This is a genomic window from Candidatus Pantoea multigeneris (assembly GCF_011752615.1).
Classification (GTDB): domain Bacteria; phylum Pseudomonadota; class Gammaproteobacteria; order Enterobacterales; family Enterobacteriaceae; genus Pantoea; species Pantoea multigeneris.
The window spans coordinates 1-57,671 of record NZ_VWXF01000009.1; the positions used below are offsets into that span (position 1 = coordinate 1).

Genomic DNA, 57,671 nt, shown 5'->3' on the forward strand with positions numbered 1-57,671 from the left:
ATAACCGTCAGTCTCAATCCCGCTTTATTTGTATTGCGTGCGGTTATAAAGAGAACGCGGATATAAACGGCGCGCGTAATATTTTAGCGGCAGGACATGCCGTTTTAGCCTGTGAAGTGAACGGTGCGTTAATGCCGTCAGCAGCAGGAACCCGGCGACTGAGCAATCAGGTAGCCACCCTGTAATGGGGATCCCCCACCTGAGTCGCGTAGCGTGAAGGTGGGGGAGGATGTCAAAAAACCTCTCTTTGATGGTAATAAACTACACACATCAAAATCAGGCGATGAAACAAAAGCATGGACAGGCTCGGCAGTCCCGGCTTTTACTCACTATACGACGTTGCTTTCGCTGCTGACCTTGTTTAACACACCACCCACGGCCCAATGGGTGCGTTCCACTTCGCTCACAATGACCTGAATATCTGCCGCTGGGCATTTGGCTATTCTGGCGGTCTCTGTGGTCAGCGCTTCTACTAACTCAATACGCTGTGCTTCTGTTCTGCCTGTCAGCATTTCAACCCGAATCATTGGCATATCACTCTTCCTGTCGTTGGTTAATGTGGGATTACTGCAATTGCAAGGCCACATTAAAACCAATAGTCGACATTTTGTCGACCATTAGTGATAAATAACAGTGATAACCTTCCAATGCATTGATTTTGTTAGGTATTATTAATTTCCTGTAAAATCAGGGAAATTCTAATATATGAAAAACCTATCACACTTTTGAACTAATCCCGTTGACAGAATGTTGTCATTGTCGACAAATTATATGCAACGAAAGGCGGATTTCGCAGCGTGTGAAAGCGCCGGGCGTGAGGGACTTGCAGGCATCGTGTTTCTTTAGCAACACCAGCGTTTTATAAAATTAAAATCGAGGATGCAGAACATGTTTACTATTTTCAGGACCGTTAGCAAGACGATAAGTTGTAGCCTTTTTCTGAGCAGTTTGCTGGTCGCTATGCCTTCTCATGCGGATGATGCCAGCCGGTGGCAACAGGTAAAAGCCAGCGGCGTGCTGCGTTGTGGTGTCGCCGCTTCTCCGCCCTATGTGATGCGCGACCCAAGAACCGGTGATTACTCCGGTATTTTCCCGGAACTGTGTCGCCACTTCGCGACTGACGTACTGAAAGTAAAACCTGAATTTGTCGATACCAACTGGGACAACATTGTCGCGGGTTTGCAGTCTGAAAAATGGGATATCTCCCTGCCCCTGAACGATACCCCCGAACGGCGCAAAGCCATCGCCTTTTCTGCGCCCGCTGTCGACTACAGCATCACGTTTGCCTACAACAAAAAGAACCCCAAAATCGCCCCAGGCTCACACCAGTTGGCCGATATCGATAAACCGAATATCACCGTCATTGTGATGTCAGGGACTGCCGCGGATAAAGCTGTGTCTGGCGAACTGAAACAGGCCCGCATTATGCGTCTGCCTGGCTTTGATGAGACGCGCCTGGCCCTGATGTCGAAACGTGGTGATGTTCTGGCGGATGACAACATGTCCAACATGTTGCTGAAATCGGCGCATGAAGACTGGGTGAACATCCTGGTGCCAAATCCTCTGCTGGCGTCACAGGGTATTGCTATTGGCGTGCGTAAAGATACGCCAGCGGCAGATGTTGATGAACTTAACCAGTTCATTCAGACGGAGCGTAGCAATGGTGAAGTCGATAAGCTCCTCAAACAATCGGTACAAGCCACGCTCGCACAAGCCCATTAATGCTTTTGGCCCGTAGGCTGTTTGTTTTCTACGGGTTACTCACTGGAAACAGACCAACCGTGCGCCACGCACTGGAGAGAGAGTCATGCATTCGTTAGCGACTAAAGAGGATTTGTCACTCGACAATTCACGTGAGACCGTCAGCCCGCTGGTCGCGGCTGGCAAGTTCGTGCAGTTCCGCGATGTTTACAAAGCCTACAGCGACAAATTAATCGTGATGGACGGATTAAATCTCGATATGCGGGCAGACGACCGTTTGGTGATTATCGGACCAAGCGGCAGCGGTAAAAGTACCTTATTACGCGTGATGATGGGGCTGGAAGAGGTCGAAAGGGGCGAAATCCGTTTTGAAGGTGAGACCTACATTGCCGGGACCGGCCATAAACATCAGCGCATTGATAGCGAGATCCAGAAAAAAATTGGCATGGTGTTTCAGCACTACACGCTATTCCCCCATCTTTCGGTGTTAAGCAATTTGACGCTGGCACCCGTCAAGGTCAGAGGGATGTCACTGAAAGATGCCACCGAAAGTGCGCGTAAATACATGAGCCTGTTGGGTCTGGAGAGCAAGCTGAATGCGTACCCCAGCCAGCTTTCGGGCGGGCAAAAACAGCGTGTTGCGATTGCGCGTGCCCTGATGCTGGAACCGCAGCTGATGCTGTTCGATGAGGTGACTTCCGCGCTGGACCCCGAAATGGTGGTCGAGGTGCAGAACGTGATGTTGAAACTGGCGGAACAGAAAATGGCCATGATCATTGTCACACACGACATGCATTTTGCCCGTGACATCGCCACGCGGGTGGTGTTCTGCGCCGGGGGCAAAGTGGTGGAAGAGGGGCCGCCGGATCAGATATTTAAATGCCCACAGCAGCCACGCACCCGCGAGTTCCTTAATAAAGTCCTTCATCTGTAGTGGGTACTGAAAAATGGATTATCACTTTGATTTTAGTTTTCTGACGGGGCACATCGGTGAACTGTTAGGCGGATTAAAAGTCACCATTGAATTAGCCCTGGCGGCTAATGCCATGGGGATTGTGTTGGGATTTGTGTTGTGTTTGATGGCAATGAGTCCGTGGAAAATCATTCGTTTTCCTACGCAGCTCTTTATTGAATTTTTCCGTTGTACTCCAGCGCTGCTGCAAATTATTTGGTTCTTCTACTGTATTCCGATGATGGTGGATTTCTTTATTGATCCGTTTGTCATGGGCGTATTAGCTCTGGGACTCAACCTGAGTGCCTTCAATGCTGAAGCCTATCGTGCCGGTGTGCAGGCAGTGCCGCGTGAACATCTCGATGCTTGTGTAGCGCTGGGGCTTAAGCCTTACCAACGTACCCTGTATGTGATTTTGCCACAGGCACTGCGCACCTCACTGCCGGTGTTACTGACCAATGGCATCGGGACTCTGCAGCAGAGTGCGCTGGTAGCGATTGTTGCCATCTCAGATCTGATGTATGTCGCGAAGAGTATTGCCACAGACTCCTACCGTCCGCTGGAGATCTACTCGCTGGTGGCGCTTGTCTACTTCTTTATGTCGGTGCCGTTTTCCAAACTTGTGCACATTATTGAGCGTCGTCAGGACGCAGCCACGCAGCGCTAAGGAGAAAAAGCCATGGCTCTTGATTTCACCACCGTTTTTTCTTACTGGCAAATTCTGCTGAAAGGGTTGGGGCTGACGCTGGTTTTCACGCTCAGCAGTGCCCTGTTGGGTTCTGTTCTGGGCTTTATGATTTGTTTGCTGCGAGCTTCCGGCAAGAAGTGGATCACCTGGCCGCTGACGCTGTTTGTTGAATTCTTCCGTGGCACACCGTTGCTGATTCAGCTGTTCTGGATCTTCTTCTGTTTGCCGGTGGTATTTCGTCTGCAAATTCCACCTTATATTTCGGTGATTATTGCACTCACCGCCTACATGGCCGCAATAACCAGCGAAACATTCCGTGGTGCGCTGAAATCAATTGCCGGTGAGCAGCATGACGCCTGTATCGCACTGGGCCTGACTTCAGCGGTGAAAGTGATTTACGTGGTGATGCCGCAAACGTTACTGCGTTCGATTCCGCCGCTGCTCTCCAACGTGGTGAGCTTATTTAAAGAGAGTGCGCTGATCTCGTCCGTCGGAATTGCCGATCTGATGTTTGTAGGACAGAACATTTCGAACAGTACCGCTCAGCCGGTCGAGTTTTTAACCGCAACCGGGATTATCTATTTCTGTGTGGCTTATCCACTCACGCGCCTGGTCGGGCTGGTGGAAGGCAAAATGCTCCGGCGCTTTGCTTATTAACAGCGGGCTTTTGGTGAGCGGGCAAGTTTATTTTTGGTGAGGGTTTGTCAGTTGAATACGATTTCCGGTAAGCCAACCGCAGCAGCGGGTGAACATGCAGTGATTGTCGGTGGTGGAATTGTGGGTGTGTGCTGTGCGCTTTATCTGCAACGCGAAGGGGTAGACGTCACGTTGATCGACCCGGCAGATGCAGGAGAAAGCACGGCAAAATGGAGCTGTGGCCAACTCTCGGTAGGGGAAATTATCCCACTGTCTAAACCGGGTATTTTAACCAAAATCCCTGGCTGGATGTTGGATCAAACCGGCCCGCTGGCACTTCGCCCGCAGGCATTACCGGGATTGATCCCCTGGTTTATGCGTTTTCTCGGTAATGCTCGCCATTCTCGTATTGAGGATATTGCGCAATCCATGGCGACGCTGACACGGCGAGTGTTTGATGACTATGCCCAGTTGCTGGATGAACCTGAATTACAGGCGCTGATCGTCAATCGCCCGGTGATGCAGGTGTTTGATTCACCTGCTGGCGTTGATAGCGAGCGTGAGCATAATGTGTTGCGCAAGCAGCTGGGTTTTGCCAGCCAGATTGTGAACGGTGATGAGATTGCCGCACTTGAGCCGACGCTGGCCGGTAAATTCAATCACGGCATTGTGCTGCCACAGTGGCGTTTCGTTACTGATACCGAAGGTTTTATTGTCGCGCTGACGCAGCGTTTCCTCGCCAAAGGGGGCAAGCGCATTAAAGCCAGCGTGAGCCATTTCCAGCAATCAGGCCAACGTGCTACGGCTGTGGTACTGAACAGCGGCGAAAACATCAGCGCGGATCACTTTGTGGTCTCTTCGGGGATTGGGGCGCGTCGCTTCTTTAATCAACTGGGGATTAACGTGCCGTTACAGCCGGTTGCGGGCTATCAGGCTGTGGTGAAAAATCCGGGTGTCTCGCTGAATCACTCGATTATTTATGGTGATGGTGGTTTCTGCTTCACCCCCATGACGCGTGGTTTACAGATTGGCGGTACCATCGAATTTGCCGGTAACAGCACGCAGCCGAATTTTAAACGTGCGGAATTGATTTTAGCCAAAGCGCGTAAAGTGCTGCCGCAGATGAATACGCAAGAGGTTGAGTTTGGCGTTGGCTATCGTCCATTATTGCCCGATACCAAGCCTGTGATCGATCGTTCAGCCACGCTCAGTAATGTGTTATTAGCGATTGGGCACGGCCAACTCGGCCTGACTTTAGGTGCGGTGACCGGCCGCTTAATTGCGGATCTGGCGGTACAACGCAACAGCGACATTAATCTTGCTCCCTTTAGCGCCTACCGCTTTTAAGCTTCAGGCAAGTGCAACTTTATCCAGAAATAGCGATTTATTGAGGTAATAACATGCGTTGGAACAGAACACTGCAGGTCGTGGGCGTACACTGCGAAGGTGAAATAGGGAAAGTGATCACCGGTGGGGTGATTAGCATCCCCGGTGAGACCATGCTCGACAAAATGAATTACATCAACGAAGTCGACGATAGCCTGCGCAAAATGGTCACGATGGAACCGCGTGGCTGTTTGCAGATGTCGGTTAACCTGCTGCTGCCACCCACCCGGCCAGAAGCCCACGCGGGCTTTATCGTTTTACAGTCAGATAAAGCCCACCCGATGTCAGGCAGTAACTCGATTTGTGTGGTGACCGCGCTGCTGGAACTGGGCATGGTGCCGATGCAGGAACCGATTACCGAGGTGATTCTTGATACGCCTGCCGGTCTGGTCACCGCACGCGCTACCTGTAGCAATGGCCGTTGCGTTGGCGTCTCTCTGGATATGGTGGCGTCATTTGTTGAAGCGCTGGATCGGGTGATTGAGACCGAAGAGTTTGGTCCGATCAAAGCGGATATCGCCTTCGGTGGCGTCTACTATGCGCTGGTTGACGTTGAACAGATTGGCCTGACCATCGAACCGGCGAATGCACGTAAGCTGGCAGATTTTGGTGTGGCAATCCGCAATCAGGTGAATCGCCAGTTCAAGGTTAAACATCCGCTCTATCCGGGCATTGAGAGTGTGGCATACACCATGTTCCGCAACCGGGACAACCATCCGGTGTACCAAACCTGTACCACGCTACCGCCAGGCCGCGTTGACCGTTCGCCTTGCGGTACGGGTAGCTCGGCGAATCTGGCTTCACTGGCGGCGCGTGGCCTGGTGGAAACCGGCAGCAAATTGACCTCGCAGTCAATTATTGGCAGCGAATTCAACGTTGAACTGCTGGGCACCACCACGGTTGCTGATAAACCGGCGGTGTTACCTCGCGTGCAGGGGCGGGCGTGGATTTACAGCATCGAACAGATGGGCTGGGACCCGGAAGATCCGTTGGCAAAAGGCTTTATGTTGAGTGACACCTGGGGCGAAGCCTTCTAACGTCGCTCTCGTCCTTATTTTTTCCTGTTCATTCAATCCGACGTGGGTCGGATTGAAGGGATTCTTGCACGTTGAGGAAAGTAAAATGATAACTGGTAAAACACGCGTTTTTTATATGGTCGCCGATCCCATTGATCAGGTTCGTACCCCGGAAATATTTAATAAGGTGCTGCCGTTATGCGGCATTGATGCCGTAATGGTGCCATTACAGGTGAGCCCGGATAATTTAGTCGAGACGGTACGCGAAATATTTAAGGCAGAAAATACGGCGGGGATGGTGTTATCTATTCCACATAAAACCGATGCGGCTGAATTAGTGGATTCACGCTCTAAGATTGCAGCCACGGCGAATGCCGTCAATGCGATTCGTCGTAATGCGCAGGGGGAACTTGAAGGAGACCTGTTCGACGGCGTGGGTTTTGTAAAATCGCTGGAGCGCTATGAGATGCCTTATCAAGGCAAACGTATTCTCCTGTTAGGGGCAGGTGGTGCGGGCAGTGCGATTGCCGTTGCGTTGGCCGCGACACAACCTTCACACCTCGCTATTTTTGATCCAGAAACCGATCGCGCAACCCGCCTGGCCAGTTCGATTACCGCCAGCTTCGGCGTGGATTGCATCGCAGCGAGTGATAACGATGTCACCGGTTTTGATGTGATCATCAATGCTTCACCGCTGGGGCTGCAGAAAAGTGACCCGCTGCCGGTGCCGTCGCACAACTTCGATGCATCAGCCGTGGTGTGCGACATCCTGATGAAGAACCAGCCGACGCCGTTACTGCAAGCGGCGATCGCCAGCGGTAACCGGGTGTTGCCGGGCTTTGATATGTTAATTCTGCAAACCCCGCTATTCCTGGAGTTCTTTGGATTGCAAACGGTCGCTGATTTCTTACGTCAGGATGATTCGGAAGTGCGCCGCATGTTGTTCCCACAGGAACTCGGCTGGATGGTAGAACATTGAGACCATCGCCTGCCGTTTTGCGGCAGGCGATAGCAGGATTAAATATCGACCTTCTCGCGAAATTCGCACAGGTCTTCAATTAGGCAGGAACCACAGCGCGGTTTACGGGCGACACAGGTGTAACGACCGTGCAGAATCAACCAGTGGTGGCAGTCGACTTTAAAATCCTTCGGCACCACTTTCAGCAGCCGATCTTCAACTTGCTCCACGTTTTTTCCTGGGGCAAAGTTGGTCCGGTTACAGACGCGAAAAATGTGCGTATCGACGGCAATTGTTGGCCAGCCGAACGCGGTATTCAACACCACATTGGCGGTTTTACGGCCTACGCCCGGCAGTGCTTCCAGGGCTGCACGATCTTCTGGTACTTCACCGTTATGCTGCTCCAGCAGAATGCGGCAAGTCTTAATGACATTTTCCGCCTTACTGTTAAACAGGCCGATGGTCTTGATGTACTCCTTTACCCCATCCACGCCGAGTGCCAACATTGCGGCGGGGGTATTGGCCACCGGATAGAGCCTGGCGGTGGCTTTATTAACACTGACATCGGTCGCTTGTGCGGAAAGTAATACCGCAATTAAGAGTTCAAAAGAGGAGCTGAAATTCAGCTCCGTGGTCGGGTGAGGATTATTTTGTTGTAAGCGACTGAGGATCTCGACGCGTTTATTCTGATTCACATGGCTTCCTGCAATTAATGACCGTGGCTGTGGCCTTGAGGGGCACTGTACTCCACCACTGTCTCACCGCGTTTCAATGCACGCTGTTTGGTTTTTTGGTCAATCAGGTATTTACCTGCCAGCAACATACCCAGGCCGATAAATGCGCCTGGTGGCAACATGGCAAGGAGCATTGGGGAGTCAAAATGCACCACCTGCACTTTGAGGACTTTGGCCCACGGCCCCAGCAGTTGATCAGCGCCGGCAAAAATGGTGCCGCTGCCTATAATTTCGCGAATGCAGCCCAGCGTGGTCATCGCGCAGGTTGCCCCCATACCAATGGCGAAGCCATCCAGCGCCGCCAGCGGAACGCTGCTTTTTGATGCGACCGCTTCCGCACGGCCCACCACAATACAGTTGGTGACGATCAGCGGGATAAAGATCCCTAACGATTCATACAATCCGTAGGCATAGGCGTTGATTAGCATCTGCACGCAACTCACCACCGAAGCGATAATCATCACGTAGATAGGAATACGAATATCTGCCGGTGCCCAGCGACGGGTCAGTGAGATAAAACTGTTGGTTAATGTCAGAACCAACGTCGTCGCCAGCCCGAGCCCCAGGGCGTTGGTGGCGGTAGAGGTCACGGCCAGCAGGGGACAGAGCCCCAGCAGCTGCACCAGGGAAGAGTTGTTCTTCCACAGCCCACCGATCAACAGTTCTTTAGCTTCACTCATTGCTGTCTCCACACTCGGTCAGGGACGCGAGTTTGTCTGGCAAGGTTTCAATATACAGTGCGGTGCGTTTGGTTGCATTCACCACCGCGCGAGGCGTAATGGTGGCACCGGTAAATTGATCAAATTCACCGCCATCCTTTTTCACCGCAAAATTCTTATCATCGCTACCGTGGACCACTTTACCGTTAAAACTCAGGATCCAGTTAGAGATACGCAGTTCGATTTTATCACCGAGGCCAGGTGTTTCATGGTGCTCAACCACGCGAACCCCCAGCACTTTGCCGTGGAAATCGGCACCCACCAGCATCTGAATATTACCAGAGTAGCCGTCAGGGGCTGTGGTCTCCAGTGCGGCCGCGACCGGCGTGTTGCCTTTACGCGCAATATACAGATGGTGTGGATTGCTGTTTCCCAGCGCTGGATCGGCCACCACATAGCACTCTTGCTGAATGCGGTTGTCATACAGCTCGGTCGGAACCACCTGATCCAGCAGGTTTTTCTGTTGCAATGCCGTTTGGTGTTCCACCGTCGGTTTGGTGACGTGATAGACCACTGCAGTCACCCCGGTAGTGGCTGCGGCAAAGATGGCCAGCGTCATGCCGTTTTTACGAATTGCGTCCAGCATGGCTTACTCCTTACGGTGGCCATACACCCGAGGTTGGGTGTAGTAATCAATTAACGGTACACAGATGTTAGCCAACAGTACGGCAAAGGCCACACCGTCTGGATATCCACCAAAGCTGCGGATCAGCCATACCAGCAAGCCGATAAGTGCGCCATAAATCAGGCGACCACGGTTGGTGGTAGAGGCGGTGACGGGGTCGGTGGCGATGAAAAACGCACCCAACATCGTCGCGCCTGAGAACAGGTGGATCATCGGGGTATTCAGGCTGGAAGGGGAGAACCACCAACCCAGGGTGGCGCAGAATGCCAGGGCCGCCAGCATACTGACCGGGATCTGCCAGCGAATGGCATTTTTCCACAGCATGAACAGACCACCCAGCAGATACCCTACGTTAATCCACTGCCAGCCCAGGCCCGCCAGCACACCGGTATAGATCGGCTCTGCAAGCAGTTGTCCTGCGCTGTGGCCCGCTCGCAGGCCGGTTTTGAAATTATCCAGCGGCGTTGCCTGGCTGACGCCATCCGCACCCAGCGCCAGTTGCTGCATGGTGTCTCCAGCCAGCGTATGGCCGGTGAAGATCATGCTGAGGGAGTCGAGTAAACCAGGACGGATCACCTGCAAGGCTTCCGGCGGCATCCAGCTGGTCATCTGTACCGGGAATGAGATCAGTAGCACCACATAACCGACCATCGCCGGGTTAAACGGATTTTGTCCAAGACCGCCATATAGCTGTTTGGCAATCACAATGGCGAAGAAGGTGCCGATCACCACCAGCCACCACGGGGCTAACGGTGGCAGGCTGATACCAATCAGTACGGCGGTTAATAACGCTGAGTTATCCGCCAGGTTTGGCACTACCGGCGCGCGGCGCAGGCGCAGAATCGCCGCCTCGGCAATCCACGCGGTGAGCGTGGCAATCAGAACCTGGATGACGCTGCCGTAGCCAAAGAACCAGCACTGTGCCGCAAAGCCAGGCACAGCAGCCAGTACCACCAATAGCATGATGTTGCCCGTGCTGCGGCGATTGTGGGTGTAAGGGGAACTTGCAATACGAAAAGCCATTTAATCCTCAATCGTCGTCGACGGCTGCTGCGCTTTACGCGCTTTAGCTCGGGCAATCGCAGCGGCTACCGCTGCTTTTCGGGCATCTTCTGGCGCGGCAGGTGCAACCGCCGTCTCTTCCGTGACCGTATTCTGATTCTCTACTGCTGCGGGTTCCGCTTTCGCTGCCTCGGCCTTTTTTGCTTTAGCACGGGCAATGGCGGCTTCCACTGCGGCTTTACGTGGGTCGACCGGTGCAGCTTCGGCGGCGGGTTCAGCCGCTGGTGCTGGCTCAGTAACCGGTGCAGGTTCAGCCCCGGCGGCAGCGGCTTTCTTCGCCTTAGCGCGGGCAATGGCGGCTTCCACTGCGGCCTTGCGTGGGTCAACCGGTGCCGCTTCGGCGGCAGGTTCAACTGCTGGTGCTGGCTCAGCAACCGGTGCAGGTTCAGCTCCGGCGGCAGCGGCTTTCTTCGCCTTAGCACGGGCAATGGCGGCTTCCACTGCGGCTTTGCGTGGGTCGACCGGTGCCGCTTCGGTGGCAGGCTCAGCAACCGGTGCAGGTTCAGCTCCGGCGGCAGCGGCTTTCTTCGCTTTAGCACGGGCAATGGCGGCTTCCACTGCGGCTTTACGTGGGTCGACCGGTGCCGCTTCGGTGGCAGACTCAGCAACCGGCGCAGGTTCAGCGCCGGCGGCAGCGGCTTTCTTCGCTTTAGCGCGGGCAATGGCGGCTTCCACTGCGGCTTTACGTGGGTCAACCGCCGCAGCTTCGGCAACGGGTGCGGATTCAGCAACCGGCGCAGGTTCAGCTCCGGCAGCAGCAGCTTTCTTCGCTTTAGCACGGGCTAGTGCGGCTTCCACTGCGGCTTTACGCGGATCTTCCGCCTGTTTGGCTACAGGGGCCGTGGCCGCCTGGGTCTCAGCCGCAGCGGCGCGCGCTTCAGCAATTCGCGCGCTACGATCAGCCGCAGCAGATTCACTGTTCTCCCCGGAGCGTGAAACACGCTGCTTCGTCTGCTCATGGCGGGCTTCACGGGCCAGTTTCTCACGCTCAAGGCGCGCCTGACGCGCTTCAAAGCGGTTTTTGGCTTCAGCGGTGCGCTGGGCTTCGAGATCAATGGCTCGCAGCTCGGCTTTCTCCTGACGATAATACTGCACCAGCGGAATATTACTTGGACAGACGTAGGCGCAGGCACCGCACTCAATGCAGTCATCAATGTTGTGCGCACGGGCTTTATCGTGATCGGCACCCTGGCTGTACCAGAACAACTGTTGTGGCAGCAGATTCGCCGGGCAGGCGTCCGCACAGGCGCTACAACGAATGCAGGATTGCTCCTCATCGTTGTTGCCCATTTCACTGCTGGAAGGCGCAAGGATGCAGTTGGTGATCTTCACCATCGGCACATCCAGTGAGGGCAGGGTAAAGCCCATCAGCGGGCCGCCCATGATCACCATTTGCTGTTGCGCGGGGGTAAAACCGCCTTGCTGTAACAGATGGCTAACTGGCGATCCCAAACGTCCCCAGATATTACGTGGCTGCTTGAGGGCTTCACCGGTCAAGGTCACGACACGCTCGGTGATGGGTTCGCCGTTGATAATGGCGCGTTTAACCGCCCAGGCTGTCCCGACGTTCTGCATCAGCACGCCGATATCCGTTGAGCGACCGCCATGCGGCACTTCGACACCGGTCAGAATTTTGGTTAACTGCTTGGCACCACCAGAAGGGTATTTGGTGGGGATAACGCGCAGCTCCAGATCGCGGCTTCCCGCCAACGCCTGCTTCAGCGCGGCAATCGCTTCGGGTTTATTGTCTTCAATGCCGATTAACACCCGGTCTGCTTGTAATACCCAAGCCAGAATGCGGCAACCCTCCAGCACTTCAGCGGCACAGTCCTGCATCAGACGGTCATCAGCGGTGATGTAAGGTTCGCACTCGGCCGCATTGATAATCAGCGTTTTTACACCACGCAGGCCGCCGCGCAGTTTAGTCCCGGTGGGGAAACCTGCACCCCCTAACCCGGCAACGCCCGCTTCGTGAATACGGCTAATAGTTTCACTGCGCGGGTGTTCACGGTAATCCGTAAACGGAGTCAGCTCGGTCCAGCGGTCTTCACCATCCGGCGTGATAAAAATACACAGTTCAGACAACCCGGAAGGGTGGGCGGTGATATGAGGGCCAATGGCGGTGACGGTCCCCGAGGTGGGGGCATGTACCGGCAGCATGCGGCCAGTACCAAAGGTTAAGGCCTGGCCACGCAACACACGATCGCCTGGGGAGACGCAGATCTCCCCCTCGTTACCAATATGCTGTTTAAGGGGAATAATAAACCGATCGGGTAACGGCACCTGACTGAGCGGCGTGCCGTTAGACTGGGTTTTCATTTCTGGCGGATGGATACCGCCCTGGAAATCCCAGATTTTCTCTTTACGAAACAGATTGAAAATATTAAGCATGAGTCTCTACCGGGATCACCCGAACAGGAATAGTTTGCAGATCCCACTTCCAGTTGGCCGTAGTGGTAGCCACCGGGCGCATCTCAATGCAGTCGGTCGGACAGGGGGCAACGCAGAGGTCGCAGCCGGTGCAGGCATCGCTCAGGACCGTGTGTACGGCACGGGTCGCACCGACAATCGCATCGACCGGGCAAGCCTGGATACATTTGGTACAGCCGATGCAGTTGGCTTCATCAATCCATGCCACGGTACGTACCGGCTCTTTCGCGGCTTCGCCACCATCGATAGGCTGTGGCTCAACGTTGAGCAGCGCGGCCAGTTTGAGCATGGTTTGCTCACCGCCCGGTGCACATTTGTTGATCGCTTCACCGTTATTTCCCACTGCGTCTGCATACGGACGGCAGCCAGGGTAGCCGCACTGCCCACACTGGCTCTGCGGTAGTATCGCGTCGATCTGCTCAACAATCGGGTCTTCTTCGACTTCAAAGCGGCGTGAGGCATAACCTAACAACCCACCAAACACCAGGCTAAGGGCACTCAAAACAACAATAGCTATCCAAATCGCGGTCATTAGAATTTCACCAGCCCGGTGAAGCCCATAAACGCGAGTGCCATTAATCCCGCGGTGACCAGCGCGATGGAGTTACCTTTAAACGGAGCCGGAACGTTGGCCAATACCAGACGCTCACGTATACCGGCGAACAGCACCATGACCAGCGAGAAGCCCAGTGAGGCGCTGAAGCCATACACCGCAGCCTGCATGAAATTGTGATTGAGGTTCACGCTCAGCAGTGGCACACCCAGCACGGCACAGTTGGTGGTGATCAGCGGTAAGAAGATACCCAACAGGCGATAGAGTGACGGGCTGGTTTTACGTACCACCATTTCGGTGAACTGAACGGTAACCGCGATCACCAGGATATACGCCAGCGTACGTAAATAGACGAGGTCCAGCGGCACCAGAATTAAATGGTTGACCAGCCAGGCACAGATAGAGGCCAGCGTAATAACGAAAGTCGTGGCGAGCCCCATACCAATCGCCGTCTCCAGCTTTTTGGAGACGCCCATGAAGGGACACAGGCCGAGAAACTTCACCAGTACGAAGTTGTTCACCAGCACGGTGCCTACAAACAGAAGTAAATAGTTGGTCATTATTAAGCCTGGGAGTCGAAAAACACCTTATTATCAGGGATTACCAGACGTATCTCAACCTTCACCCCGCGAATCAGGGCGAAGGAGAGCACTCAGCATTAAATTCTTGACGAAACTCGCGCCATTACGGCTGCGTGAACGTGGCTTTCACTCGTTTAGAGCGCTTGAAATACGCAGAAAAACCGGCTGCCGCCAGCAGGGAGAGAAGCAACGTTTGCAACGCGCGTTGATCCGAAATCGGGCTAAAGGCAAAGGTTTTGACCGCCAATACCAGGGTCAGCAGTAGCCAGATGATGTAGTGGCGCGGTAAGCGGCTGGAACGTTTGAAAAACAGCCAGCAGATGAACAAGCTATACGCCCAAATGGCCGCTGCCGTCAGCAAAGAAATCAACCAATAGCTCAGCGCACTGCCCCCAAGAGAAAACAGTTGGGTACGCCACTGATCGTCAGCCAGACGTGACAGGTAGAGTGCTAATACCAGCGCGGTGGTTAGCAGGGTCATAATAAGCCATGCCAGCGGCAACAGTAACCAACCACCGATGCGGGGTGAGTGTGTGGAATCATTCATTACTACAGAACCTGTCTTAAGCGGAAAGACCGGTGATAATAGCATGTAATATAATTTGCCGCTTAATTAAGCCGCCGGCTGCTGTTATAGCACGTAATGCCAGACGGTTTTAGGCACACAGCCCAGATCGTAAAGTTTGCCACCAGAGGCCAGTTCAGCGCGGCGGTGATCAGCGGCACGATACATATTGATCAGTTCTTTATTATCGTCCAGAGAGTAGTGCAGATGATCATAAAGTTTTTCCAGACTTTCCGGGTTATTCACTTTACGAAATTTCATCAGGTAATCGAGAGCAGTCATGATTGCCATAATAGATAACTTAAGTATGAGCGGACCAGTATATGAAGCTTGCGGACAGAGTCTATAGGCGAGAAGTAAAAAAATGAAAAATCAGATGAAAGCAGCTAATTCTGAGAAAAAACCAGGGGGTTTTTACCGGTACGAGTATAAGGCATCCATTTGTGGGTCGACAGATGCCTATTCACCTTCCTGATACCTACGCAGGCAGCGCAAATTTTAGGATGTGCGTAACATCACAAATCAGCGCTTTACTCCCGCGCAGTGGGCGATGACGATATCAGTACGGGTGGTTGTAATCGCTTCCAAATAATTCTGCTTTAACCTGCTCACTTTATTACGATTATTTAACACTCCGCCCGGACGGCCCTAGCCAGTTTATCCATATTCGCCTGCAAAACCCCGCTCGCTTTGAGGATGGAACGTCTTTGATTTAATTAGTTTTGTGAGGTGCATCGCCATCAGTCTCCGCATTTTAGTCCAGGCTTGTGAAGCTGTTTACCCTGTACAGATAATCCCTTTAGAGGAAAAAAAATATGTGGAAACGTTTACTTCTCTCCACGCTGGTGAGCGCAGCTATGGTCGGCCCAGCACTGGCTGCGTCAATGACGGTGGGTTTCTCTCAGGTTGGCTCCGAATCGGGCTGGCGTGCAGCCGAAACCAGCGTGGCAAAAAGTGAAGCCGCGAAACGTGGTATCACGCTGAAAATTGCCGATGGCCAGCAGAAGCAGGAAAACCAGATTAAAGCGGTGCGCTCATTTATTGCACAGGGCGTGGATGCGATCTTTATTGCGCCAGTGGTGCAGACAGGCTGGGAACCGGTGTTGGAAGAGGCCAAAGATGCCAAAATTCCGGTGTTCCTGTTGGATCGCGCCATCGTGGTGAAAGACAAGTCCCTCTATCTTGCCGTCGTGACGGCGGATAACGTGCTGGAAGGGAAGTTGATTGGCGACTGGCTGGTCAAAACGGTGGCCGATAAGCCGTGTAACGTGGTGGAACTGCAGGGAACGGTAGGGGCCAGCGTTGCCATCGATCGTAAAAAAGGGTTTGCAGAGGCGATTGCCAACCATCCGAATATCAAAGTGATTCGCTCTCAGTCCGGTGATTTTACCCGCAGTAAAGGTAAAGAGGTGATGGAGAGCTTTATCAAAGCGGAAAACAACGGCAAAAATATCTGTATGGTTTACGCCCACAATGATGACATGGCGATTGGGGCCATTCAGGCAATTAAAGAGGCGGGCCTGAAACCGGGTAAAGATATTCTGACCGGTTCGATTGATGGTGTGCCGGATATTTATAAAGCCATGCTGGCGGGTGAGGCTAACGCTAACGTTGAATTAACCCCAAATATGGCAGGTCCTGCGTTCGATGCGCTGGAGAAATTTAAAAAGGATGGCACCTTGCCGCCGAAAATCATTCAAACCGAGTCACGCCTCTACTTACCTGCCGATGCGCAGGCTCAGCTCGATAAGAAAAAAGACATGGGTTATTGATACGCAGACAGCCGCCTCACCGGGCGGCTTTCTCGTTGGTCTGACGGGGAACTATGCAGATGCACGACTCAGCTTCGCCACCACTGCTCGCCATCAACGGCATCACCAAAGCCTTTCCCGGCGTTAAAGCGCTCGACAATGTCTCTTTCAGCTTGCGCAAAGGCGAGATCATGGCCTTGCTGGGGGAGAACGGCGCGGGAAAATCGACGTTAATTAAAGTGCTGACCGGGGTCTACAGCCGTGACGGCGGTAGCATCAGCCTCGCTGGGCGGGACATTAGCCCGCGTAATACCGCAGAAGCCCAGGCACTCGGGATTGGGACGGTTTACCAGGAAGTGAATCTGCTGCCGAATATGTCGGTGGCGGATAATCTGTTTATTGGCCGTGAACCGCGTCGACTGGGGATGATTGACCGAAAAAGTATGGCGCGGGCGGCGGAGGCGTTGCTGGGTGCCTACGGTTTTCAGCTGGATGTCACACGCCCTTTGGGCCATTTCTCAGTTGCGATGCAACAGATTATTGCCATTTGCCGCGCGGTGGACCTTTCTGCTCAGGTGTTGATTCTGGACGAACCCACCGCCAGTCTCGACGCCAGTGAAGTCGATATGCTGTTTAGCCTGATGCAGCAATTACGTGACAAAGGCATGGGGCTGATTTTTGTCACGCACTTTCTCGATCAGGTGTATCGCATTACCGACCGCATCACGGTGTTACGCAACGGGCAGTTTATTGCCACGCGGGATACCGCCTCACTGCCGCAAATCGAACTGGTTAAGTTGATGCTGGGGCATGAGCTGCTGGAAACGGCGCTTCAGCGTCAGGGCAGTACCTTACGCAGTGAGACGCCGACGGTGAGTTTCAGGCAGTACGGAAAAAAAGGCACCATTGCGCCTTTCGATCTCGATGTCCGGCCCGGAGAAGTGGTGGGCCTGGCCGGGCTGTTGGGCTCCGGGCGTACGGAAACGGCAGAAGTGCTGTTTGGCGTAAGGCGGGCAGATAGCGGCACGGCCACGGTGAAGGGCAAGGTGCAGCGTATCAACAACCCGGCACAGGCGTCTCGTTTGGGGATGGGGTTCTGTCCGGAAGATCGCAAGACGGATGGCATTATTGGTGCCGCCTCGGTGCGGGAAAATATCATTCTGGCGTTGCAGGCCCAGCGCGGCTGGCTGCGACCGATTAAAAAGCGCGAGCAACAGGCGCTGGCTGAACGTTTCATTCAGCATTTAGGGATTCGTACGCCTCATGCCGAGCAGCCGGTGGAGCTGCTTTCTGGCGGTAATCAGCAAAAGGTGTTGCTGTCACGCTGGCTGGTGACTAAACCGCAGTTCCTGATTCTGGATGAGCCAACGCGCGGCATCGATGTGGGGGCTCATGCGGAGATTATCCGTTTGATAGAGTCACTGTGCGCCGATGGGCTGGCGCTGTTGGTGATCTCTTCAGAGCTGGAAGAGCTGGTGGGTTACGCCGATCGCGTGGTGATCATGCGGGATTTACAGCAGGTCGCTGAAATTCCTCTGGAGCAGCTTTCGGTGGCTGCGATTGTTAACGCCATCGCGCAAGGGGGTAGTCAACATGCTTGAGTCTCATCTGCAACGGGAAAAGACGCCAAAGCGGCCGTTCCGTCTGCCTCCCGGTCTGCCGCAGGTTGCCGCGTTGATTTTGGTGTTGCTGGTCGACAGTCTGGTGGCGAATAACTTTTTTGCCATTCACATTCAGGATGGGCGGCTGTTTGGTAGTCCGGTGGATATCCTGAATCGCGCGGCACCGGTTGCCTTGTTGTCGCTGGGTATGACGTTGGTGATTGCCACCGGGGGAATCGATCTTTCGGTGGGGGCGGTGATGGCGATTGCCGGTGCGACGGCGGCCACGTTGACCGTAGCAGGTCATGGCCTGCCGTTTGTGATTGCGGCAACGCTGGCTTCCGGTTTGCTGTGCGGTTTATGGAACGGGGTGTTGGTTGCACTGCTGCGTATTCAGCCGTTTGTCGCCACGTTGATCCTGATGGTGGCAGGGCGTGGTATCGCGCAGTTGATCACTCAGGGGCAGATCGTGACGTTTGATAATGACGCGCTGGCCTGGTTTGGTAGCGGTTCCTTGTGGTGGCTACCCGTGCCCGTCTGGATCACCCTGGTGGTGGCGTTAGCCATTTGGTTGCTGACGCGCAAGACGGCATTAGGTCTGTTTATAGAAGCCGTGGGGATCAACCTGCGTGCGGCGCGTAATGCGGGCGTGACCGGCTGGCTGGTGGTGATGTCAACGTATGCCATCAGTGGGTTGTGTGCTGCGGTCGCCGGGTTGATTGTTGCGGCAGATATTCGCGGTGCGGATGCCAACAACGCCGGGCTGTGGCTGGAGCTGGATGCGATTCTCGCGGTGGTGATTGGCGGTGCTTCATTACTGGGAGGGCGTTTTAGCCTGCTGCTGTCGCTGTTGGGGTCGTTAATTATCCAGTCGATGAATACCGGGATTTTGCTTTCTGGTTTTCCGCCGGAGCTGAATCAAGTGGTGAAAGCGACGGTGGTGATGGCGGTGTTGCTGATTCAGTCTCCCCGTTTTATTGCGCTGTTTAAACGCCGAGGTTCCCGATGATAAAACGTCATTTGCCGTTGATGATCACGCTGTTGGTGTTTGTCGCCGGTTATCTGTTTTGCCTGAGCCAGTTTCCGGGGTTCGCCTCCACGCGGGTGATCGCCAATATTCTGACCGATAACGCATTTCTTGGCATTATTGCCGTCGGTATGACTTTTGTGATCCTTTCCGGCGGTATCGATCTGTCGGTGGGGGCAGTGATTGCCTTTACCGGCGTGTTTCTGGCGCGCGCAATCGGTGATTTCCATCTGAATCCGTGGTTAGCCTTTAGTCTGATTCTGTTAGCGGGGGCCTGTTTTGGTGCGCTGATGGGCTGGTTGATAGATGCGCTGAAGATTCCGGCTTTTATCATTACGCTCGCCGGGATGTTTTTCCTGCGTGGCTGTAGTTATCTGGTGTCTGAGAATTCGATTCCCATTGATCATCCCCTGTATGCGACGCTTTCGAGTCTGGCCTGGCGTATTCCCGGGGGTGGCCGATTGAGTTTGCTGGCGCTGGTGATGTTAGCCGTTGTCGCCGTGGGGATCGTGCTGGCGCACCGAACCCGTTTTGGCAATCAGGTGTATGCAATAGGTGGCAATCTGACATCGGCGCAGTTGATGGGGGTTTCTACCCGAGCCACCACGGTGAAAGTGTATATGCTGTCAACCACGCTGGCGACCCTGGCCGGAATTGTGTTTTCGGTGTATACCTCCGCAGGTTATGCCTTAGCCGGACTCGGCGTTGAGTTAGATGCGATCGCTTCGGTGGTGATTGGCGGCACGCTGCTCGCAGGCGGTGTGGGTACGGTGTTGGGGACGTTGTTTGGCGTGCTGATTCAGGGGCTGATTCAGACCTGGATTAATTTCGACGGCACGCTGAGTTCCTGGTGGACCAAGATCGCCATCGGTATCCTGCTGTTTGCGTTTATTGCTCTCCAGCGAGTGCTGACGATTATGTGGGATCGTCAGCAGAATGCGCCGGTGAAGCGTGTGGTGCCTACGCAGTCACCGGAGCAGGGGGGGTAGTTTGGGTTCTGGATGGTGCGGGTTGGGTTCGTGCGTTTTAGTCTGGCCCGGAGCGGACTGTGTTCGTGCGTTTCAGTCTGGCCCGGTGCGGTCTGTATCCGTGCGTTCCAGTCGCAGATGGCGCGGTGCTGTCGGTGTTGGTGCGTTCCAGTCGCAGATGGCGGGGAGTGCCGTAAAGACGCCGTAAATCCGTCCCTGGAGGCTCTGCCGCCGCATCCATGCAGCGGAAGCTTTACTCTACTCCTCACCATCCCCGCCTTTATGTGAGTGATGTGCAGACCTTCGTCGGTGCGTTCCAGTCGTAGATGGCGCTTTTGGTATCCTTTAACCCCTGGCGAAAGCCAGCAAATCAGGATTAATTTTTTCAGGATGGGTCGCAAACATTCCATGCGGCAGACCCGGATAGGTTTTCAGGGTGCCATGCTTCAACAATTTAACTGATTTATGCGCGGAGTCATCGATTGGCACTATCTGGTCATCTTCACCATGCATCACCAACACCGGCACGGTGATGGCTTTCAGGTCTTCAGTAAAGTCAGTTTCTGAGAAGGCAGCTATACAGTCGTACTGCGCTTTAGCACCGCCAGCCATTCCCTGACGCCACCAGTTGTTTATCAAGCCCTGGATGACATTCGCGCCAGGGCGGTTGAAGCCATAAAAGGGTCCTGCTGGCACGTCGATATAAAATTGTGCGCGATTAGTTGCCAGAGCAGAACGGAAACCGTCAAATACTGATAACGGCAAGCCCTGCGGATTGGCGGGGGTTTTAAGCATGATTGGGGGGACAGCACCCATCAAAACAGCCTTAGCGACCCTGCCTTTCTCAGCATGAGCGACATAACGTGCCACTTCGCCACCGCCAGTAGAGTGGCCAATGTGAATGGCGTCCTTCAGATTCAGCGTCCTGGCGAGTTCAGCCACGTCTGCCGCATAAGTCGTCATATCGTTACCGGTATCGGTTTGATCGGAACGTCCGTGACCACGACGGTCATGGGCGATAACGCGATAACCTTCAGATAAGAAGAACAGCATCTGATTGTCCCAGTCGTCAGCACTTAACGGCCAGCCATGGTGAAACACGACAGGTTGTGCACTCTTTGGGCCCCAGTCTTTGTAAAAAATCCGGGTGCCATCTTTGGTCGTAATGATGCCGTTACTCATAGGGATATCTCCTGAAGGTAATGATAATAATGTTATCCCCTGGGCGAGGGAGGAGTGAGAAAGCCCAATACTTGCCGATAGCGTGCTGCCAAGAATTAACAGTTCACGCCTTGAAATATTGAACTTCTCAATTGCTGCGCCTGACATATGCGCTCCTTTACAATTTTTCAGGTCATCGTAGTGATGGCCTGTGGAACATATTGTCAGGCAATACCTGAGCAGATACACTTGTCATATATGACATTATAAGTGTTAAAAGTGACAAATATGAATTCTGCAAAAAGTACGATAGTCGCCGAGATTGGCCTGTTGATTTACCGGGACTGCCAACTCGCCGCAGTGTACGGGCTGACCGACATGTTCAGGATCGCTGCTGACTGGGCTATGAGCATTTCTGGAGAGGATCGCAAACTGGCGATCCGCGTTTCACACTGGCAGGTAAATGAAGAGGGCGATACGTTGGAATGTGTCTGGGATAGCCATCCAGATGAATCCCACCGGATAAGTTATCTGATTGTGCCGCCAAGTCTGGTGATGCCAGCACGGATGACCTCCATGAAGGTGCCTGCTGACTGGATGAGTACGCTTTATAACCAAGGTGTCACGCTGTGTTCCGTTTGTGCAGGCGCATTTGTTCTGGCCGAAACCGGGTTAATTAATCGCCGCCGGGCAACAACGCACTGGGCCTTTGCGCAAACATTAGCCGATCGTTTTCCAGAGATAGACGTTGTAGCTGAAAAAATGGTTATTGACGATGGCGATATTATTACCGCCGGTGGCATTCTTGCCTGGATAGATCTGGGGCTAACGTTGATAGAGAAAATATCAGGAACCAGCACAATGCTTGCCACTGCCCGCTTTTTGCTGGTCGATCCTCCCAGACGTGAACAAAGTCCCTATGCCGTATTTATCCCTAATTTTGAACATGGCGACAGCAAGATTTTGCTTGTCCAGCATCACTTGCATGCCTGCTATTCCGAACAGCACAGCATTGAAACGATGGCTGAACGGGTGTCCTTGTCACCCCGGACTTTTCTCCGTCATTTCCAGAAAGCGACGGGATTAAGGCCGACGGATTACTTGCAACAGGTCAGGATAATGAAAGCGCGGGATGCACTGGAGCTTACAGCTCGTCCTGTCGATGTGATCGCGTGGGAAGTGGGATACACCGACGCTTCTGCCTTCCGCAAGATCTTCCGCAAAATTGTGGGCGTGACACCTGGCCAGCATCGGCAACGTTTTAGCACTGAATAATTGGGTGCGCTTGTTTCTCATTTTCCGGGATGAGGTGGAAAAGCGGCATGGGTGTGACCGACGATAAAAATAAAAAACGCTGCCCGGCGTTTATGCGCAGGGCAGCGTCAGATCTGTCAGATATCAGCGCGTTATTTTCGGCGACAGCGTGTTACCGTTTCACACTCTGGTTCAGGCTTACTGCCCTAACTTCGGGCCTGCCTGAGCAATGCGCGCACCGGCTTCGTTACCGCTGTACTGTTGGAAGTTATTGATAAATAGTTGAGCCAGTTTCTCGGCAGCTTCGTGCCACTGTGCCGGGGTTTCCCAGCCGTTGCGTGGATCAAGGGTATTCACGTTCACGCCAGCAATTTCTTGCGGAATAGCGAGGCCAAATATCGGCAAGGTTTCCTCGCGCAACGCACCGGTTTCCCCTTCGAGGATGGCATTGACGATCTGACGCGTATCCTTCAGTGACAGGCGCTCACCTTTGCCATTCCAGCCCGTATTCACCAACCACACTTCCGCGCCGCTCTGAGCGACTTTCTCCTGCAGCACATCGGCATACTGCGTTGGGTGCAGCATCAGGAACGCTGCGCCATAGCAGGCAGAGAACGTTGGCGTCGGCGCTGTAATGCCGCGCTCGGTGCCAGCCAGTTTCGAGGTAAAACCAGACAGGAAGTGATACTGCATCTGTTCCGGCGTCAAGCGAGAAACTGGTGGGAGCACCCCGAAGCCATCCGCCGCGAGGAAGATGATGCGAGAAGGAGCTCCGGCACGAGAAACCGGCAACACGATATTTTCGATATGTGACAGCGGATAGGAGACACGGGTGTTCTCGGTTTTGCTGCCATCGGCATAATCTACGCTGCCATCTTCTCTGACCACGACGTTTTCCAGCAGCGCGTTACGGCGGATTGCGCCATAAATTTCCGGTTCGGACTCCGCTTTCAGATTAATGGTTTTCGCATAGCAGCCGCCTTCAAAGTTAAATACGCCGTCTGCATCCCAACCGTGTTCATCATCGCCAATCAGCTGACGACGTGGATCGGTCGACAGTGTGGTTTTACCGGTGCCGGAGAGGCCGAAGAACAGCGCCACGTCACCTTGTTCACCGCGGTTTGCCGAGCAGTGCATTGAAGCGATACCCTTCAGCGGCAGCAGGTAGTTCATCACTGAGAACATCCCTTTTTTCATCTCGCCACCGTACCAGGTACCCCCGATCAGCTGAATATTTTCAGTCAGGTTGAAGGCAACAAAAGTCTCAGAGTTTAACCCTTGCTCCTGCCATTGCGGATTCACGCAACCCGCGCCGTTAATGACGGTGAAGTCCGGGGTAAAGTTTGCCAGCTCATCGGCAGTTGGTGCGATGAACATATTTTTGACAAAGTGCGCCTGCCACGCCACCTCAGTGACAAAGCGTACCGCCAGGCGGGTATCAGCACTCGCGCCACACCAGGCATCAACGATATAAAGCGCTTTTTCCGACAGGTGATCGGCAACCAGCGTTTTCAGCTGCGCCCACACCTCAACGGACATCGGTTTGTTATCGTTGCGACCCTGACCTGCATCGGACCACCACAGGGTATCTCGGGTCACATCGTCGCGAACGATGTACTTATCACGCGGAGAACGGCCAGTGAACTCACCGGTATCAACGGTCACCGCGCCTGAAGTGGTCAGAATACCGCGCGCCGGGCCTTTGAGATCGGCTGCGGTTTCATGTTCGAAGAGCAGTTCATAACTCGGGTTGTAAACGATCTCGCTGACATCGTTGATGCCAAGGCTGGAGAGATGTTGCATGACAGATGTAATTGCGCTCATAGAATACCTTGAATCATTGCATGTATGGCGAGGCGGCAGTCACCGACCCGATTGATAAGCGGATATTAGCACTGGCTTTTTGATGCAGAAATTGCATATAAATCATTTGTCATGTAAAAATTGCATAGAAATGGGGGCTGTAATCGGAGCAAAGAAATGCTAAGTAATCTCGAAGTGAAGTGGTTTTATGATGTGATTGCTCTGGAAGAGTGTCGTAGCTTTACGCTGGCGGCAGAAAAAAGGAATATTTCGCAGTCCTCGTTCAGCAGAAGGATTCAGGCACTGGAATCTAACCTGGGTTTCAGCGTCTTCAATCGTGAAGTGAATCCTCCGCAATTGACGCCACAGGGCAGGATATTTGTCGGCTATGCCAGAAATATGATCGACGATCTGGACTTCCAAATCAGCCGCATCAAGGGTGAGGATAAGCTGAAGCAGAGCATCCGCATTGATGCCGCGCCTTCACTTTCTGTCCTGCTTCTGCCCGATATCTTAGCGGATTACCGTGACAGCCCGGATAAAGTGTTCTTTGTTGAATCGATTAACGTCAATGATGCCGTGTTTAATCTCAAGGAGGGGAAAAGTGATTTTATCCTGTCCTTTTATAATGAAGAACTGATGAATTACCCGTTTATTCACCATAAAATCTTCGACTCTGCTTTGCACCTGGTCTCACCCTGTGATCAACGCGGCAAGCCCCTCTACTCGATAAATGGCGAGAGGCTGCCGTTGGTTAAATATGCCAACGACAGCTATATGGGGCGTCAGGTCAACCAGGTCATTGATCGCATACCGAACACCACATTTATGCTCACCTTTGTCTCCTCCATGAGCGAATTGCTGAAACGCATGATACTGAAAGGCGATGCTGTTGGCTGGTTGCCTAATTACTCGATTCAGACTGAGCTGGAAGAGAGAAGGCTGGCGGTCATGGATTACAGCCTTTCGCTGAAGATTTCGGCTTATGTTTACCGCTCCGGTGCCCGTTTAAATCTCACGGCGGAACGATTCTGGCAGTATGTGAAGGGGCGAAATATTGAGTCTTAATCGAACAGCATTATGTCCCAGGTGGGTTTGATCGGGCCAAATCATTCACTAGCCCGTTAAGTTATTTTCATATTCTTTGATAAAAGAATATGAAAAGTGAGGGCAGCTTAAATCTTTTGATTAAAGCAACCGATCAGGTGACTTTCAGCTCAAAAAGCCGATACATTGCGGCCTTGCCTGAATCGGTTACGTTCACTTCACGATATCCCGGTGTACGCGTTATCCACCCTTTTTGCAGGAAAAGCGTAAGCAGTGCCGAGCCAGCATCACCGCCAAGGTGAAAACGTCGTTCACTCCAGTCCAGACAGGGGCAACAGGGCTTGCGGCGCGTGCGGGCGTTAAGTAAAACGCCCATTCTTTCAAAATGCATTTTGCCGACGGATGTCAGCTTCGAGCCATCTGCTGTGAGCCATTTTTCCCGCAGCATAAACGCATAAATACTGACAGCCAGTTCACCCGCCAGATGGTCATAGCAGGTGCGAGCGTAACGAAGATAGACCGGCGTACTTGAAGCGAGGGTCTTGTGAACACGCATGGAAACGCCCATCAAGTTTTCCAGCAATCCCGCAATATGATGGCCCGCCAGGCTGTAATACCGATGCCTTCCCTGCGTCAGGCAAATGATCAGCCCATTGCTGAGAAGCCGGTTTAGATGTCCGCTGGTGGTCGAGGCTGCTATGTCAGCCACTACGCTGAGTTCGGTGGCTGTCCATGCGCTCCCGTCCATCAGAGCGCACAGGATACTGACCCTTGACGGGTCAGACAGAGCAGAAGCGACCATGGCCATTGATGTTTCAAGCGCGTCATCCGGCTCATTGCCGCACTGTTTTTTAGCGGGTTTCATTCAGAAGGTATAGCCCATTTTTGGGTGACTTCAGCAGCCCGAAGATCATCATCTGTGATGAGAATCAGCCGGTTGCGGTGGTCGCTGTACTGTACCAGAATATTAATGCCGTTCCGGGCAATTGTGTCAGCGATTTCTCCTAACTCACCCGGCCGTTCCTGAGGTAACTTTCTTACCAGGGGACGACACAGGTTGTAGATTTCAAAACCGGCTTCAGCCAGCACCCGGCGAGCTTTTTCACCATCTTCTACCAGAAAGTGCGCATGTCCGGCCTCAGGGGTTGTGAATACACCACCGCCTTCAAGTCCCACTCCATTTTCGCCCAGCACTCTGCCCAGAGTACCCAGTGAACCCGGGCTGTTTTGGAGAATAACGTGAATGTCATACATGCTGATGTGTTCCTTGATCCGAAGAGTAATCACGGAATACGTTGGCTACCCGTATTCTGTAGAATGAAAAAATCGACTGTCTGCCTTCATTCTGCGCGGCCTGATGTATCACATTTTGCTTCCATCCGGCTACCGACGCTTCATCCTCCCACCATGACAGGGAAAGCATTTTTCCGGGCGTAGTCAGGCTCTGGTAACGCTCAATCGAAATAAACCCCGGCGTGTGGGATAAGAGAGGCTTCAGCTCCGAAGCAAGCTGAAGATATCGTTCCTGAGCTTCTGGCAAGGCATCTGCCTCAAAAAGTACTGCAATCATGTTCAGCTCCATCAATGAATTTCGGGCAGTTTAATGAGGGAGGAGGGATGTTGCTTCGGCGGATACCGAAGTATGCATGTGGATGGGGGAAGCTATCGCCATGGCTTAGCGACAATCAGACCTCGAGTGTATTTTGCCATAGCGTTTTGTGTGATATGGGGCGACGCTTAATTTTTCTGGTAATGGGTGGGTTGCCGCCTGATGCTGAACTGAAAGCATATTATGCCCTGCCTGAATGTACCGATAGCTGTCCTGAATATCCAATTTATACACGAAATATACAACTATAGTGAGGCCTCTAAACCACAATCCTGAGGGCCCTCACGATGAAAATAGTAAAAATCTCCATTCACCAAATCGACCTGACGCTGAAGGACACTTATAGCTGGTCTAATCAGAGTTATGACGTTTTTGACAGCACGGTCATATTGATTGAAACAGACAGCGGCTTGACGGGCACAGGAGAAATCTGTCCGCTTGGGCCGTCATACTTACCCGCTTACGCAGAAGACGCTCGGGCTGGCCTGTATCTGCTCGCTAAAGGGTTGATAGGCGAAGATCCTCTTCAGTTGGGTAAAATAAACCAGAAGATGGATGCGTTGTTGAAGGGACATCCTTATGTTAAGTCGGCCATCGATATGGCCTGCTGGGATTTACTCGGTAAGGCTACAAGTCAGCCTGTCTACAATCTACTGGGCGGACGGCTACAGGAAAAAGTAACGCTGTTCAAAGTGGTGAGCCGCCAGGAACCGGATGCGATGGCGGCGAAACTCAGGGAATATCAGCAGCAAGGGTTCCGCCAGTTTCAGATGAAAGTCGGCGCTAATGCCAGTGAGGATATTGACCGTATTTTTGCCGTCAGCGAGATGCTTGATTCCGGCAACGTACTGGCCGCTGATGCCAATACCGGCTGGAAGCAGCATGAGGCGGTGCGCGTGGTTAAAGCCATCAGGGGCGTGGATATTTACATTGAGCAGCCTTGTCTGAGTTATGAGGAGTGTCTGGCGGTACGCAGACACAGCGATCATCCGTTTATTCTTGATGAATGCATGGATGACTTGCGCGTGTTACTGCGTGGATATCAGGACAGCGCGATGGATGTTGTTAATCTCAAGGTCAGCCGTATTGGCGGCCTGACTAAAGCACGTCAGTTCCGCGATTTGTGCGTCTCTCTCGGCATTAACCTGACGATTGAGGATTCCTGGGGCGGGGAAATTGCCACCGCAGCGCTGAATCATCTTGCACACTCAACGCCGCGCGAATGTCATTTCCAGTCCTCGGCGTTTCATGAGTACCACCGCATTAAAATTGCGGACGGCGGCCCGCGCATTGAGAACGGCTACATGATTGCTTCCGACGAGCCTGGTCTCGGTGTGATGCCAGATATGAACGTACTGGGCGATGCGGTTGCCATCATTACCCAATAACTTAATCGTGACCGGAGAAGGTGAAGCGTGTCAGCTGCACGGATTCCGGTTAATGCGGAGAATCCATGTGCTTTATATCTGAAACTGAAATCTGTCAGAACCTTAGCTGGGACAACGCGATTAGCGCCTTGCATCAGGGGCACCTCGGAGACCGCCCGGTTGGTGGGCAGTTCTTCGCCGGAGATGCACAGTTTGGCCTTTTCAGTCGCGGTGTTATTTTACCCGGCTACGGTGCAGGCATTAAGCTTGCCTCCATTTATCCAGAGAATGTACTGAAATCTCCACCACTGCCTGCTGAACACGCCGCCTTTGTTGTATTTGATGCGTTAACTCAAGAAATCACTGCCATTCTGGATGGCCCGGCCATTACGCGCTACAAAACGGCGGCAGATTCTGCACTGGCGGCGAAATTTCTCAGCAGAGAGGACAGTAAAGTCCTGCTGGTTATCGGGGCAGGGCCAATAGCACAGGCACTTGCACACGCCTATCTGCACGTCAGACCGACCCTGGAAAAAATCATTTTGTGGAACCGTTCACCACAGAAACTGGGACCGTTAATCACCTCGCTTCAAGATACAGGCAGGGAGGTGAGCCTTGCCAGTGACCTCGATTCAGCCGTGCGACAGGCGGATATCATCACTTCAGCAACCAGCGCGATCGCTCCGTTGATCGAGGGACGCTGGGTGCAACCCGGTACTCACATCGACCTTGTCGGCGGTTTTCGTGAAGATATGCAAGAAGCGGATGCCAGTGTAATGCAGAAAGCACGAATATTCGTTGATGACCGCGAGGCGGCCTTACGATCCGGTGACCTTTTTATCCCGCTTCGCGATGGTTATATAAGCCAGGAACATATCGATGACGACCTTTTTGGTCTCTGCCAGACCGAAAATATTCAGCGCAGGAAGGAAGATATTACGGTATTTAAAAATGCGGGCGGTGCGCATCTGGATCTCCTGATAAGTCAGGAGGTCATCAGGAATTTAAGTCTTTAATATTAGAGGCTAGGTGTTCTATTCATTACGGAAATGCCGCCTTAAGGATAATAGTTTTCCTCAGGCGGCTCTTAATGTTATTTCCTGCATGATATCGCCAGGATGTTCGACTAAGCCTGACCACGCTTTCAGCAATGAATAAATTTAGGTAGACCTTGTTAATCGATGGTGAGCGGGCTTCACGTTGCTTGCGAGGTGAAGAAGAGATTTCCTGGGAATTTGTGGCAACAGCTTGCTGTAAACATTTAGAGCGTGTTGATCAAAACATTCAACGACAGGCACGAAACTAAACACGGTAGCTACGAGGCCATATGAATTTTCAGCATCACAGAATGCCTTTAAAGTGTCGAAGAGGTCCTGGCAAGGCAAAGCCTTAGCGCGGAGATATGCCGGGAATACGGAAAATAGCCTGTTTCAAGCCTGTTTTTTGAACAGCGATGACGGGCCATTGTGAGCGGTAGCAGACTTTTTTAATACGAACATGGTTTCTTATACCAACTATATTGGCAACGGTTTCCATAAATACTAATTTTTTTGGAACGTTTTTTTGAAATAGGTATTCAACTTCTTTTCTTAATGATACACTTTGATCTTGACAACATTAATTCTAATTGATTGGTATAATGGTAATGGATCATGCTCCCTCTATTGAATTGGATGAAAATAATACTGAAATTGGTGCTACAGAATCTGAACGTTATCTTTCAAAATTAGCGAGAAAAACCTTTCTTAACTTCTGGAGCTATTCGAATCCATATACAGATGAAAATAAAGGAAGTGAGCTATGCGACTTTATGGTTGTTTTCGGGAACGATATCCTTCTCTTCTCTGATAAACACTGTAAATATCCAGAAATAAAAAGTAATGAAACAGCATGGTACAGATGGTACAGAAGTGCAATTAATAAATCTGTAAGGCAGTTGTCAGGTGCTGCTTCGTTTATTAAAAAATTCCCAAATAGAATATTCATTGATCCAGAATGCACAAAGCCATTTCCAATACCGATACCTCCATCAGAAAAATTAAAGATACATTTAATTGCAGTAACACGAGGTTCTGCTGAAGCTTGTGCAAAATATTTTGGTGGTGGGAGTTCTAGTAGTTTAGTTATCAATACGGAAATTGAAGAAAAAGGCCATAAAGAAAATCCATTCATGATAGGGTGGCCTTTGGGAAGAAATAAGTTTGTGCATGTATTGGATGAGCTGACACTAGATATTTTACTTAAAGAATTAGATACGGCTTCAGATTTTGTTAATTACTTGACCAAGAAAGAAAAATATTTGAGCGCAAAAGATACTGATTTCTTCATATGCGGTGAAGAAGAATTGCTTGCACATTATCTTATGCACCCACTGGAGGACCATCAAGGTTTTTCATTCCCTCCTTTGCCCACCAACAATAAAAGGGTGTTTATTGAAGAAGGTGCTTGGAGAAATTTTTGTGGAAGCGATGCATACTCTTCTTGGAAAAAATTCAATGAAATTAGTTATGAGTGGGATCGTTTAATAGAAAGTCAGATTTCACATATTAAACAAGATAGTGCTGCTGTTTTAAAAAACAGTGACGTATTGATTAATGATATTCAAGCCCACGAATTAGTTTTAAGGTCGATGGCAGATGAAGGTCGAGCTACAAGGCAAGTACTTGCCTCTAATTACCACCAAATACGAAATAATAAAACCACAGATAAAAGGATTGTCAGAACGATAATAATACCTAATCGCCCCAATCGAGCCTATATTCTGCTAATTTTAAAATTTGATCACGAAGTGGAATATTACGAATATCGTGATATAAGGAGAGCATTATTAGTTGGTTTTTGTCGAGCTTGCCGATTGAGAGTTGAAGGGATTGATGAAGTGATTGGGATTGCATCAGAACAGTTTGATTGTTCATTGATAACTCAGGATTTTATACGTATGAATTTTGAGGGGGAACTAACACAAGAGGAAAAAGAGAATGAAGTTGAGGCATTGAGATCCGCGGGAATTTGGAAGGAGAGCTGGACTTGTATTTAATAATTAATCATGAAGAAACTACAAATTCATCACAACTATACATTCAGCGTCCGCTCCTGGCACACAGCGGACGATTATTTTGCAGAATGTCATCTGGAACCCCACAACGAAGCTCGATCTTCTTGCAGCGATGATATGGCTTGAGGGGCAGCCAAGGGGGGTATGATAGCGAGAGCGTCACCGCCATGGACGGCGGTGTCGATCGGCAGGAGCCAGGTTCCCGAGTGGTCATACCCCCCTTGGTTGACCTTGCCTCCCAACCTATAACAACATGACTTCCAGACTCCAGACTCCAGACTCCAGACTCCAGACTCCAGACTCCAGACTCCAGACTCCAGACTCCAGACTCCAGACTCCAGACTCCAGACTCCAGACTCCAAACTCCAAAGCCAAAAGCCGCGATCTCCATCCCGCCCCCACAACCTCGCCAAATCTTGCCCTGAAAAAACCCGCACGATAACAACAAAAAAGCCAACCTCATCAGGTTGGCTTTTCACACAGCACGGATCACACATCACCCGGCATTTAACGTTGCAAACGATAGTAAGCCTCGTTCCAGTGTAACTGATCTTTAAATGCCGCCAGTCGGGTTTCGGCATCAATCACGACGACTTCAATACCGTGCATCTCGCCGTATAAATACATATCTTCCAGCGTTAATGCCTGGCTAAACACTGTGTGGTGCGCGCCACCGGCCAGAATCCATGCTTCGGATGCCACGGCCAGGGAAGGTTGCGCACGCCACAATGCCCGAGCCACTGGCAACTGCGGCAGGGCGTGGGGCTGTTCCACGGTATCGACGACGTTAACCAGCAAACGGAAACGGTCACCCAAATCGATCAGCGAAGCATTAATGGCAGGGCCGGCAGGGGCGGAAAAAATCAACCGTGCCGGATCGGCTTTGCCGCCAATGCCGAGAAACTGCACATCCAGCAACGGCTTCTCCTCTTTGGCAATGGAAGGGCACACTTCTAACATATGCGAGCCCAACACCAAATCGTTGCCGGGGGCAAAATGATAGGTGTAATCCTCCATAAACGACGTGCCGCCATGGCGATCGCCCGCCAGCACCTTAAAAATGTGCAACAGTGCAGCGGTCTTCCAGTCACCTTCACCGGCAAAACCATACCCCTGTTGCATCAGACGCTGCACCGCCAGGCCGGGTAGCTGTGCTATTCCATGTAACGTCTGGAAATTACTGGTAAACGCCTGGCACCCTTCATGGTCGAGAAACTGCTTCAGACCCAGCTCGATACGCGCGGCATCCAGCACATTCTGCCGCTTAGCGCCGCCAACTGCCGCATCGGCACTAAAACGATACTGACTCTCATACTCATCGAGCAACGCATTCACCGCGCCATCGCTCACGCCATTAATCACTTCCGCCAGATCCCCCACGCCCCAGCCATTCACGGCGTAACCAAACTGGATCTGCGCTGCGACCTTATCGCCCTCGGTCACGGCCACTTCACGCATGTTATCGCCAAAGCGCGCCACCTTCAGCCGCTGACTGGCGCGCTTAGCCTGAGCGGCACGTATCCAGTCAGCCACGCGTCGATGGGTGGCTAAATCCTGCCAGTGGCCAGTCACCACACTGTGCTGCAACCCCATTCTGGCACCGATAAAGCCAAACTCGCGGCCACCGTGCGCCGTCTGATTCAGGTTCATAAAATCCATATCCATGCTGTCCCACGGGATCTCAGCATTGAACTGGGTATGAAGCTGCAACAACGGTTTTTGCAACACCTTCAGTCCCGCGATCCACATCTTCGCAGGGGAAAACGTATGCAGCCAGACGATCACGCCAGCACAATCCTCATCGTAACTGGCGGCACGACAAAAGGCGTAAGCTTCATCTGGCGTCTTCACTAACGGCTTTAAGGTCAGTGGCAACGGCAGTGCTGCCTGCTGATTCAAACCCTGAACCACCTGTTGCGCATGTTGCTCCACCTGGCGCAGGGTCTCCGCGCCATACAAATGCTGCGTCCCAATCACAAACCACACCTGGGCATTTTTCTCGACGATCATCTATCACTCCTTACCTGAGCAGAAAGGGCATCGGGTGCGTACTGCGGTTCCAGCACGGCACACCACTGTTCATAGCGTTGATAAAGTTGTTGGTAGCGCGCAACGCGCTGCGGATCGGGTTGCAGACTGTGCTCGACCGGACTTGCCATCGAATGCTGTGCGGCAGACACATCGTCGAACACCCCGGCGGCGACGGCGGCGAAAATGGCCGCCCCCAGGGCACAGCACTCATCGGAAGCCACAATATCGAGCGGGCGCTGCATCACGTCCGCGCAGGCTTGCATAATCGCCGGGGACTTGCGGGCAATGCCGCCAATGGCAAGCACGCTCTGAACCGGAATGTCTTGCTGTTCAAAACAGTGCATGATGGCGCGTGCGCCAAAAGCGGTGGCGGCGATCAGCCCGCCAAACAGGGCGGGTGCATCCGTCCCGAGATTGAGATTCCCGATCACCCCTTGTAAACGCTGATTGGCAAAAGGCGTGCGCCGCCCGTTAAACCAGTCCAGCACTAATGGGAGATTGCCAAGCTGGGGATCGGCCACCCAGGCCGCGGTCAACTGCGATAACAATGACTGCTGTAGAACGGCCAGCTGGGGTTCCAGTTCCGGCTGCTGCTGAGCCGCCTGTTGCAGTGGCCAGCTAAGTAAACGTCCAAACCAGGCATAAATATCTCCGAAGGCAGACTGGCCCGCTTCAAGACCGATGCTGCCGGGCACCACGCTGCCATCCACCTGCCCACAAATCCCTTTGATGGCGCGAGCGCCCACCCGCTGTGGATCGGCAATCAAAATGTCACAGGTAGATGTGCCGATCACTTTCACCAACGTATAGGGCTGCGCACCTGCGCCAACCGCGCCCATGTGGCAGTCAAATGCACCCCCGGCAATGGCGATACCTACAGGTAAATTGAGACGCTCGGCCCAGGCCGCGCTGAGCTGTCCCACAGGCCGGTCGGCAGTGGAAGTGTGTTGAAACAGGGGAACGTCTAACTGTTGTGTCAGCAGCGGATCGAGTGCGCGCAGGAAATCAGCATCGGGCAGTCCTCCCCAACTGGCGTGCCACAGCGCTTTGTGCCCGGCGGCACAGCGGCTGCGCTGTAAAAGCGATGGTGCGGTGGTATCGCTCAACAAAGCCGGAACCCAGTCACACAGTTCCACCCAGGACACGGCGGCCTCACGCACGGCGGCATCGGCACGTGTAATGTGCAGAATCTTGGCCCAAAACCACTCGGAAGAGTAAACCCCGCCAACAAACTGGCTGTAATCGCGAAAACGTCCGCTGTGACACAGGGCGGTGATCGCTTCCGCCTCCTCAATGGCGGTGTGGTCCTTCCACAACACAAACATGGCGTTGGGATTGGTGGCAAACTCCGGCCGCAGAGCCAGCACGGTGCCGCTGGCGTCAATGGGGGCCGGGGTTGATCCCGTGCTGTCGACGCCGATGCCTACAATGGATTTTCGCTGCTCAACCGTTAAGGCCGCACTGAGCTGGCTCACTGCGGCGGTCATGGCTTCAATGTAATCCTGTGGATGATGGCGAAAGCGATTTGTATGAGGATCGCAAAACTGCCCCTGTTGCCAGCGCGGGTAATTCACCACCGTCTTATGCAGTTCACTGCCGCTGGCGCATTCCACCGCCAGCGCGCGTACCGAGTCACTGCCAAAATCCAGCCCAATCGTTATGGCATCAACACGCATCGAAACTCTCCTGATCAGTTAGCTGTTTTCATCCTGCGAGAAGGCGATTGATCAGGGTTAGCCGTTGCTGGCTGACAATATGTACGAATCGGCTATCGATAGCAGAATCGTGATCCATAGCAAAGTGAAGCGAAGGTTAACTCTGCTGAATGTATGGACGATTCAGTCATCGTTTTGAGATGTGATAGCGCTCTCTATCTTTGTGCATTTTTCCCGCTAAATAATAGCCACAAGAAGCAGGTCAATAGTGGGGTTTTTGGTTAACTCACTGTTTTTAAATCTACATGGTTGAAATCAATATTGATGGTAGCGCTTACACTGTGCGGGCCGAAAGGCGCGAAACCCGGAGAACAATATGCATAAATTAGCTAAAACATTTGCGGCGCTGAGCCTTGCGGCGCTTATGTCACATTCTGCTATCGCTGAGACCCTCAAGCTGGGTTTTTTGGTTAAACAGCCAGAAGAACCCTGGTTCCAGACCGAATGGAAATTTGCCGATAAAGCAGGGAAAGACCTGGGGTTTGAGGTGATTAAAATCGCGGTGCCGGACGGTGAGAAAACCCTGAATGCAATCGACAGCCTGGCCGCAAGTGGGGCAAAAGGGTTTGTTATCTGTACCCCCGATCCGAAGCTGGGCTCGGCGATTGCCGCCAAAGCACGGGGTTACGGCCTGAAAGTGATTGCGGTAGACGATCAGTTTGTCACCGCGAAAGGTAAACCCATGGACAGCGTACCCCTGGTGATGATGGCCGCGACGAAAATCGGTGAGCGTCAAGGCCAGGAACTCTACAAAGAGATGCAAAAACGCGGCTGGGATGTGAAGCAAACCGGGGTCATGACCATTACGGCAGATGAACTGGATACCGCTCGCCGCCGTACCAGCGGCGCGATGGATGCGCTGAAAAGTGCGGGCTTCCCGGCGGCACAGATTTATCAGGTACCGACCAAATCCAATGACATTCCCGGCGCATTCGATGCCGGTAACTCACTGCTGGTGCAGCACCCTGAAGTGAAACACTGGCTGATTGTCGGCATGAACGATAACACCGTACTGGGCGGTGTGCGTGCCACCGAAGGGCAGGGATTTAAGGCCCCGGATGTGATTGGCATTGGCATCAACGGGGTGGATGCGGTCAGCGAACTCTCGAAAGGCCAGCCCACCGGCTTTTATGGATCGTTACTGCCAAGTCCTGATGTTCACGGCTACAAAAGCAGCCAGATGCTCTATGACTGGGTGACCAAAGGCACTGAACCGCCGAAGTTTACGGAAGTCACCGATGTGGTGTTGATCACCCGTGACAACTTCAAAACTGAGCTGGCGAAAAAAGGGCTGATGTAACGGCAGGAGATAACCATGGACAGCAACAGCGCGTACCTGAGTTTTCACGGCATCAGTAAAACGTTCCCGGGCGTAAAAGCGTTGCAGGAGATCACCTTCTCCTGTAACGCCGGCCAGGTACATGCCCTGATGGGCGAAAACGGAGCCGGGAAATCGACTCTGCTCAAGATCCTCAGCGGCAGCTATCAGCCCAGCGCGGGCGAGATTCGTCTGGAAGGGAAGGCGGTTAATTTTACCCACACGGTAGATGCCCTGAATGCGGGCGTGGCGATCATCTATCAGGAGCTGCATCTGGTCCCGGAGATGAGCGTGGCGGAGAACATCTGTCTTGGTCAGGTGCCACATCGGTTTGGCCTGGTGAATCGCAGCCTGTTACGCGATCGGGCCTTGCAGCAACTGAACAAGCTAGGCATGGCGATAGATCCCGATATGCCGCTGAAATATTTGTCATTAGGCCAGTGGCAAATGGTGGAGATCGCGAAAGCGCTGGCGCGGGATGCTCGTGTGATTGCTTTTGATGAGCCAACCAGTTCGCTGTCAGCACGGGAAATCGAACACCTGTTTCGGGTGATACGACAGTTGCGCGCTGAGGGGCGGGTGGTCCTGTACGTCTCGCACCGCATGGAGGAGATTTTTGCCCTCAGCGATGCCATCACCGTCTTTAAAGATGGCCGCTACGTGCGCACCTTCACCGATATCGCACGTACGCGCCAGGACGATCTGGTGGCGGCGATGGTAGGGCGCAACCTGGGCGATATCTATGGCTATACCCCCCGACCGCAGGGAGAAGTCCGTCTGACGCTGGAACAGGTTCAGGCGAAAGGCGTACGTGAGCCCATCTCACTCACCGTGCGCCGTGGGGAAATTGTGGGCTTGTTCGGCCTGGTGGGGGCAGGCCGCACCGAGTTGTTAAAGGGGATCTATGGCGCGACCACCCTGCGTGGCGGCCAGATAAAACTGGACGGCCAACCGTTGCGCATCCAGCAACCCATGGATGCGATTCGCGCAGGCATCATGCTGTGCCCGGAAGATCGCAAAGCGGAAGGTATCATTCCACTGCATTCGGTGCGGGATAACATCAACATCAGCGCCCGGCGGCATAATCTGCACGCGGGCTGCCTAATCAAATCTGACTGGGAAGCCCATAACGCCCAGCACCATATTCAGGCGCTCAACATTAAAACTCCCCACGCACATCAGCCGATCATGCATTTGTCCGGTGGCAACCAGCAGAAGGCGATACTGGGCCGCTGGCTATCGGAAGAGATGAAAGTGATTTTGCTGGATGAGCCGACGCGCGGCATCGACGTAGGGGCAAAACATGAAATCTATCAGCTGATCTATCAACTGGCGCAGCGCGGTATTGCGGTGCTATTTGCCTCCAGCGACCTGCCCGAGGTGATCGGGCTGGCTGATCGGGTGGTGGTGATGTGTGAAGGTGCAATTGCGGGCGAAGTCAGCCATGCCAATGCCCATGAACAGCAGATTTTGCGTCTGGCTATGCCAGTGACTCACGCCCGGACAGCCGAGGCATGAAAGAGGAGAACTCAATGTCTTCAACCACAACGCAGCAGGGCGCACAGCCCGTTGCTCGCAGCAGTATCGCCTTTGGCCGCATCTGGGATAACTTTGGCATGTTGGTGGTCTTCGCGCTGTTGTTTATCGTCTGTGCGATTTTTGTCCCTAATTTTGCCAGTTTGATCAATATGAAAGGGCTGGGCCTGGCGATGTCAATGTCTGGCATGGTGGCCTGCGGCATGCTGTTTTGCCTGGCCTCTGGCGATTTTGACCTGTCAGTGGCGTCGGTCATTGCCTGTGCCGGTGTCGTCACGTCTGTGGTCATCAATATGACTGAAAGCCTGTGGCTGGGGGTGATCGCCGGTTTAGCACTGGGTGTGGTCACCGGTTTTATCAATGGGTTTGTCATTGCCCGACTGAAAATCAATGCTCTGATCACCACGCTGGCGACCATGCAAATTGTGCGCGGCCTTGCCTATATCTTCTCTGACGGCAAAGCCGTAGGCATTGAGGACGAACGCTTCTTTACGTTGGGGTTTGCCAGTTGGTTAGGCATTCCTGCGCCGGTCTGGTTAACGATTATCACCCTCGGGCTATTCGGTTTTCTGCTGAATAAAACCACGTTTGGCCGTAACACCTTATCCATTGGTGGGAATGAAGAGGCCTCACGCCTGGCGGGCGTACCGGTGGTCCGTACCCGCATCATCATCTTTATGCTCTCGGGACTGGTCTCTGCGGCGGCGGGCATTATCCTCGCTTCCCGCATGACCAGTGGTCAGCCCATGACCTCTTTAGGTTATGAACTGGTGGTGATCTCCGCTTGCGTGTTGGGCGGTGTCTCACTAAAAGGCGGTATCGGTAAGATCTCGTACGTTATTGCAGGCGTGTTGATTTTAGGGACGGTTGAGAATGCGATGAATTTGTTGAATATTTCGCCCTTCTCACAGTATGTCGTGCGCGGTTTGATACTGTTAGCTGCGGTGATTTTTGACCGCTACAAGCAAAAACATAAGGCAGTCTGATGTAAGAATAAAGGTTGATGTGCAGTCAAAAACAGGGGTAAAGCATGATGCACCAGCGTAGTCCTTCAGACATTCAGAGCAATCCGCTACTCCCAGGCTACCCGTTTAATGCCTGGCTGGTGGCGGGCCTGACCCCGGTTACGGCCTCTGGCGCGTTAGATTTTTTTATCGATCGTCCATTAGGCATGAAAGGTTACATCCTGAATCTCACCATCAAAGGGCGCGGGCAGGTTTTCAAGGGAGCAGAAATGTTCCACTGCGAGCCAGGGGATATGCTGCTGTTTGAACCAGAAACCCCCCATTATTATGGCCGGGCGCATAACTGCACCAGTTGGTTCCACCGCTGGATCTATTTCCGCCCGCGTTCCTACTGGATCGACTGGCTGAGCTGGGAAGATAAAGTGCAGGGCGTGGGCAGACTGCGGCTGACCGAGGAGCACCTGGCTGAATTCGACAAGATCTTCAGCCACATTGAGGAAGCGAACAATTCCGGGCGTCGCTTTGCCGAAGAGGTGGCGATGAATCTGCTGGAGCGGCTGTTGCTGCGCGCGGTAGAGGAAGATCCACGCAGCCGCGAGAAAATCCGTGACCCGCGCGTGATTGAAGCGTGCCAGTACATTAACCGCCATCTGGCCAGCGATGACAAAATTGAAGATATCGCCAGCCACGTTTGCCTGTCACCCTCGCGTTTGACACATCTGTTTAGCGAGCAAATGGGCATTAATTTGCTGCGCTGGCGTGAAGAGCAGCGCATTATTCGCGCCCGGTTACTGTTGCAAACCACTAAGGAGTCTGTCGCCGGTATTGGACGGGAAGTGGGCTACGACGATCAGCTCTATTTTTCCCGTATTTTTCGCAAACGGGTGGGCGTTAGTCCGAGCGAGTATCGGCGACAGAGCCTTGAAGGCGAAGAAACCGCAGACAATGTAGAGACCACTGACGAGGTCGGAGAAGAGGTGACAGAAGAGCCAATCCGTGCGTTATCCTGAAAATGGGGGGATTCCCGCTTGTGATAATATCCAGGCCTTGCTTAAATTCCCGGTGTACATACAACAGGAGCGCACATGAGCGATAAACTTCGGGTGGGTCTGGTTGGCTATGGCTTTGCCAGTAAAACATTTCATGCCCCACTGATTGCAGGCACGCCAGAGCTGGAGTTGGCTGTCGTCTCCAGTAGTGATGCGACTAAAGTGCATGCTGACTGGCCGCAGGTGCAGGTCGTTAGTGAGCCGCAGGTGCTGTTTGACGATCCTTCGCTGGATCTGATCGTGATTCCAACACCCAACGATACCCATTTCCCCCTGGCCAAGGCCGCGCTGAATGCCGGCAAGCACGTGGTGGTGGATAAACCGTTCACCGTGACACTGTCACAAGCGCGCGAGCTGGATGCATTAGCCAGAAGTAAAGGTCTGCTGCTTTCCGTGTTCCACAACCGCCGCTGGGACAGCGATTTCCTGACGCTGAAAGACCTGATTGCCAGCGGAAAGCTGGGTGAGGTGCGCTATTTTGAATCGCATTTTGACCGTTATCGCCCTGAAGTGCGCCAACGCTGGCGCGAGATGAAAGGCGCAGGTAGCGGCATCTGGTTTGACTTGGCTCCGCATCTCATTGATCAGGCACTGCAACTGTTTGGCCCGCCAGTCTCGATCACTGCCGATTTAGCAGAATTGCGTGCGGGTTCCCAGGCCACCGATTACTTCCATGCCACGCTAACCTATCCGCAACGCCGGATCGTGCTGCACGGCAGCATGCTGGTGGCGGCCGAGTCGGCGCGTTATCAGGTTCATGGCACCCTGGGAAGTTACGTGAAGTATGGTCTTGATCCTCAGGAAGATGCGTTGAAATCCGGTGCGCGTCCGCCGCAAGAGGAGTGGGGCTATGATATGCGTGATGGCACGCTCACCCAGGCCGATGGCGCGGAGATGAAGGAAGAGAGCTATCTGACCATTCCTGGTAATTACCCGGCTTACTACGCCGGTATCCGTGATGCCATTTTGGGACGTGGTGAAAACCCCGTCACGGCAGAGCAAGCCATTCAGGTGATGGAGCTGATTGAGCTGGGTGTGCAATCGTCAGAAAAACGACAGACCCTGTCGTTGAAATAGTCGTTTTTCAGTTGGTCTTAAAAATGAAAACAGCGCCGGGGTTTTGCCCAGGCGCTGTTTTTTTTATTACTGAAACAACGGTGTTTATCCGGCGACTTTGTTGCGCAACGCCTGTTTCTCTGCGGCACTCAGGTAGGCAATCGCCAGACCATTCTCCTGCGCCTGACGAATTTGCGTAGCGCTCAGCCCGGCAGCTGGCGCGGCGACTTCATACTCATGCGCCAGTTCAATGCCCTGAACCGCAGGATCATCGGTGTTGATGGTGGCGAGAATACCGTGTTCAAGGAAGGCCTTGAGCGGATGGGTTGCCAATGACGCCACGGTGCTGGTCTGGATGTTTGAAGTCAGGCAGGACTCAATACCAATGCCGTTTTCAGCCAGGTAGTCCATCAGCGCAGGATCTTCAATCGCTTTGACCCCGTGGCCGATACGGCCCGCGCCCAGTTCTCGGATGGCCTGCCAGATGCTTTGCGGACCTGCCGCTTCACCGGCATGTACCGTAATGTGGAAGCCGGCATCGCGCGCGCGCGCGAAATGGTTGACGAATTGGCTGCCTGGGAAGCCCAGTTCATCGCCCGCCAGATCGATTGCGGTAATGTGATCGCGGTGGGCAAGGAAGCCTTCCAGCTCGCGCAGGCAGGCTTCTTCGCCAAAGGTGCGGCTCATGATGCCGGTTAAACGCACTTCTACGTCATGCTGCTGACGGCCAGCACGAATACCGTCAATAACCGCTTCTACCACGCCGGCAATCGGCAGGTTGTGGGTCATGGCCATATAGCCTGGAGAGAAACGCAATTCGGTGTAGTGGATGCCAGCACGGGCGGCATCTTCCACGTTTTCCTGTGCAATACGACGGCAAGCATCGAGATTGCCCAACACTTTAACGCCCCAGTCCAGCTTACTCAGGAAGCTAACCAGATCCGGTTCATTCTCCGTGACCTGAACGTGTGGGCGCAGTCCTTCCAGCGTATCGGCGGGCAGTGCCAGATTGAACGCACGGCCTAAGTCTAAAATGGTGGCAGCACGGATATTGCCATCAAGATGGCGATGGATATCTGTCAGGGGTAGGCGGGGATCGATCATTGTGCACTCGCTTGGTTATCAGGAAGTGCAGAGAAGTATAAAAACATCTTGCGCATCTACGCCAGCCATTTGCGCAACTTCGTGTGCGGATGCTGGATTATTGTGCGCTTAATGCAAAAAGGGTACCTTGCGGTACCCTTAGAGGGTATTACTGCGGCATGCCTTCGTTGGTCGGAACGCCCAACATGTAACGTGACATAAACTGTGCAAGCGTCATTTTGTCACCGTTCATCGTGACCTGACCGTTGGCGTATTGCAGGTTAGTGGTGATGTTGTCATCTTTTTGCTGCGTCAGGCGGAACATCTGACCCATTGCGGCCAGGCCTTTCACCTGCTGATCTGCCATTTTCTGCGCATCGTCAGCATTATAGCCTTCTGCCAGACCCACCTGATGCATCACCTCGGTGGCCATTGGCATATTGATGTTCAGTTTGGCATCCAGTGTTTTCAGCACCCGATCAACCACCGCAGAGAGGTCTGTGGCTTCGCCGGTCACTGTCGCAGGATCGTTGAAGTTGGCGTTCAGCGTAAAGCTGCTTTCACCTTTGCTGTTTTTCCAGGTAAATGGCGCAATACTGACGCTCGGTGAGCCTTTCAGCAGCACCGGCAGGTTTTGTAACAGCATCGCACGGACATCTTCCTGATAACGTACCGGATCATCCGCCAGACCTTGCTGTTTCAGTAAGTCCTGCAACTGCGCGTTGTAGTTATCTGAGAAGGTCTTCATGGCTTGTCCGTCGACGTTAGCCACGGTCAGTTTCAGCTGTGACTCACCAAAATCATGCTGCTGCAGCAGGATTTTGCCAATACCGTAATCGATGGTTCCGCCGATTTTGTTCTCTTTGCTGTCGAACGACGAGGTGATTTTAAAATCATTCAGCGTCAGGGTTTCCTGGCCGTTTACCGTCACAGCGGTTTTATCCAGCGATAACGACTGGTCACCAATCCTCACGCCTTCCGGGCTGAGGTAGGTATTGCCATCCATTTTGAGGTTATTCACCGTATACAGGATCGGCTGATTATCTTCATTCTTCACGGTCACAGCCAGGTTTGGCAGATTCAGATCGAAATCAACCTTGTCACCTTTGCTGTCTGAACCCAGGGTGAATTCCCCACCCGAAGAGGCAAACCGCTCGCCGGTCTGCGCGTTTTGATAATCCAGCGCCAGTAAGTTGACCACAGTATGGTTGGCACCGGCATACCCTACGCGGGTATCTGCAACCAGCGGGGTTTTGTTGTCTGTCAGGTCGAACAGTTTTTTCACCGCATCGGTGTTGGTCAGTTCGCTGTGAACCGCAGCAAGGCTGGGGATCAAATTAAAATGCTTGAGCTGCAGCAACGGGAAAGGACCGTGGTCGATAGTTTCATCCAGGACGATCGACTGGCCGGGTTTTAACCAGCCGTTATCTGCGGTTTGCGCGGTCGCCTGAATCACCACTTTGGCGTGACTCGAGAAGATGCCACGCTGGTAATCCTGATAAGTCAGCGTCAGCGTGCTGGCTGGGCCCCAGCTTTGCAGACGCGCATTGGCTTGCTGCACCAGTTCGTCTTTATGGCTCTCAAGCTGCTTTCCGGTAAACCAGGCCGCACCCGTCCAGAGAACGCCGAGGGCGACAATCACACCTACCGCTATATTGCTTTTTTTCATTACAGAGTCGTCCTTATCCATGTGTACGCTTACGCCGCCAGCGCAATATTATAATCGTTTGAAATAATAGCAGTTGATCCCGACGGCGTCAGCCTGTCAGCGCAACTCGTTATACACCCGAGCCAGCCGACCACGCCCGTGCACAAGGATTTGTGGGCTATCTGCCGGTATAAAACCAGACTCGCCTGCCTGCAAAATCAAGCGTTCACTGCCGCTGGTCAGCTGCGCCTCACCTTCGATGCAGAACACGATGGTGGCGCTGGGGACGGGCAGTGGCTGAGGTTCAGATTGCAGTGTCTCGATGGAGAAGGCGAAGTCATCAACCGGGATGGCATATTGCACTCTGTGATCCTGCCGTATCGGCTGGGTGAGCAGGGTATTGGCCGGGCTGGGCTGGAAGCGAACGTTGGCTAGCAGCTCCGGTACATCAATGTGCTTGGGTGTCAGTCCGGCGCGCAGTACGTTGTCTGAATTCGCCATTACCTCCAGAGCCACACCGTGTAGGTAGGCATGCGGTGTCTCCGCATAGAGAAACATTGCCTCGCCAGGCTGCAAGGTGACGACATTTAATAACAGTGGGGTAAACAGGCCGCCATCATCGGGATAATCCACCGCGATGGCCTCAATGGTTCGCCATGGCTCTCCCGGCTTTTCTTTGCACAGGTCCAGCAGGGTGCGGATAGAACGGCTTTTCACTTCACCCTCAAGCGAAATCAGGGTGGTGAACATCTGACGTAGGTGTGGCTCATCCGGGGAGCTCAGGTAGTCAGCAATAACCTGATGCACATCAGCCAGCGGCGTGAGAAGAGCAACGCACTCAGCGGTGGCACGAAAGCCATTAATCGCCTGGAATGGGGTCAACGCGTAAACTAATTCAGGTTTGTGGTTGGCGTCTTTGTAGTTACGCTGCGGTGCATCAAGTGGAATACCGGCCTGATTTTCCTGCTGGAAACCGGCAACCGCAGCGGATTTACTCGGGTGGACCTGAATGGAGAGCGGATGGGCGGCGCTAAGTACTTTGAACAAAAACGGCAGTTCACCGAAGCGCTCAGCGACAGCGGAACCTAATCGGGTTGTCACATCCGCTGCAATCCATTCCCTCAGGGAATGTTTAGTGCCATTTGTATCAATAAAAGAAGGGCTTTTAGGATGGGCTCCCATCCACAGTTCGGCCATTGGTCGCTGCTGAGGATCGGTGATTCCATACAATTCTGTCAGCGCGTTAGGGCTTCCCCATGCGTAATTTTGCAGCGAATTCTCTAATCTAAACATGCTCAAACGGATTCCCTGTGACGGTGAATTTGTAAGTAAAGCAGAGGATTGCAAAAAAGATATTGCCCAGGATCAGATAAACGACAATCGAATCGAGAATGTTAAATAATTGTATGCCATAATTTTGGCGCCCGGATTTCGACACCTTCATTAACCATTTGCACGGGCAACAAACCATCAGAACAGTCGTATAAGGAGAGAGTCATGGCGGCCAACCGCGTTGAAAAAGATTCAATGGGACCGATTGATGTACCGGCTGATAAGCTGTGGGGCGCGCAAACCCAGCGTTCCCTCGAGCATTTCCGCATTTCTACGGAAAAAATGCCTGAAGCGCTGGTGCATGCACTGGCGTTGACCAAACGTGCTGCTGCTACGGTGAACCGGGATCTGGGCCTGCTGCCAGCAGAACGCGCAGAGGCGATTGTTAAAGCAGCCGATGAAGTGCTGGCTAACAAACACAGCGACGAATTCCCGTTAGCAATCTGGCAGACCGGCTCCGGCACCCAGACCAACATGAACATGAACGAGGTGCTGGCGAACCGCGCCAGTGAAATCCTCGGCGGTGAACGCGGCATGGCGCGTCTGGTGCATCCCAACGATGATGTGAATAAAAGCCAGAGCTCGAATGACGTGTTTCCTACGGCGATGCACGTTGCGGCGGTGATTGCGATTCGTGAACAACTGGTGCCTCAGCTCAACGTGCTGAAAAACACCCTGAGTGAGAAATCAGCGGCGTTTAAAGATATCGTCAAAATTGGCCGTACTCACTTGCAGGACGCGACACCCCTGACGCTCGGCCAGGAAATTTCGGGTTGGGTGGCGATGCTGGAACACAACCTCAAACACCTTGAACTGAGCATTCCGCATGTGGCTGAACTGGCCCTGGGCGGTACAGCGGTAGGCACTGGTTTAAACACGCATCCTGAATATGCCGTGCGTGTGGCAAAAGCGTTGGCCGATTTGACCGGGCAGCCTTTTGAAACTGCACCGAATAAATTTGAAGCCCTCGGCACCTGTGACGCACTGGTGCATGCCCACGGCGCATTGAAAGGCCTGGCGGCGTCACTGATGAAGATCGCTAACGATGTGCGCTGGCTGGCCTCTGGCCCGCGTTGTGGCATCGGCGAACTTTCTATCCCGGAAAATGAACCCGGCAGCTCCATCATGCCAGGTAAAGTCAATCCAACCCAGTGTGAAGCCTTGACCATGCTGTGCTGCCAGGTCATGGGCAACGATGTGGCGATTAATATCGGTGGGGCATCGGGTAACTTCGAACTGAATGTCTTCCGCCCAATGGTAATCCACAACTTCCTGCAATCTATTCGCCTGTTGGCAGACGGCATGGACAGTTTTAACCACCACTGTGCCATCGGTATCGAGCCGAACCGCGATCGCATCAGCCAGTTGTTAAATGAGTCGCTGATGCTGGTAACGGCGCTCAACACCCACATTGGCTACGATAAAGCCGCTGAAATCGCCAAGCAGGCACACAAACAGGGGCTGACCCTGAAAGCCTCGGCGCTGAAACTGGGCTATCTGACGGAAGAAGAGTTTGATGCCTGGGTGCGCCCGGAAGAGATGGTTGGCAGCATGAAGCAATAACGCCTCTGCCAGAAGAAAGGCCAGCACTGATGCTGGCCTTTTTTTATCAGGACTCTACCGGGTGATCGACCCATAAATGCAACCGTGGGATCAGTAGCCACAGGGTTTCAGCGGCAGGTTTGTGGCGATGAGTAATGTTTTGCGCATCATAATTGGGCAGTTCTCCCAGCACCGGCACTTGCGAACGGTCGCGGCAGGTAATCAGAATGGGAGAAGGGCAGGCAAGCTGAACCTGTTTTTTCTCTTCTGCACGCCACACGCGGGCAATGGGTTGCACTTTAACCGGGCGTTTAATCTTCAGGCGCGTGTTGGCAGGCAGTGCGCGTACGCTGGCTAACTCTTGCTGGACTTTCTCCGCCCACTGTTCTCGTGTCCATGGCGCCTGTGCGCGGTTGGCTTTCAGGCTTTTCTCCAGCATGGCCACCACTTCCTCACGCTGCAAATTCTTAATGATATTTTTGTTGGCCCAGCCAAAGCGCAGGCTGTCGGGGGCGCTCAGCAACGGAATGGTACGGTAAGCATTGAGCGTGATTAAACCCGGAAAATGATGATGCACGAAGTCAAAGCGAGCTTCAGAGGGGAGGCCGGACTCCTGCGTAATCATCACTTCGATATGCTGTTTTAACTGATTAATGTGCGAAACCTGGTCCATCAGTGAAGCTTCTTTCTCTTCATCACACTCAATACATATTGCCCCAGGCAGACGAACCGCCGCTTTGGTGCTGAGTTTCTCGGACTGATGCTGCATAAACAGGCGGCAGTAGTGCTCCAGCGCTTTTTGTCGTGCCGCTAGCCCTAAATGTTGCTCCACCGAAATTTGGGTAATCGCCTCGTGTTCCTGTCCCTTTTCAATGGGCGGGAGTGAAAACACGCGCGCGATCAGCAGAGGTTGTTGCTCGATATCCTCACGTAGCGTGCTCAGCGCCTGCTCAAGCTGATTGAGCGAGCGGCGTAAATCATCAACTAAGTCATAGCGCATCAGTTAAGCTCCCTAGTTACAACATACCATTTGTCCACCCTGAGTTTGCCTGCAATCAGGGTGTCACTCAATACTCTTTACTAGTTACAACATGCTAAAATGTTGGATTAAAAACCCCATTGATATCGTGCATGTAATCGTTTCAAGCAGGGAATATTCGCGCTATGCAGATGGTAAAAGTGAGGCTTATTTCTTTTTTGCGGGCAGGGATCCATCTTGTCAAAATGCGCATTGAATCCACCTAAACGGGACATTTAAAATGTTACTGACAGGGGTGGTCCTTAGTACTATAGTTGCTGTGATTGTGGGCAAGGAAGTTCACTCTTAAACGTAGGGATGCATAAAGCATGGGAATTTATGTCTTAAAAGCGTTCGATAAAAACACCAAAGGCGATGAAATTAATGACGCAGTTTTGTGCACCTCAGCGCATGAAATAATGAATGGTCAGTATGAAGCGAGCTTTGGAGGCGGTGTTTTCAAAAAACGTATCCGGCTACCAGGTAAAGGGAAAAGTGGCGGTGCGCGAGCAGTTGTAGCGTTTAAAGCAGGAAAACATCTATTCTTTGTAAATGGCTACGCAAAATCTGATACGGGCAGCTGCGGAAAAGAGATACCTGATGATGCGATCAAGGCCTACAAAAGATTCGCCGCTGACTTACTTGGTATGACCCAAAAACAGCTTGATGCTCACATCCGGGCCAAAACGATGCGAGAGGTAAAAGGTAATGGTTGACCATCTGAAAGATTTGCAGGAAATGGCGCATGATATGTTACCTCATGGCGGTATCTCAAAAGATACTGTGAAGCATATTGATGCTCGGGTCAGGTTAAGAGAGCTGCGTGAACAGCTTCCCACCATTATTGAGATGAATGGTGAAGCAATCCAGGCCTTACGTGGGCGTTACAATCTTAGCCAGGCTATGCTGGCTGAGTATGTGAATATGTCAGTGACGACTGTTTCAAAGTGGGAAAGAGGTGAGAAAAAGCCAAATGGCGCCGCGCTTAGAGTGCTAAGCACGCTATCTCAAAAAGGACCTGAGGTATTCAACCGATAAAAAAGCCCCCAATGGGGCTTTTTTATCGCAATCAGACATCTCCTACAGCAAGCGCAAATCCCTCTGACACACCTATATCACGCACGCCGCACATGGTATAAAAACCGCCTGTCTGACAAGGATTAACTAATTGATGGAACAAAGCATTAAACCTGCGCGCAGCGCCATTATTACCCTGGGGTTAGTACAAATATTACTCTGGGGCGGCTCCTTTTATCTGCTTGCAGTCATGGCTGCACCCATTGCGCAGGAAACTGGGTGGTCGCAAGAGTGGATCTATGGCGCATTATCCATCGCCATACTGGTTTCGGGCCTGCTTGCTCCTTTAAGCGGGCGTATCATTGCCCGAACGGGCGGTCGCTGGATGCTAGCCAGCAGCGGTGTTGTGATTGCTCTGGGGCTGGTGATGATGGGGCTAAGCCATCAGTTAATCCTGTTTTTAGTCGCCTGGGTTATCACCGGCGTAGGCATGGCAATGGGGCTATATGATCCGTTGTTCGCGGCTTTGGGTAACATTTATGGCCTACAGGCCCGCGCGGCAATCACCGGTATTACCCTGATTTCCGGGTTTTGCACCACCCTTGTCTGGCCTGGCACGGCGGCACTGGTCCATTTACTGGGCTGGCGAGAAAGTTGTTTTGTCATAGCGGTGTTGTTGCTTCTCACCACGTTGCCCGCTTCACTCTATGCGCTGCCCGCCACGGCGGGGCGGAAACCAGGCACCAAACGGCGTCTGCCTTCGGATGTTGACCTTGCGCCAACGCTGTTCTGGCTACTGTGTGCCATTTTCACACTGGCCTCTGTCATCATGACCGCAGTCTCTATTCAGCTGATTACCTTGCTGCAAGCAGATGGTTACAGCCTGGCTTCCGCCTTGGCTATCAGTGCCATTCTGGGGCCGTGCCAGGTGGGATCGCGCATTGTTGATATTGCATTCAAACGTGGCCATCCCATCTGGACAACCTTTTTCTCGGTTGGGCTGGTAGCGATAGGATTGATTGTATTGGCCTGTTTCCCGCAGTTTGCACTGTTGAGTATGGTGCTGTATGGCGGAGGGAATGGGCTGCGCGCTATTGTGCGCGGCACGCTGCCGCTGGCCCTGGTCAAACCTGAGGCGTATGCGGTTGTAGTAGGGCGGATGGCACGTCCCGCGCTGATCGGACAGGCGGTGACGCCACTCTGTTTTGGCTGGATTTATGCGGTATTCGGTGCCAGTGCCACCTTGTGGGCATTATGCGCCCTGGCAGTGATCAACGTGGGGCTGGTGATGCTGCTAAAATCCCGTTTGCCCAACGCGCGTGAGGCGTTATAGCACAGTGTGCGCCTTCTAAAGTGCAACAATGTTTGTTATATTTAAGTCTTATTCGATACACATGACGCGGCGATGACAAAAAGAACAAGGGCCGCACCAGGATGAAGAGATGTTAGATTACCGCTTCCCGACAGCTTTGCAGATGGTTTTGAGCGTAGCGATGGCGGAGCAACTGGGCAAACGCTCAACCAGCGCAACCCTGGCCGAAGGGCTAGAGGCTAACCCCAGCTTTATTCGAAAGCTGATGGTTCCCCTTACCCGTGATGGCATCATTGTGTCTACTCTGGGTCGCAGTGGCTGTATTCATATGGGACGACCACCCAGCGAAATTACACTGCGTGATATTTACGTTTCGGTGATCGAGGATAAAAAGCTTTGGGCTTCACGTCCCGATGTCGCACCGCGTTGCCTGGTGAGTGCCAATTTGTGTTGGTACTTTAAAGCGATCGCTGAAGAAGCAGAAGAAGCCTCGCTCCAGGTATTGGAAAAACGTACCGTGGCGCAAGCCCTGGACGAACTCAAACAGCGCAACAGCAACGACTGCGTGCCACAAGTTTCGCCCTCACCGTGCAGCGAAAAGATTTCTGACTAATACTTGTCTAAACCCAGACGGCATTTAATGTAATAATAAAACTTGCATTTAAATCCGTTCTGGTTCACTCTTAAATGCAACTGCAATAGATACTGATACTGTTCGTCAAGTTGACGGAGGACACTAGGATGATGAGTGACGCATTTATTCACGATCTGATTGACTGGATCGATAACAACATTGAAGCACGTCTGGATCTCGATACGGTGGCAGAGCGTTCCGGTTACTCTAAATGGCATCTGCAACGGATGTTCAAAGAGCACACGGGTTATCCTCTCGGTGAATACATCCGTGCGAAGAAACTGAAAAAATCGGCTGACCGTCTGACCAGCAGTAACGAGCCGATTCTCAACGTGGCTATTTCGATGGGCTTTGATTCGCAACAGTCGTTTAACCGCAGCTTCAAACGTCAGTACGGCATGGCTCCAGGTACCTGGCGTCGCCACAGTGTGCCATCGCACAGTATGCAATAAACCCACATCGCCGGGGCCAGCACTGCTGGCCCGCGCTGTTTCTTCCTGTTAAACCTGCTACTATCGCATCCTGTTTGATCAGGATGACATCATGAAAAATATTCGCTGGATTGGCCTTATCGCGCTGCTTGCAGTGTGCTGGTATGGTCTAAAACCCCATTTTTCCCCTAACGCGCCTACCTCGGCTTCCACCGGCCAGAACATCACCGCCATGACAGATGCGCAACAGGTTGCCCGTTGGGTACACCAGCATCATCAGTTGCCGGATTTTTATCTGACCAAGCGTGAAGCTCGCCAGCGTGGCTGGGACCCGGCACGAGGCAATTTGTGTGAGGCGTTACCAGGTCATGCCATAGGGGGCGATCACTTTTCTAACCGGGAAGGGCGATTACCCGAGCAACAGGGCAGACGCTGGTTTGAGGCGGATGTGAACTATCGCTGCGGACATCGTGAGGCAGACCGTTTGCTGTTCTCTTCTGACGGTCTGGTGTTCCTGACGCGCGATCACTATCGCACTTTTACGGCGTTACCTTAACATGCTAAGCATCGTGTTGGATTTCCAGCGTTTGGCCGATCGGCAAGCGCTGTATGCCGCATTCAGCGAACAAAGCCACTGTCCGCCGGGTTTTGGCAATAATCTGGACGCGCTATGGGACTGGATAACGGGCGGCATGGCGCTGCCCGCGCAGATTCATCTGCACCATCTTCCATTGCCCGTTGAGGGGCAATTTGCCCCGGTTATTGCCGTGTTTGAAGAGGCGGTGCAGGCCCTGGAGGGGGAACTGCACCTGATTCGAGATTAGCTGCGTAACTGCTGTAATAGTCGCAGGACTTCAGCACGAGCGTCTGGCGTGAGCGCCTGGCCGCCGGTAAAGCCATTATTACCGGCAACCAGCTGGTCAAGGCCCACCAGCCAGTCATAAATGTAAAACGCAGTGGTATTTGCAGGGGTGGCAGTGAGTCGCGTTAATCGCTGACCGCCCGGTGCTGTTGCCACGGTGACTGCGGGCCGGGCAAAAATGGCCTGTCCGCGATTGACACGGCTGGCGGGACGTTGGGGTTCAGGCTGTTGCAACCAGCCGAGCCAGGCAACAAAATCCCCGATCACCGTCATCGCCCGTGATACCAGACGATCAATCTGTCCCGCACTGCGCGTTCCGCTGAGATTATCCTGTAAGGCTTTATCCAGTTGTGCCAGTAAATCAAGGCGGAAGCTGGCACAGATCAACTCCTCAGTCAGTGCCGCCAGAATATCCCTGTCCAGGTTGAGCAAGGCGAGCAACTCGCCGTTGTCCGGTAACTGACGCAAATGTGTGAACCAGACACCCAGCACACGCTGGGCCATTTCAGTCAGCGGTGATGGGGCATTCTGAGTAGCAGCGCCTGCGGCGTCCTGGTCACTGAACAAATCGAATTCAAAGCCGATGCCAAAATGTTGTGGCGCGGGATCGGCTGCCTGCTCCTGCTGACCCAGCCACAGTTGGCGCAACACATCACGCGAAGGTTGCAACCGCTCCAGCAGTTCACCGTGTAACCCGGTACGATGCTGTAAGCATTTCAATAAAGCATCCGCAATCTGCTTTTTGCGCAGCGCCTGGCCGGAAGAGGCCTCCGACTCACACCATGGCTGTAGCAACTGTCCGGCAACCCTACTTTCCAGCTGTTGCACCTGTCGAGACAGTAACTGTTGCTGAGGTTCAGACGTCATCTCATCCTGCAACCAGCGCGACATCCGGTCTACGCCCGCGCGATCTAACGCCAGCATTGAGCCCCAGGATTGTCCCGGTGTTCCTACCTGACGCTGGACGGCTTCATCATGATTTTCCTGTTGATGGCGACTGTCATGGGGTGTGATAGCCCAAATCAGGCGAGGTTTCTCCAGTGCGGGCTGATGCCGCAACCATTCACGTAATCGATGGCTGACTGACGCCGTTTGTGTGCGATGCTGTGATGCCGTACACACCAGCAATACATCAATGCCATGACGTGCCGCATACCAGCCAGACATTAACTCACGCTTGTGGGAAAGCAGGGGAGAATCCGTCTCCGTTCTGGCACAGGCGGGAAGCAGCAGCATATCCGCCTCATCAAATAACGCCTGACGTGGTACCGAGCTAAGGGAAAGCTCCAGTTCCAGCGCGAGCAGACGAAGATCGTCCAGACTGACGGGCATCGGTGGCACATTCGTCTGAGCGCGAACCATCACCGTTTGCTGTGCATCCGCCTCATGGCTCAGCAGCCATTCGCTGGCCAATGAAGAACGGCTGACCAGCAGTTCGGCTTCTGCTTCTATGCGCCTCGCATACCCAAGCTGTTGCCGCAAATGCAGGAGTTGCCGCAGCCGATCGCTCAGCGTGGCTTCTCCCGGCCAGAGCAGGGCAAAAAGTTCAATGCGGTCATCGGTTGCCAGCCACGGAGCCAGCTTCATCGCCTGTGGCCAAAACAGACGATCCAACTGGCTGTCATAGCCGTGTTGATGCCGCAGGTTTTGCCACAGCATCAACAGGTCTTCACTTTTTAGATCGCTGGTTGTTTGAGGCTGAACCATGCGTTGCAGGCGTTCCAGCGTAGCCACCATGACCTGACCCGAAGCGACCACGGGCGATTTTCTTGCGGCTAGCATCAAGCCAATCAGTTCTACTTCATTCAGCAGCACCAAAGCGACCGGCCATTCCGGGGAAGCCGGGGCGTGATGTTGGGTGAAGCGAAGGCTAACGGCAAAATCAGCCATGGTGGGGTTGATGTGTCGTGCATAACTCAGGGTGCGCTCGCCCACTCTGACGTGCAACTCCCCCTGGGCGTCCCCAACCATTTCAGCCAGTAACGCATGTTTACTCCGGCCAGACTGACCAAACAGCGCCAGCGTGGTAGGGCGATTCGCCTGCTGGACCAAACGCTGAGTGTGGGCCTTCGCCCGCTGTAATTGACGCCCGAGGGTTTCAGCCTCCAGCGCCAGACGCGGGACTTTCGGGCCATAATGCGCCAACCAGTTTTCACTGCTTTGCAGCACATCTTGTAAGCGTTGCAGGCGATGTAAAACCGGCTGAGGTGCCTGCCAGCGACTCTTCATGATTTTCTCCATACGCTACCGCTGTCGATCCAGTACTGAGCACCGGCATTGCCACTGGCAGATAAAGTATTCAGATTCAGGCTCAGATGCTGTAGCGGCACCGGCGAACCATCACTTAGACGGGCTTCGCGGATTACCAGATGCTGAGCACCATAAGCCGGTACTTCTTCTGCCAGCGCTAATTTCACCTGCAAGGTGCTGACACCGGCAACTTTGCGCGCTAAGGCCGCATCGTTAATCGTGAGGCTGTAGAGCGGCGAAGCGGGCCAGCGATCGTTTTCTAACTGGCGGAAGCCGAGGCAAACGCTGCCGTTCACCGTCAGGCTTGCCTGGGGATCGAGTTGATGTTGCGCATCATCGAAGTCGAGCGCGTGGTAGCAGGTGTTTTGTTCGCTCAGGGTCGCACTTTCGTCCAAAATACCGAGATAGCGAATGGTGGAATAAGGTTCGAAATCACCCGCACGGAACCAGAAGCTGTTGAGACGTAATTCCAGCGCCAACAGGCACAGCATCGCGCCGACCGCCGCGGTGGATTTTGGGTTATCGATGCGGCCCTGTTTACTAAAGGGATACCATTCGCTGGTGTGGTAGCCTTCCAGCCCCAGAATGCGATTACCCGGCAGCGGTTGCAGATGCCGCACCAGCGCCTGAATACCCGGGAAACGGGAAGGACGACCGGTCAGCAGCAAAATGTCACACTGATAAAATGACACGACTTCGCACATGGCACGCAGCGCCGGAATAATCGCCATCCGCTGCTGCATAAATTCCTGATGCAGCTGGCTCATTTTCACCACCAGCGGCACATGCATCAGATCAAAGCGATGTTCAGCCCCCAGTTGCCGCGTGACTTCATCGGTAACAAAGCCCAGCACCAGATCGGAAGGCGCTGTTTCGAGCAGCTCGCCAAACGTTGCACTGACTTCAGCATGATTTTCCAGTGGGTTCCAGCATTCGTAACGTGCCAGAATCGCCTGAGCCAGGGGAATGAAGAGTTGCAAGGTGGTTTGCTGGCGTAAGGTGCCCAGGCCATCCAGCCGGTTATCATGACCAAACAGCTTTTGCAGTAATTCACCCGGTTGTTGTAGCCCGATATGCAGCAAACTCTGTTGTAATGCTGGCAAAATCCACAGCTGAATCACATCCAGTTGAATATCATCTCCGGCCACTTTAAAGCCTTCCCGGAACAGTAAACGGGGCGTAATTTTTGCCTGATTACCCTGAGCATCATCAAGACGATAGTGGGTGATCGCTAAATCGGTGGTCCCGCCACCGATATCAATCGAGGCGATACGCAACTGCTTACCGGGTGACTCATCCGCCCCATATTGCCGGTCAGGGCGCTCGGTTGCGGCAAAAAACTCTCCCGCATTGCCGGCGTAGTTGACCTGGGTTTCGTTATAGAGCCAGACCATTTGTCCACAGGTGGCCTCATCCCACTCCATTTGCACATCAGGAACCGGACGGCTTGCCTGGGAAAAATGCGCCGCATTGAAGGGGAGATCGGCAGGGTGCCAGCCTTCCGCCTTCCACACCAGACCCAGCGCTTCATGCATACGCTGACGGAAAATTTCGCGTTCGGGCTTTGGCATGGCCGAAGGTAACGTGAGAATGATGTGGCGCAGTTGGCGCGGGGCATGGCTTTGCGGCATGCGTTGGCGCTGCATCACACTGTTCATCTGCATCAACGCCTGCGCCAGCAGTTCGCACAGCATGAATGTCATTAACGAACTGCGGCTGTAGTGAGCCGAAAATACCGGCAGTTTTTCGTCGGGTTCGAGGGTGTTAAGGGGCTGCCCTTGATCGTTCACCAGGGTCAAAAAGGGCGCCGCAATCGCCTGAGGTTCATGACCACTGCTACGGTTAAAACGCCAGCCGGGCTGATAATGCGCTTCATCCCACAAGTAGCGACGTGGGCTGGAGATACCGCTGCTGCCTTCCAGGCCCGCGCGTTGCAGCGCGAGACGGCTCGCTTCGCTGCCGGTACGGGTGAGGGATGGCCACATAAAAGCCTGTTCGCGGCCACTCTCGAGGGAGAAGTGGTTCTTGCCAAAGCGAGCTTCACTGAATTCCAGACGGCTGTCGAACAGTTCATTCCACACAAGCCAGGGTTGTGAGAGATCGCGCAGTTGCAGTTCGCTGGCCTGTTGTAAGCCGCTGCGCTGGTCCTGGTGCTCTTCGACCAGGATGCCGCAGGTGTGGGAATTCCCGACGTCGAGGATCAAATCGACATTAATCGCCGGGTTTTGTGCGCCCAACGCCTGTACGCTGATCTCGGTCAGATTGAGCTGTTGGCCAAGAAGTTCCAGTAGGTTGAGGTAGTGTGCCTGATACTCAAACTCCCGCAGTGCCTGATGTAACGCTTGTTCTTGCCGATCGGCGCGTTCGCTAAAGCTTTCGCGCAGCCAGCCATCAACCCAGGTCAGGTCGAGAAAATCAGCCAGCTCATAGTTTTGCCACGCCAGCGCAAAAGTGACACCGTTTTCGGCATCACTGTGTGCCAGTCCGAGCCGTTCTCCGCCATCGGCCAGAGAGACCAGCCGGGTGTCCAGTGCCAGAGTCAAACGATGGGTATGGCCTTGTGCATCGGCTTTATCCAGCTGAGAGACGTGGATGCGTGCCCAGTTTTCTGCGCCGGGGCTAAAGCGACGCTGCCCGCTGCAGCGGAGGATCGGTAACGGGAGCCAGCAGTTATTCAGCAGGGTCAGCGAGTCCAACAGCGCGATGTCGGATTCAGGGCGTACGACCTCTGGCGGAGTGCCGCTTGTGCCGTGCAGCAGAAATTTACCGCTGACATCCTGTTCCAGACGCAGCAGTGGCCCGTTTGCGGTCTGTCGTACAAACTGCCGACGCAGGCTGGCGTCAGTCAGACGCAGACCAAAATCGAGAAACTGGATGCCGCTGTCCGCAATCAGTGTGATTTTGTGTGTGTCATCAATCAGGGTAGCCAACATGGTTATCTGCTCTCACGCTTAATCATCATCGGGAAGGTTTGGTCGTCACGCAGCTGAGCCTGACAACGGGCAGCGCCTTCGCCTTGTTTACAGAACAGCTGTGGCATGCGGTATCGCGAGCCATCTGAGCAACGCGCGGTAAAGCGGCTGCGAATCTCCAGCTCACCAGAACCCATTAATGCGCCACTTGCCTCCGCGCTACAGCGTACGCCGGTTGACTGCACCATCGTCACGCTGCCGCGCCCATTACGGAACTGGTAGCGAAACTCGGGCAGCCAGGACGCAGGGGTGGCAGGCTGTAAGGTGACGAGCCAACGGCCATTAAGGAACTGCACGGTGCCCGCGCGTACCGCTTCGGCGTTCAATACCAGATCGTCAGCTTTGGCCGGTTCCACCGGAACTGGCGGCGGTGGCGGTGGTGCAGACTCAACGATACTGGCTGGCATCAGCGGCAGTTTAATCGGGGCAGGTTGTGGCTGTGTTTTCACTGCCGCAACGGGCTTGTTGACCTCAGGGTTGACGGCGGGTTGCGGAGGGTGCGCAAGTTGCCAGCCCAGTAGAGAAAGTCCCAATGCGCAGGCCGCAGCCAGTGATACTGGCAACACCCAACGAGGGGTATGGGATTGCGGTTTTGCAGGCGGAGTTTCCACCACGCTGACGGGCTCTGGAGTAATCACTTCCGTTTCCTGA

General features: G+C 53.3%; 54 protein-coding genes (1 of these 54 running past the window's edge). 30 read left to right on the forward strand and 24 right to left on the reverse strand.

Annotation, left to right across the window (positions count from 1 at the left end; translation table 11 throughout):
- On the forward strand, positions 1-185 hold a 185-nt coding region (locus F3J40_RS24945), incomplete at its 5' end, for a zinc ribbon domain-containing protein (protein ID WP_240155530.1).
- A gap of 144 nt (positions 186-329) precedes the next feature.
- On the opposite strand, the gene F3J40_RS18365 is transcribed toward F3J40_RS24945, so the two are convergent.
- Complete coding sequence (locus F3J40_RS18365; protein ID WP_167016891.1) at positions 330-587, reverse strand: tautomerase family protein; 258 nt, start codon at positions 585-587, stop codon at positions 330-332.
- Positions 588-960: 373 nt separating this feature from the next.
- Here F3J40_RS18365 and F3J40_RS18370 point away from each other — a divergent pair, with 373 nt between their 5' ends.
- The 7 genes from F3J40_RS18370 (at position 961) to F3J40_RS18400 (ending at position 7,358) form a co-directional block, all read left to right on the forward strand.
- A complete protein-coding gene (locus tag F3J40_RS18370; RefSeq protein ID WP_205297432.1) occupies positions 961-1,722 on the forward strand; it encodes a transporter substrate-binding domain-containing protein in 762 nt (253 codons plus the stop codon).
- A gap of 85 nt (positions 1,723-1,807) precedes the next feature.
- On the forward strand, positions 1,808-2,635 hold the full coding sequence (locus tag F3J40_RS18375) for an amino acid ABC transporter ATP-binding protein (RefSeq protein ID WP_017348915.1): 828 nt from the start codon (positions 1,808-1,810) through the stop codon (positions 2,633-2,635).
- Positions 2,636-2,648: 13 nt separating this feature from the next.
- Positions 2,649-3,320 (forward strand): amino acid ABC transporter permease, encoded by a 672-nt coding sequence (locus tag F3J40_RS18380; RefSeq protein ID WP_167016893.1) that lies wholly within the window; start codon positions 2,649-2,651, stop codon positions 3,318-3,320.
- Positions 3,321-3,332: 12 nt separating this feature from the next.
- On the forward strand, positions 3,333-3,998 hold the full coding sequence (locus F3J40_RS18385) for an amino acid ABC transporter permease (RefSeq protein WP_167016894.1): 666 nt from the start codon (positions 3,333-3,335) through the stop codon (positions 3,996-3,998).
- A 51-nt stretch (positions 3,999-4,049) separates the two neighbouring features.
- Positions 4,050-5,324: an NAD(P)/FAD-dependent oxidoreductase gene (locus F3J40_RS18390; protein WP_167016895.1), complete on the forward strand. Its 1,275-nt coding sequence runs from the start codon at positions 4,050-4,052 to the stop codon at positions 5,322-5,324.
- A 53-nt stretch (positions 5,325-5,377) separates the two neighbouring features.
- Positions 5,378-6,400 (forward strand): proline racemase family protein, encoded by a 1,023-nt coding sequence (locus F3J40_RS18395; RefSeq protein WP_167016896.1) that lies wholly within the window; start codon positions 5,378-5,380, stop codon positions 6,398-6,400.
- An 85-nt stretch (positions 6,401-6,485) separates the two neighbouring features.
- Positions 6,486-7,358: a shikimate dehydrogenase family protein gene (locus tag F3J40_RS18400; RefSeq protein WP_167016897.1), complete on the forward strand. Its 873-nt coding sequence runs from the start codon at positions 6,486-6,488 to the stop codon at positions 7,356-7,358.
- Between the two features lie 38 nt (positions 7,359-7,396).
- Here the strand turns inward: F3J40_RS18400 and nth are convergent, their stop codons facing one another.
- The 9 genes from nth to ydgT all read right to left on the reverse strand — a co-directional run bounded on the left by nth (position 7,397) and on the right by ydgT (position 14,888).
- Positions 7,397-8,032, reverse strand: a complete 636-nt coding sequence (nth, locus tag F3J40_RS18405) for an endonuclease III (RefSeq protein WP_017348909.1) — start codon at positions 8,030-8,032, stop codon at positions 7,397-7,399.
- 14 nt (positions 8,033-8,046) lie between these two features.
- Positions 8,047-8,751, reverse strand: a complete 705-nt coding sequence (locus tag F3J40_RS18410) for an electron transport complex subunit E (protein ID WP_167016898.1) — start codon at positions 8,749-8,751, stop codon at positions 8,047-8,049.
- Positions 8,744-9,376, reverse strand: coding sequence for an electron transport complex subunit RsxG (gene rsxG / locus F3J40_RS18415; RefSeq protein ID WP_017348907.1), 633 nt, complete (start codon positions 9,374-9,376; stop codon positions 8,744-8,746). Before rsxG ends, F3J40_RS18410 begins: the two co-directional genes overlap by 8 nt.
- Before the next feature lie 3 nt (positions 9,377-9,379).
- The gene (rsxD, locus tag F3J40_RS18420) at positions 9,380-10,438 is read right to left on the reverse strand and encodes an electron transport complex subunit RsxD (RefSeq protein WP_017348906.1); all 1,059 of its coding nucleotides are present in this window, start codon (positions 10,436-10,438) and stop codon (positions 9,380-9,382) included.
- Entirely contained in the window at positions 10,439-12,868 is a 2,430-nt protein-coding gene (rsxC, locus tag F3J40_RS18425; RefSeq protein WP_167016899.1) for an electron transport complex subunit RsxC, read from the reverse strand.
- Positions 12,861-13,439, reverse strand: a complete 579-nt coding sequence (gene rsxB / locus F3J40_RS18430; protein ID WP_167016900.1) for an electron transport complex subunit RsxB — start codon at positions 13,437-13,439, stop codon at positions 12,861-12,863. The genes rsxC and rsxB overlap by 8 nt, the downstream gene beginning before the upstream one ends.
- The gene (gene rsxA, locus F3J40_RS18435) at positions 13,439-14,020 is read right to left on the reverse strand and encodes an electron transport complex subunit RsxA (RefSeq protein WP_017348903.1); all 582 of its coding nucleotides are present in this window, start codon (positions 14,018-14,020) and stop codon (positions 13,439-13,441) included. Before rsxA ends, rsxB begins: the two co-directional genes overlap by 1 nt.
- 124 nt (positions 14,021-14,144) lie before the next feature.
- Positions 14,145-14,588 carry a DUF2569 domain-containing protein gene (locus F3J40_RS18440; RefSeq protein ID WP_017348902.1) on the reverse strand — a complete coding sequence of 148 codons (444 nt, stop codon included), beginning with the start codon at positions 14,586-14,588 and terminating at the stop codon, positions 14,145-14,147.
- A gap of 84 nt (positions 14,589-14,672) precedes the next feature.
- On the reverse strand, positions 14,673-14,888 hold the full coding sequence (ydgT, locus tag F3J40_RS18445; protein ID WP_167016901.1) for a transcription modulator YdgT: 216 nt from the start codon (positions 14,886-14,888) through the stop codon (positions 14,673-14,675).
- A 533-nt stretch (positions 14,889-15,421) separates the two neighbouring features.
- Here ydgT and ytfQ point away from each other — a divergent pair.
- Genes ytfQ through yjfF form a run of 4 tightly spaced genes read left to right on the forward strand, consistent with a single transcriptional unit; the run spans position 15,422 to position 19,974 of the window.
- Entirely contained in the window at positions 15,422-16,378 is a 957-nt protein-coding gene (ytfQ, locus tag F3J40_RS18450) for a galactofuranose ABC transporter, galactofuranose-binding protein YtfQ (RefSeq protein ID WP_167016902.1), read from the forward strand.
- Between the two features lie 59 nt (positions 16,379-16,437).
- The gene (ytfR, locus tag F3J40_RS18455; protein WP_167016903.1) at positions 16,438-17,958 is read left to right on the forward strand and encodes a galactofuranose ABC transporter, ATP-binding protein YtfR; all 1,521 of its coding nucleotides are present in this window, start codon (positions 16,438-16,440) and stop codon (positions 17,956-17,958) included.
- Positions 17,951-18,967: a galactofuranose ABC transporter, ATP-binding protein YtfT gene (ytfT, locus tag F3J40_RS18460; RefSeq protein WP_167016904.1), complete on the forward strand. Its 1,017-nt coding sequence runs from the start codon at positions 17,951-17,953 to the stop codon at positions 18,965-18,967. Before ytfR ends, ytfT begins: the two co-directional genes overlap by 8 nt.
- Positions 18,964-19,974, forward strand: coding sequence for a galactofuranose ABC transporter, permease protein YjfF (gene yjfF / locus F3J40_RS18465; RefSeq protein ID WP_167016905.1), 1,011 nt, complete (start codon positions 18,964-18,966; stop codon positions 19,972-19,974). The genes ytfT and yjfF overlap by 4 nt, the downstream gene beginning before the upstream one ends.
- Positions 19,975-20,298: 324 nt before the next feature.
- Here the strand turns inward: yjfF and F3J40_RS18470 are convergent, their stop codons facing one another.
- Positions 20,299-21,135 carry an alpha/beta fold hydrolase gene (locus F3J40_RS18470; RefSeq protein ID WP_167017215.1) on the reverse strand — a complete coding sequence of 279 codons (837 nt, stop codon included), beginning with the start codon at positions 21,133-21,135 and terminating at the stop codon, positions 20,299-20,301.
- Positions 21,136-21,402: 267 nt separating this feature from the next.
- Between F3J40_RS18470 and F3J40_RS18475 the strand changes: the two genes are divergently transcribed.
- Positions 21,403-22,389, forward strand: a complete 987-nt coding sequence (locus F3J40_RS18475; protein WP_167016907.1) for a GlxA family transcriptional regulator — start codon at positions 21,403-21,405, stop codon at positions 22,387-22,389.
- Between the two features lie 177 nt (positions 22,390-22,566).
- On the opposite strand, the gene pckA is transcribed toward F3J40_RS18475, so the two are convergent.
- Complete coding sequence (gene pckA, locus F3J40_RS18480) at positions 22,567-24,192, reverse strand: phosphoenolpyruvate carboxykinase (ATP) (RefSeq protein WP_167016909.1); 1,626 nt, start codon at positions 24,190-24,192, stop codon at positions 22,567-22,569.
- 156 nt (positions 24,193-24,348) lie between these two features.
- On the opposite strand from pckA, the gene F3J40_RS18485 reads away from it, so the two are divergent.
- Positions 24,349-25,239, forward strand: a complete 891-nt coding sequence (locus F3J40_RS18485) for a LysR substrate-binding domain-containing protein (RefSeq protein WP_167016911.1) — start codon at positions 24,349-24,351, stop codon at positions 25,237-25,239.
- A gap of 133 nt (positions 25,240-25,372) precedes the next feature.
- Here F3J40_RS18485 and F3J40_RS18490 read toward each other — a convergent pair whose 3' ends face one another.
- Genes F3J40_RS18490 through F3J40_RS18500 form a run of 3 tightly spaced genes read right to left on the reverse strand, consistent with a single transcriptional unit; the run spans position 25,373 to position 26,788 of the window.
- Positions 25,373-26,083 (reverse strand): ArsR/SmtB family transcription factor, encoded by a 711-nt coding sequence (locus tag F3J40_RS18490; RefSeq protein WP_167016913.1) that lies wholly within the window; start codon positions 26,081-26,083, stop codon positions 25,373-25,375.
- Positions 26,080-26,472, reverse strand: a complete 393-nt coding sequence (locus F3J40_RS18495) for an amino acid-binding protein (protein ID WP_167016915.1) — start codon at positions 26,470-26,472, stop codon at positions 26,080-26,082. Before F3J40_RS18495 ends, F3J40_RS18490 begins: the two co-directional genes overlap by 4 nt.
- Positions 26,465-26,788, reverse strand: coding sequence for an antibiotic biosynthesis monooxygenase family protein (locus tag F3J40_RS18500; RefSeq protein WP_167016917.1), 324 nt, complete (start codon positions 26,786-26,788; stop codon positions 26,465-26,467). The genes F3J40_RS18495 and F3J40_RS18500 overlap by 8 nt, the downstream gene beginning before the upstream one ends.
- Positions 26,789-27,114: 326 nt before the next feature.
- Here F3J40_RS18500 and F3J40_RS18505 point away from each other — a divergent pair, with 326 nt between their 5' ends.
- The 3 genes from F3J40_RS18505 to F3J40_RS18515 all read left to right on the forward strand — a co-directional run bounded on the left by F3J40_RS18505 (position 27,115) and on the right by F3J40_RS18515 (position 31,231).
- On the forward strand, positions 27,115-28,215 hold the full coding sequence (locus tag F3J40_RS18505) for a cis-3-hydroxy-L-proline dehydratase (protein WP_167016919.1): 1,101 nt from the start codon (positions 27,115-27,117) through the stop codon (positions 28,213-28,215).
- A 65-nt stretch (positions 28,216-28,280) separates the two neighbouring features.
- Positions 28,281-29,210 carry an ornithine cyclodeaminase family protein gene (locus F3J40_RS18510; protein WP_167016921.1) on the forward strand — a complete coding sequence of 310 codons (930 nt, stop codon included), beginning with the start codon at positions 28,281-28,283 and terminating at the stop codon, positions 29,208-29,210.
- Between the two features lie 623 nt (positions 29,211-29,833).
- Positions 29,834-31,231 (forward strand): hypothetical protein, encoded by a 1,398-nt coding sequence (locus F3J40_RS18515; RefSeq protein WP_167016923.1) that lies wholly within the window; start codon positions 29,834-29,836, stop codon positions 31,229-31,231.
- Between the two features lie 525 nt (positions 31,232-31,756).
- Here F3J40_RS18515 and araA read toward each other — a convergent pair.
- Together araA and F3J40_RS18525 are read right to left on the reverse strand one after the other, a co-directional pair.
- Positions 31,757-33,259, reverse strand: coding sequence for an L-arabinose isomerase (araA, locus tag F3J40_RS18520; protein ID WP_167016925.1), 1,503 nt, complete (start codon positions 33,257-33,259; stop codon positions 31,757-31,759).
- The gene (locus F3J40_RS18525) at positions 33,256-34,956 is read right to left on the reverse strand and encodes a ribulokinase (protein WP_167016927.1); all 1,701 of its coding nucleotides are present in this window, start codon (positions 34,954-34,956) and stop codon (positions 33,256-33,258) included. The genes araA and F3J40_RS18525 overlap by 4 nt, the downstream gene beginning before the upstream one ends.
- 355 nt (positions 34,957-35,311) lie before the next feature.
- On the opposite strand from F3J40_RS18525, the gene F3J40_RS18530 reads away from it, so the two are divergent.
- The 5 genes from F3J40_RS18530 (at position 35,312) to F3J40_RS18550 (ending at position 40,940) form a co-directional block, all read left to right on the forward strand.
- The gene (locus F3J40_RS18530; RefSeq protein WP_017346167.1) at positions 35,312-36,295 is read left to right on the forward strand and encodes an arabinose ABC transporter substrate-binding protein; all 984 of its coding nucleotides are present in this window, start codon (positions 35,312-35,314) and stop codon (positions 36,293-36,295) included.
- Positions 36,296-36,310: 15 nt separating this feature from the next.
- A complete protein-coding gene (araG, locus tag F3J40_RS18535; protein WP_167016928.1) occupies positions 36,311-37,831 on the forward strand; it encodes an L-arabinose ABC transporter ATP-binding protein AraG in 1,521 nt (506 codons plus the stop codon).
- A 14-nt stretch (positions 37,832-37,845) separates the two neighbouring features.
- Positions 37,846-38,835, forward strand: coding sequence for an L-arabinose ABC transporter permease AraH (gene araH, locus F3J40_RS18540; protein WP_167016930.1), 990 nt, complete (start codon positions 37,846-37,848; stop codon positions 38,833-38,835).
- 44 nt (positions 38,836-38,879) lie between these two features.
- Positions 38,880-39,824 (forward strand): arabinose operon transcriptional regulator AraC, encoded by a 945-nt coding sequence (araC, locus tag F3J40_RS18545; RefSeq protein ID WP_167016932.1) that lies wholly within the window; start codon positions 38,880-38,882, stop codon positions 39,822-39,824.
- A 75-nt stretch (positions 39,825-39,899) separates the two neighbouring features.
- On the forward strand, positions 39,900-40,940 hold the full coding sequence (locus F3J40_RS18550) for an oxidoreductase (RefSeq protein WP_167016934.1): 1,041 nt from the start codon (positions 39,900-39,902) through the stop codon (positions 40,938-40,940).
- An 84-nt stretch (positions 40,941-41,024) separates the two neighbouring features.
- On the opposite strand, the gene add is transcribed toward F3J40_RS18550, so the two are convergent.
- From add to manA, 3 genes are all read right to left on the reverse strand, one after another.
- Positions 41,025-42,023, reverse strand: coding sequence for an adenosine deaminase (add, locus tag F3J40_RS18555; RefSeq protein WP_167016936.1), 999 nt, complete (start codon positions 42,021-42,023; stop codon positions 41,025-41,027).
- A gap of 148 nt (positions 42,024-42,171) precedes the next feature.
- Positions 42,172-43,671 carry a YdgA family protein gene (locus tag F3J40_RS18560; protein WP_167016938.1) on the reverse strand — a complete coding sequence of 500 codons (1,500 nt, stop codon included), beginning with the start codon at positions 43,669-43,671 and terminating at the stop codon, positions 42,172-42,174.
- 96 nt (positions 43,672-43,767) lie between these two features.
- Complete coding sequence (gene manA / locus F3J40_RS18565) at positions 43,768-44,943, reverse strand: mannose-6-phosphate isomerase (protein WP_167016940.1); 1,176 nt, start codon at positions 44,941-44,943, stop codon at positions 43,768-43,770.
- A 204-nt stretch (positions 44,944-45,147) separates the two neighbouring features.
- Here manA and fumC point away from each other — a divergent pair, with 204 nt between their 5' ends.
- Positions 45,148-46,545: a class II fumarate hydratase gene (gene fumC, locus F3J40_RS18570; RefSeq protein ID WP_167016942.1), complete on the forward strand. Its 1,398-nt coding sequence runs from the start codon at positions 45,148-45,150 to the stop codon at positions 46,543-46,545.
- A 46-nt stretch (positions 46,546-46,591) separates the two neighbouring features.
- Here the strand turns inward: fumC and tus are convergent, their stop codons facing one another.
- On the reverse strand, positions 46,592-47,527 hold the full coding sequence (gene tus, locus F3J40_RS18575) for a DNA replication terminus site-binding protein (protein WP_167017217.1): 936 nt from the start codon (positions 47,525-47,527) through the stop codon (positions 46,592-46,594).
- A gap of 344 nt (positions 47,528-47,871) precedes the next feature.
- Here tus and F3J40_RS18580 point away from each other — a divergent pair, with 344 nt between their 5' ends.
- From F3J40_RS18580 to F3J40_RS18610, 7 genes are all read left to right on the forward strand, one after another.
- Positions 47,872-48,258 (forward strand): type II toxin-antitoxin system RelE/ParE family toxin, encoded by a 387-nt coding sequence (locus tag F3J40_RS18580; protein ID WP_167016944.1) that lies wholly within the window; start codon positions 47,872-47,874, stop codon positions 48,256-48,258.
- Positions 48,251-48,580: a helix-turn-helix domain-containing protein gene (locus F3J40_RS18585; protein ID WP_167016946.1), complete on the forward strand. Its 330-nt coding sequence runs from the start codon at positions 48,251-48,253 to the stop codon at positions 48,578-48,580. Before F3J40_RS18580 ends, F3J40_RS18585 begins: the two co-directional genes overlap by 8 nt.
- Before the next feature lie 133 nt (positions 48,581-48,713).
- Positions 48,714-49,892, forward strand: a complete 1,179-nt coding sequence (locus F3J40_RS18590) for an MFS transporter (RefSeq protein ID WP_167016947.1) — start codon at positions 48,714-48,716, stop codon at positions 49,890-49,892.
- 109 nt (positions 49,893-50,001) lie between these two features.
- Complete coding sequence (locus tag F3J40_RS18595; RefSeq protein WP_167016949.1) at positions 50,002-50,484, forward strand: RrF2 family transcriptional regulator; 483 nt, start codon at positions 50,002-50,004, stop codon at positions 50,482-50,484.
- Positions 50,485-50,612: 128 nt separating this feature from the next.
- Positions 50,613-50,957 (forward strand): helix-turn-helix domain-containing protein, encoded by a 345-nt coding sequence (locus F3J40_RS18600; protein WP_167016951.1) that lies wholly within the window; start codon positions 50,613-50,615, stop codon positions 50,955-50,957.
- Positions 50,958-51,048: 91 nt separating this feature from the next.
- A complete protein-coding gene (locus tag F3J40_RS18605; protein ID WP_167016953.1) occupies positions 51,049-51,492 on the forward strand; it encodes a ribonuclease domain-containing protein in 444 nt (147 codons plus the stop codon).
- A gap of 1 nt (position 51,493) precedes the next feature.
- Positions 51,494-51,760: a barstar family protein gene (locus tag F3J40_RS18610; protein WP_167016955.1), complete on the forward strand. Its 267-nt coding sequence runs from the start codon at positions 51,494-51,496 to the stop codon at positions 51,758-51,760.
- Here F3J40_RS18610 and F3J40_RS18615 read toward each other — a convergent pair.
- The 3 genes in view from F3J40_RS18615 to F3J40_RS18625 are tightly spaced (at most 2 nt apart) and all read right to left on the reverse strand, a layout consistent with a single transcriptional unit that may run on beyond the window.
- The gene (locus F3J40_RS18615; protein WP_167016957.1) at positions 51,757-54,027 is read right to left on the reverse strand and encodes a virulence factor SrfC family protein; all 2,271 of its coding nucleotides are present in this window, start codon (positions 54,025-54,027) and stop codon (positions 51,757-51,759) included. The two genes, F3J40_RS18610 and F3J40_RS18615, sit on opposite strands and share 4 nt — an antisense overlap.
- Positions 54,024-56,981: a virulence factor SrfB gene (locus F3J40_RS18620; protein ID WP_167016959.1), complete on the reverse strand. Its 2,958-nt coding sequence runs from the start codon at positions 56,979-56,981 to the stop codon at positions 54,024-54,026. The genes F3J40_RS18615 and F3J40_RS18620 overlap by 4 nt, the downstream gene beginning before the upstream one ends.
- 2 nt (positions 56,982-56,983) lie before the next feature.
- Positions 56,984-57,671 carry the 3' portion of an SrfA family protein gene (locus F3J40_RS18625; RefSeq protein WP_167016961.1) on the reverse strand. Its footprint extends 521 nt past the window's final position, so the window shows 688 of its 1,209 coding nt (coding positions 522-1,209); its start codon lies off the right edge, out of view; the stop codon is at positions 56,984-56,986.

Coding starts and splice junctions, on each gene's coding strand:
- ytfR (WP_167016903.1), top strand. CDS start 16,438: ATGCACGACTCAGCTTCGCCACCACTGCTCGCCATCAACGGCATCACC.
- ydgT (WP_167016901.1), bottom strand. CDS start 14,888: ATGACTGCTCTCGATTACCTGATGAAATTTCGTAAAGTGAATAACCCG.
- F3J40_RS18530 (WP_017346167.1), top strand. CDS start 35,312: ATGCATAAATTAGCTAAAACATTTGCGGCGCTGAGCCTTGCGGCGCTT.
- yjfF (WP_167016905.1), top strand. CDS start 18,964: ATGATAAAACGTCATTTGCCGTTGATGATCACGCTGTTGGTGTTTGTC.
- araG (WP_167016928.1), top strand. CDS start 36,311: ATGGACAGCAACAGCGCGTACCTGAGTTTTCACGGCATCAGTAAAACG.
- add (WP_167016936.1), bottom strand. CDS start 42,023: ATGATCGATCCCCGCCTACCCCTGACAGATATCCATCGCCATCTTGAT.
- F3J40_RS18470 (WP_167017215.1), bottom strand. CDS start 21,135: ATGAGTAACGGCATCATTACGACCAAAGATGGCACCCGGATTTTTTAC.
- pckA (WP_167016909.1), bottom strand. CDS start 24,192: ATGAGCGCAATTACATCTGTCATGCAACATCTCTCCAGCCTTGGCATC.
- F3J40_RS18560 (WP_167016938.1), bottom strand. CDS start 43,671: ATGAAAAAAAGCAATATAGCGGTAGGTGTGATTGTCGCCCTCGGCGTT.
- F3J40_RS18375 (WP_017348915.1), top strand. CDS start 1,808: ATGCATTCGTTAGCGACTAAAGAGGATTTGTCACTCGACAATTCACGT.
- F3J40_RS18385 (WP_167016894.1), top strand. CDS start 3,333: ATGGCTCTTGATTTCACCACCGTTTTTTCTTACTGGCAAATTCTGCTG.
- rsxG (WP_017348907.1), bottom strand. CDS start 9,376: ATGCTGGACGCAATTCGTAAAAACGGCATGACGCTGGCCATCTTTGCC.
- F3J40_RS18410 (WP_167016898.1), bottom strand. CDS start 8,751: ATGAGTGAAGCTAAAGAACTGTTGATCGGTGGGCTGTGGAAGAACAAC.
- rsxB (WP_167016900.1), bottom strand. CDS start 13,439: ATGACCGCGATTTGGATAGCTATTGTTGTTTTGAGTGCCCTTAGCCTG.
- F3J40_RS18580 (WP_167016944.1), top strand. CDS start 47,872: ATGGGAATTTATGTCTTAAAAGCGTTCGATAAAAACACCAAAGGCGAT.
- F3J40_RS18515 (WP_167016923.1), top strand. CDS start 29,834: ATGGTAATGGATCATGCTCCCTCTATTGAATTGGATGAAAATAATACT.
- F3J40_RS18550 (WP_167016934.1), top strand. CDS start 39,900: ATGAGCGATAAACTTCGGGTGGGTCTGGTTGGCTATGGCTTTGCCAGT.
- F3J40_RS18510 (WP_167016921.1), top strand. CDS start 28,281: ATGTGCTTTATATCTGAAACTGAAATCTGTCAGAACCTTAGCTGGGAC.
- F3J40_RS18590 (WP_167016947.1), top strand. CDS start 48,714: ATGGAACAAAGCATTAAACCTGCGCGCAGCGCCATTATTACCCTGGGG.
- F3J40_RS18615 (WP_167016957.1), bottom strand. CDS start 54,027: ATGAAGAGTCGCTGGCAGGCACCTCAGCCGGTTTTACATCGCCTGCAA.
- F3J40_RS18395 (WP_167016896.1), top strand. CDS start 5,378: ATGCGTTGGAACAGAACACTGCAGGTCGTGGGCGTACACTGCGAAGGT.
- araA (WP_167016925.1), bottom strand. CDS start 33,259: ATGATCGTCGAGAAAAATGCCCAGGTGTGGTTTGTGATTGGGACGCAG.
- manA (WP_167016940.1), bottom strand. CDS start 44,943: ATGTTTAGATTAGAGAATTCGCTGCAAAATTACGCATGGGGAAGCCCT.
- F3J40_RS18500 (WP_167016917.1), bottom strand. CDS start 26,788: ATGATTGCAGTACTTTTTGAGGCAGATGCCTTGCCAGAAGCTCAGGAA.
- ytfQ (WP_167016902.1), top strand. CDS start 15,422: ATGTGGAAACGTTTACTTCTCTCCACGCTGGTGAGCGCAGCTATGGTC.
- araH (WP_167016930.1), top strand. CDS start 37,846: ATGTCTTCAACCACAACGCAGCAGGGCGCACAGCCCGTTGCTCGCAGC.
- F3J40_RS18600 (WP_167016951.1), top strand. CDS start 50,613: ATGATGAGTGACGCATTTATTCACGATCTGATTGACTGGATCGATAAC.
- araC (WP_167016932.1), top strand. CDS start 38,880: ATGATGCACCAGCGTAGTCCTTCAGACATTCAGAGCAATCCGCTACTC.
- rsxC (WP_167016899.1), bottom strand. CDS start 12,868: ATGCTTAATATTTTCAATCTGTTTCGTAAAGAGAAAATCTGGGATTTC.
- F3J40_RS18620 (WP_167016959.1), bottom strand. CDS start 56,981: ATGTTGGCTACCCTGATTGATGACACACACAAAATCACACTGATTGCG.
- F3J40_RS18610 (WP_167016955.1), top strand. CDS start 51,494: ATGCTAAGCATCGTGTTGGATTTCCAGCGTTTGGCCGATCGGCAAGCG.
- F3J40_RS18525 (WP_167016927.1), bottom strand. CDS start 34,956: ATGCGTGTTGATGCCATAACGATTGGGCTGGATTTTGGCAGTGACTCG.
- F3J40_RS18605 (WP_167016953.1), top strand. CDS start 51,049: ATGAAAAATATTCGCTGGATTGGCCTTATCGCGCTGCTTGCAGTGTGC.
- ytfT (WP_167016904.1), top strand. CDS start 17,951: ATGCTTGAGTCTCATCTGCAACGGGAAAAGACGCCAAAGCGGCCGTTC.
- rsxD (WP_017348906.1), bottom strand. CDS start 10,438: ATGGCTTTTCGTATTGCAAGTTCCCCTTACACCCACAATCGCCGCAGC.
- F3J40_RS18595 (WP_167016949.1), top strand. CDS start 50,002: ATGTTAGATTACCGCTTCCCGACAGCTTTGCAGATGGTTTTGAGCGTA.
- F3J40_RS18585 (WP_167016946.1), top strand. CDS start 48,251: ATGGTTGACCATCTGAAAGATTTGCAGGAAATGGCGCATGATATGTTA.
- F3J40_RS18365 (WP_167016891.1), bottom strand. CDS start 587: ATGTGGCCTTGCAATTGCAGTAATCCCACATTAACCAACGACAGGAAG.
- F3J40_RS18490 (WP_167016913.1), bottom strand. CDS start 26,083: ATGAAACCCGCTAAAAAACAGTGCGGCAATGAGCCGGATGACGCGCTT.
- F3J40_RS18475 (WP_167016907.1), top strand. CDS start 21,403: ATGAATTCTGCAAAAAGTACGATAGTCGCCGAGATTGGCCTGTTGATT.
- F3J40_RS18485 (WP_167016911.1), top strand. CDS start 24,349: ATGCTAAGTAATCTCGAAGTGAAGTGGTTTTATGATGTGATTGCTCTG.
- rsxA (WP_017348903.1), bottom strand. CDS start 14,020: ATGACCAACTATTTACTTCTGTTTGTAGGCACCGTGCTGGTGAACAAC.
- F3J40_RS18380 (WP_167016893.1), top strand. CDS start 2,649: ATGGATTATCACTTTGATTTTAGTTTTCTGACGGGGCACATCGGTGAA.
- F3J40_RS18440 (WP_017348902.1), bottom strand. CDS start 14,588: ATGAATGATTCCACACACTCACCCCGCATCGGTGGTTGGTTACTGTTG.
- fumC (WP_167016942.1), top strand. CDS start 45,148: ATGGCGGCCAACCGCGTTGAAAAAGATTCAATGGGACCGATTGATGTA.
- F3J40_RS18505 (WP_167016919.1), top strand. CDS start 27,115: ATGAAAATAGTAAAAATCTCCATTCACCAAATCGACCTGACGCTGAAG.
- F3J40_RS18400 (WP_167016897.1), top strand. CDS start 6,486: ATGATAACTGGTAAAACACGCGTTTTTTATATGGTCGCCGATCCCATT.
- F3J40_RS18495 (WP_167016915.1), bottom strand. CDS start 26,472: ATGTATGACATTCACGTTATTCTCCAAAACAGCCCGGGTTCACTGGGT.
- F3J40_RS18370 (WP_205297432.1), top strand. CDS start 961: ATGCCTTCTCATGCGGATGATGCCAGCCGGTGGCAACAGGTAAAAGCC.